51 protein-coding genes, 1 tRNA gene and 1 riboswitch (1 of these 53 cut by a window edge) are annotated in these 55,422 nt (G+C 70.4%); of the genes, 21 read left to right on the top strand and 31 right to left on the bottom strand.

The features are described from left to right. Positions 1 to 179: 179 nt before the first annotated feature. The 8 genes from CSC66_RS12440 to CSC66_RS12405 all read right to left on the bottom strand — a co-directional run bounded on the left by CSC66_RS12440 (position 180) and on the right by CSC66_RS12405 (position 6,141). The gene (locus CSC66_RS12440) at positions 180 to 623 is read right to left on the bottom strand and encodes a histone (protein ID WP_162377709.1); all 444 of its coding nucleotides are present in this window, start codon (positions 621 to 623) and stop codon (positions 180 to 182) included. A gap of 290 nt (positions 624 to 913) precedes the next feature. Continuing rightward, positions 914 to 1,300 (bottom strand): hypothetical protein, encoded by a 387-nt coding sequence (locus CSC66_RS12435; RefSeq protein WP_162377708.1) that lies wholly within the window; start codon positions 1,298 to 1,300, stop codon positions 914 to 916. Positions 1,301 to 1,466: 166 nt separating this feature from the next. Further along, positions 1,467 to 1,862: a glycine cleavage system protein GcvH gene (gcvH, locus tag CSC66_RS12430; RefSeq protein WP_162377707.1), complete on the bottom strand. Its 396-nt coding sequence runs from the start codon at positions 1,860 to 1,862 to the stop codon at positions 1,467 to 1,469. A gap of 103 nt (positions 1,863 to 1,965) precedes the next feature. Next, on the bottom strand, positions 1,966 to 3,087 hold the full coding sequence (gene gcvT / locus CSC66_RS12425) for a glycine cleavage system aminomethyltransferase GcvT (RefSeq protein WP_162377706.1): 1,122 nt from the start codon (positions 3,085 to 3,087) through the stop codon (positions 1,966 to 1,968). Between the two features lie 102 nt (positions 3,088 to 3,189). Then, a complete protein-coding gene (locus CSC66_RS12420) occupies positions 3,190 to 3,621 on the bottom strand; it encodes an NfeD family protein (protein WP_162377705.1) in 432 nt (143 codons plus the stop codon). Between the two features lie 3 nt (positions 3,622 to 3,624). Continuing rightward, a complete protein-coding gene (locus tag CSC66_RS12415; protein WP_162377704.1) occupies positions 3,625 to 4,590 on the bottom strand; it encodes an SPFH domain-containing protein in 966 nt (321 codons plus the stop codon). Between the two features lie 234 nt (positions 4,591 to 4,824). Beyond that, positions 4,825 to 5,016, bottom strand: a complete 192-nt coding sequence (gene hemP / locus CSC66_RS17835) for a hemin uptake protein HemP (protein ID WP_162377703.1) — start codon at positions 5,014 to 5,016, stop codon at positions 4,825 to 4,827. A 150-nt stretch (positions 5,017 to 5,166) separates the two neighbouring features. After that, on the bottom strand, positions 5,167 to 6,141 hold the full coding sequence (locus tag CSC66_RS12405; protein ID WP_162377702.1) for an aldo/keto reductase: 975 nt from the start codon (positions 6,139 to 6,141) through the stop codon (positions 5,167 to 5,169). Between the two features lie 200 nt (positions 6,142 to 6,341). Between CSC66_RS12405 and CSC66_RS12400 the strand changes: the two genes are divergently transcribed. From CSC66_RS12400 to CSC66_RS12385, 4 genes are all read left to right on the top strand, one after another. Beyond that, a complete protein-coding gene (locus CSC66_RS12400) occupies positions 6,342 to 7,640 on the top strand; it encodes a NupC/NupG family nucleoside CNT transporter (protein ID WP_162377701.1) in 1,299 nt (432 codons plus the stop codon). An 84-nt stretch (positions 7,641 to 7,724) separates the two neighbouring features. Continuing rightward, positions 7,725 to 8,690: a ribokinase gene (locus tag CSC66_RS12395; RefSeq protein WP_162377700.1), complete on the top strand. Its 966-nt coding sequence runs from the start codon at positions 7,725 to 7,727 to the stop codon at positions 8,688 to 8,690. A 16-nt stretch (positions 8,691 to 8,706) separates the two neighbouring features. Further along, on the top strand, positions 8,707 to 9,705 hold the full coding sequence (gene dusB / locus CSC66_RS12390; RefSeq protein WP_162377699.1) for a tRNA dihydrouridine synthase DusB: 999 nt from the start codon (positions 8,707 to 8,709) through the stop codon (positions 9,703 to 9,705). A 177-nt stretch (positions 9,706 to 9,882) separates the two neighbouring features. Next, positions 9,883 to 10,221: a hypothetical protein gene (locus tag CSC66_RS12385; RefSeq protein ID WP_162377698.1), complete on the top strand. Its 339-nt coding sequence runs from the start codon at positions 9,883 to 9,885 to the stop codon at positions 10,219 to 10,221. 11 nt (positions 10,222 to 10,232) lie between these two features. Here CSC66_RS12385 and CSC66_RS12380 read toward each other — a convergent pair whose 3' ends face one another. Beyond that, positions 10,233 to 11,282, bottom strand: a complete 1,050-nt coding sequence (locus CSC66_RS12380) for a metal-dependent hydrolase (protein ID WP_162377697.1) — start codon at positions 11,280 to 11,282, stop codon at positions 10,233 to 10,235. A gap of 64 nt (positions 11,283 to 11,346) precedes the next feature. Continuing rightward, positions 11,347 to 12,147, bottom strand: a complete 801-nt coding sequence (locus tag CSC66_RS12375; protein ID WP_162377732.1) for a UDP-2,3-diacylglucosamine diphosphatase — start codon at positions 12,145 to 12,147, stop codon at positions 11,347 to 11,349. Between the two features lie 397 nt (positions 12,148 to 12,544). Between CSC66_RS12375 and metK the strand changes: the two genes are divergently transcribed. Beyond that, on the top strand, positions 12,545 to 13,765 hold the full coding sequence (metK, locus tag CSC66_RS12370; RefSeq protein ID WP_162377696.1) for a methionine adenosyltransferase: 1,221 nt from the start codon (positions 12,545 to 12,547) through the stop codon (positions 13,763 to 13,765). 148 nt (positions 13,766 to 13,913) lie between these two features. Here metK and CSC66_RS12365 read toward each other — a convergent pair whose 3' ends face one another. Beyond that, positions 13,914 to 14,132, bottom strand: a complete 219-nt coding sequence (locus tag CSC66_RS12365; protein WP_162377695.1) for a hypothetical protein — start codon at positions 14,130 to 14,132, stop codon at positions 13,914 to 13,916. Between the two features lie 286 nt (positions 14,133 to 14,418). Beyond that, positions 14,419 to 17,130, bottom strand: coding sequence for a phosphoenolpyruvate carboxylase (gene ppc, locus CSC66_RS12360; RefSeq protein ID WP_162377694.1), 2,712 nt, complete (start codon positions 17,128 to 17,130; stop codon positions 14,419 to 14,421). 175 nt (positions 17,131 to 17,305) lie between these two features. Further along, a riboswitch (S-adenosyl-L-homocysteine riboswitch) is annotated at positions 17,306 to 17,424 on the top strand. 35 nt (positions 17,425 to 17,459) lie between these two features. Here ppc and ahcY point away from each other — a divergent pair. Then, positions 17,460 to 18,902: an adenosylhomocysteinase gene (ahcY, locus tag CSC66_RS12355; RefSeq protein ID WP_162377693.1), complete on the top strand. Its 1,443-nt coding sequence runs from the start codon at positions 17,460 to 17,462 to the stop codon at positions 18,900 to 18,902. Positions 18,903 to 19,001: 99 nt separating this feature from the next. Here ahcY and CSC66_RS12350 read toward each other — a convergent pair whose 3' ends face one another. Beyond that, positions 19,002 to 19,790: a hypothetical protein gene (locus tag CSC66_RS12350; protein WP_379655830.1), complete on the bottom strand. Its 789-nt coding sequence runs from the start codon at positions 19,788 to 19,790 to the stop codon at positions 19,002 to 19,004. A gap of 164 nt (positions 19,791 to 19,954) precedes the next feature. After that, complete coding sequence (locus CSC66_RS12345; protein WP_162377692.1) at positions 19,955 to 20,512, bottom strand: DUF3228 family protein; 558 nt, start codon at positions 20,510 to 20,512, stop codon at positions 19,955 to 19,957. A 141-nt stretch (positions 20,513 to 20,653) separates the two neighbouring features. On the opposite strand from CSC66_RS12345, the gene metF reads away from it, so the two are divergent. The 3 genes from metF to CSC66_RS12330 all read left to right on the top strand — a co-directional run bounded on the left by metF (position 20,654) and on the right by CSC66_RS12330 (position 23,221). Beyond that, positions 20,654 to 21,478: a methylenetetrahydrofolate reductase [NAD(P)H] gene (metF, locus tag CSC66_RS12340; RefSeq protein ID WP_162377691.1), complete on the top strand. Its 825-nt coding sequence runs from the start codon at positions 20,654 to 20,656 to the stop codon at positions 21,476 to 21,478. A gap of 44 nt (positions 21,479 to 21,522) precedes the next feature. Then, positions 21,523 to 22,212, top strand: a complete 690-nt coding sequence (locus CSC66_RS12335) for a hypothetical protein (RefSeq protein ID WP_162377690.1) — start codon at positions 21,523 to 21,525, stop codon at positions 22,210 to 22,212. 97 nt (positions 22,213 to 22,309) lie between these two features. Then, positions 22,310 to 23,221, top strand: coding sequence for a branched-chain amino acid transaminase (locus tag CSC66_RS12330; RefSeq protein WP_162377689.1), 912 nt, complete (start codon positions 22,310 to 22,312; stop codon positions 23,219 to 23,221). Positions 23,222 to 23,261: 40 nt separating this feature from the next. On the opposite strand, the gene CSC66_RS12325 is transcribed toward CSC66_RS12330, so the two are convergent. The 6 genes from CSC66_RS12325 to CSC66_RS12300 all read right to left on the bottom strand — a co-directional run bounded on the left by CSC66_RS12325 (position 23,262) and on the right by CSC66_RS12300 (position 29,036). After that, complete coding sequence (locus CSC66_RS12325; protein ID WP_162377688.1) at positions 23,262 to 24,734, bottom strand: sensor histidine kinase; 1,473 nt, start codon at positions 24,732 to 24,734, stop codon at positions 23,262 to 23,264. Further along, positions 24,634 to 25,317 carry a response regulator transcription factor gene (locus CSC66_RS12320; RefSeq protein WP_162377687.1) on the bottom strand — a complete coding sequence of 228 codons (684 nt, stop codon included), beginning with the start codon at positions 25,315 to 25,317 and terminating at the stop codon, positions 24,634 to 24,636. Before CSC66_RS12320 ends, CSC66_RS12325 begins: the two co-directional genes overlap by 101 nt. A 12-nt stretch (positions 25,318 to 25,329) precedes the next feature. After that, positions 25,330 to 25,827, bottom strand: coding sequence for a hypothetical protein (locus CSC66_RS12315; RefSeq protein ID WP_238394386.1), 498 nt, complete (start codon positions 25,825 to 25,827; stop codon positions 25,330 to 25,332). Between the two features lie 311 nt (positions 25,828 to 26,138). Beyond that, on the bottom strand, positions 26,139 to 27,017 hold the full coding sequence (gene rimK / locus CSC66_RS12310; protein ID WP_162377686.1) for a 30S ribosomal protein S6--L-glutamate ligase: 879 nt from the start codon (positions 27,015 to 27,017) through the stop codon (positions 26,139 to 26,141). A 72-nt stretch (positions 27,018 to 27,089) separates the two neighbouring features. Next, positions 27,090 to 27,163 (bottom strand) — tRNA-Gly (locus tag CSC66_RS12305). A gap of 76 nt (positions 27,164 to 27,239) precedes the next feature. After that, positions 27,240 to 29,036, bottom strand: coding sequence for an autotransporter outer membrane beta-barrel domain-containing protein (locus CSC66_RS12300; RefSeq protein ID WP_162377685.1), 1,797 nt, complete (start codon positions 29,034 to 29,036; stop codon positions 27,240 to 27,242). 148 nt (positions 29,037 to 29,184) lie between these two features. On the opposite strand from CSC66_RS12300, the gene thiS reads away from it, so the two are divergent. From thiS to CSC66_RS12280, 4 genes are all read left to right on the top strand, one after another. Beyond that, positions 29,185 to 29,385, top strand: coding sequence for a sulfur carrier protein ThiS (gene thiS / locus CSC66_RS12295; protein ID WP_162377684.1), 201 nt, complete (start codon positions 29,185 to 29,187; stop codon positions 29,383 to 29,385). A gap of 159 nt (positions 29,386 to 29,544) precedes the next feature. Next, positions 29,545 to 30,339 carry a thiazole synthase gene (locus CSC66_RS12290; protein WP_162377683.1) on the top strand — a complete coding sequence of 265 codons (795 nt, stop codon included), beginning with the start codon at positions 29,545 to 29,547 and terminating at the stop codon, positions 30,337 to 30,339. A gap of 2 nt (positions 30,340 to 30,341) precedes the next feature. Continuing rightward, positions 30,342 to 31,106 carry a tRNA (guanosine(46)-N7)-methyltransferase TrmB gene (trmB, locus tag CSC66_RS12285; RefSeq protein WP_162377682.1) on the top strand — a complete coding sequence of 255 codons (765 nt, stop codon included), beginning with the start codon at positions 30,342 to 30,344 and terminating at the stop codon, positions 31,104 to 31,106. A gap of 95 nt (positions 31,107 to 31,201) precedes the next feature. Further along, the gene (locus tag CSC66_RS12280) at positions 31,202 to 33,061 is read left to right on the top strand and encodes an SLC13 family permease (protein ID WP_162377681.1); all 1,860 of its coding nucleotides are present in this window, start codon (positions 31,202 to 31,204) and stop codon (positions 33,059 to 33,061) included. A 158-nt stretch (positions 33,062 to 33,219) separates the two neighbouring features. Here the strand turns inward: CSC66_RS12280 and CSC66_RS12275 are convergent, their stop codons facing one another. Further along, positions 33,220 to 33,573, bottom strand: coding sequence for a Rieske (2Fe-2S) protein (locus CSC66_RS12275; RefSeq protein WP_162377680.1), 354 nt, complete (start codon positions 33,571 to 33,573; stop codon positions 33,220 to 33,222). Between the two features lie 64 nt (positions 33,574 to 33,637). Here CSC66_RS12275 and CSC66_RS12270 point away from each other — a divergent pair, with 64 nt between their 5' ends. The 5 genes from CSC66_RS12270 (at position 33,638) to CSC66_RS12250 (ending at position 38,839) form a co-directional block, all read left to right on the top strand. Further along, positions 33,638 to 33,922: a hypothetical protein gene (locus tag CSC66_RS12270; RefSeq protein WP_162377679.1), complete on the top strand. Its 285-nt coding sequence runs from the start codon at positions 33,638 to 33,640 to the stop codon at positions 33,920 to 33,922. A gap of 55 nt (positions 33,923 to 33,977) precedes the next feature. Then, positions 33,978 to 34,724: a fumarylacetoacetate hydrolase family protein gene (locus tag CSC66_RS12265; protein WP_162377678.1), complete on the top strand. Its 747-nt coding sequence runs from the start codon at positions 33,978 to 33,980 to the stop codon at positions 34,722 to 34,724. A gap of 69 nt (positions 34,725 to 34,793) precedes the next feature. Beyond that, positions 34,794 to 35,198: a large-conductance mechanosensitive channel protein MscL gene (gene mscL / locus CSC66_RS12260; RefSeq protein WP_162377677.1), complete on the top strand. Its 405-nt coding sequence runs from the start codon at positions 34,794 to 34,796 to the stop codon at positions 35,196 to 35,198. Between the two features lie 91 nt (positions 35,199 to 35,289). Continuing rightward, a complete protein-coding gene (locus CSC66_RS12255; RefSeq protein WP_162377676.1) occupies positions 35,290 to 36,705 on the top strand; it encodes a M28 family peptidase in 1,416 nt (471 codons plus the stop codon). A 109-nt stretch (positions 36,706 to 36,814) separates the two neighbouring features. Then, the gene (locus CSC66_RS12250; protein ID WP_162377675.1) at positions 36,815 to 38,839 is read left to right on the top strand and encodes a glycoside hydrolase family 97 protein; all 2,025 of its coding nucleotides are present in this window, start codon (positions 36,815 to 36,817) and stop codon (positions 38,837 to 38,839) included. 110 nt (positions 38,840 to 38,949) lie between these two features. Here the strand turns inward: CSC66_RS12250 and CSC66_RS12245 are convergent, their stop codons facing one another. The 7 genes from CSC66_RS12245 to cysD all read right to left on the bottom strand — a co-directional run bounded on the left by CSC66_RS12245 (position 38,950) and on the right by cysD (position 49,147). Then, positions 38,950 to 39,807: a TrmH family RNA methyltransferase gene (locus CSC66_RS12245; RefSeq protein WP_162377674.1), complete on the bottom strand. Its 858-nt coding sequence runs from the start codon at positions 39,805 to 39,807 to the stop codon at positions 38,950 to 38,952. 1 nt (position 39,808) lies between these two features. Continuing rightward, a complete protein-coding gene (locus CSC66_RS12240; RefSeq protein ID WP_162377673.1) occupies positions 39,809 to 41,308 on the bottom strand; it encodes an alanine/glycine:cation symporter family protein in 1,500 nt (499 codons plus the stop codon). Between the two features lie 112 nt (positions 41,309 to 41,420). Beyond that, positions 41,421 to 41,972, bottom strand: coding sequence for a GNAT family N-acetyltransferase (locus CSC66_RS12235; RefSeq protein WP_162377672.1), 552 nt, complete (start codon positions 41,970 to 41,972; stop codon positions 41,421 to 41,423). Next, positions 41,965 to 45,099: an efflux RND transporter permease subunit gene (locus CSC66_RS12230; protein ID WP_162377671.1), complete on the bottom strand. Its 3,135-nt coding sequence runs from the start codon at positions 45,097 to 45,099 to the stop codon at positions 41,965 to 41,967. Before CSC66_RS12230 ends, CSC66_RS12235 begins: the two co-directional genes overlap by 8 nt. 4 nt (positions 45,100 to 45,103) lie before the next feature. Beyond that, positions 45,104 to 46,189 carry an efflux RND transporter periplasmic adaptor subunit gene (locus CSC66_RS12225; RefSeq protein ID WP_162377670.1) on the bottom strand — a complete coding sequence of 362 codons (1,086 nt, stop codon included), beginning with the start codon at positions 46,187 to 46,189 and terminating at the stop codon, positions 45,104 to 45,106. A gap of 121 nt (positions 46,190 to 46,310) precedes the next feature. Further along, positions 46,311 to 48,236 carry a sulfate adenylyltransferase subunit CysN gene (cysN, locus tag CSC66_RS12220; protein ID WP_162377669.1) on the bottom strand — a complete coding sequence of 642 codons (1,926 nt, stop codon included), beginning with the start codon at positions 48,234 to 48,236 and terminating at the stop codon, positions 46,311 to 46,313. Further along, the gene (cysD, locus tag CSC66_RS12215; protein WP_162377668.1) at positions 48,236 to 49,147 is read right to left on the bottom strand and encodes a sulfate adenylyltransferase subunit CysD; all 912 of its coding nucleotides are present in this window, start codon (positions 49,145 to 49,147) and stop codon (positions 48,236 to 48,238) included. Before cysD ends, cysN begins: the two co-directional genes overlap by 1 nt. A 239-nt stretch (positions 49,148 to 49,386) precedes the next feature. Here cysD and CSC66_RS12210 point away from each other — a divergent pair, with 239 nt between their 5' ends. From CSC66_RS12210 to CSC66_RS12200, 3 genes are read left to right on the top strand one after another with little or no spacing between them, the layout of a single operon-like run. Continuing rightward, positions 49,387 to 51,243, top strand: coding sequence for an assimilatory sulfite reductase (NADPH) flavoprotein subunit (locus CSC66_RS12210; protein WP_162377667.1), 1,857 nt, complete (start codon positions 49,387 to 49,389; stop codon positions 51,241 to 51,243). Between the two features lie 19 nt (positions 51,244 to 51,262). After that, positions 51,263 to 52,990: an assimilatory sulfite reductase (NADPH) hemoprotein subunit gene (gene cysI, locus CSC66_RS12205; protein WP_162377666.1), complete on the top strand. Its 1,728-nt coding sequence runs from the start codon at positions 51,263 to 51,265 to the stop codon at positions 52,988 to 52,990. 40 nt (positions 52,991 to 53,030) lie between these two features. Next, positions 53,031 to 53,774, top strand: a complete 744-nt coding sequence (locus tag CSC66_RS12200; protein ID WP_162377665.1) for a phosphoadenylyl-sulfate reductase — start codon at positions 53,031 to 53,033, stop codon at positions 53,772 to 53,774. Between the two features lie 69 nt (positions 53,775 to 53,843). Here CSC66_RS12200 and CSC66_RS12195 read toward each other — a convergent pair whose 3' ends face one another. The 3 genes from CSC66_RS12195 to CSC66_RS12185 all read right to left on the bottom strand — a co-directional run. Beyond that, positions 53,844 to 54,524 (bottom strand): hypothetical protein, encoded by a 681-nt coding sequence (locus tag CSC66_RS12195; protein WP_162377730.1) that lies wholly within the window; start codon positions 54,522 to 54,524, stop codon positions 53,844 to 53,846. Positions 54,525 to 54,680: 156 nt separating this feature from the next. After that, positions 54,681 to 54,947, bottom strand: coding sequence for a hypothetical protein (locus CSC66_RS12190; protein ID WP_162377664.1), 267 nt, complete (start codon positions 54,945 to 54,947; stop codon positions 54,681 to 54,683). 386 nt (positions 54,948 to 55,333) lie between these two features. Then, on the bottom strand, positions 55,334 to 55,422 hold the 3' end of the coding sequence (locus CSC66_RS12185) for a DUF6165 family protein (RefSeq protein ID WP_162377663.1). Its footprint extends 295 nt past the window's final position; only the last 89 of its 384 coding nucleotides appear in the window; its start codon lies off the right edge, out of view; it ends in the stop codon at positions 55,334 to 55,336.

Here is a 55,422-nt window from a genome sequence, read left to right as displayed (position 1 = left end):
CCGCCGCCCGCGCGTTCGCCTCCCTCCGCGCCTACCCCACCCGCCTCCCGCGGGTGGTCCGCACGCGTCCGGGGCCCACGCGTGCCATCCCGGCGACGGGGGTGCAACGCGCATAAAAAAACTCCCCCCCCGCTGGGCTTCGGGGAGGGAGTCATTCTGGTACGGCTATCGGGGTTTTTTTAGATCAGCGGAGCCGGGGTTGCCGGCAGCGCGACCGGGGCCGCCTTCTTCTTGGCGACCTTCTTCTTGGCGGCCTTCTTGGCCGGCTTCTTGGCAGCAGCCTTCTTGGCCGGCTTCTTGGCAGCCTTCTTCGCAGCCTTCTTGGCGGTCTTCTTGGCCGGCTTCTTGGCGGCGGCCTTCTTCACCGCCTTCTTGGCGGTCTTCTTGGTCGCCTTCTTGGCGGCCTTCTTCACGGCCTTCTTGGCGGTCTTCTTGGTTGCCTTCTTGGCGGCCTTCTTCGCCGGCTTGCGGGCGACCTTCTTGGCAGCCTTCTTCGCCGTCTTCTTGGCGGCGGTCTTCTTGGCGGCCTTCTTCACGGTCTTCTTGGCGGCGGCCTTCTTGGCGACCTTCTTCACCGCCTTCTTGGCGGCCGGTTTCTTCTTCGCAGCTTTCTTCGTTGCCATGGTTGGCTCCTCGTCAGTGAACTACGGATGGGTAACGCCCAGTGCGAAAACCCGCGGCGGTGACCGCCGGGGGGAGTTCCGTCGGCGCGATACGCACGTCGATACGGATACGGGAAATCCCGCGCGGTGCGGCGGCGCGGGCGGTAGATCGGGGGTTCGCTGCTTTTCTTTGAGGGAAGCGGGCCTGCTCCACCGTCTGAAGGTTCCTGGCGGATGCCCGAGTTGTGCTTCGCGTTGTGGTGTTGATTCGACTCACTCGCTTCGGCAGGCAGCGTCTGCTGGGGCGAAACCTAATCACGCTTTTTTTCACTGTCAACACCCGCACGAAAAAATCTTCCGCCCGCGCCGCCCGTCCTTCGCCCCGCCGCGCGCGGCGGCGGCGGCGGCGCGTCGCGCCCGCCGCCGCCGCGGTCCGGGATGCATTTCAAACGGATGCGGAAAACAAGCGCTTTTCTTCGATGCGATCGGGACGGCGTCGCAACGGGCGTGTCGCGCTGATGGTCGACGCCGGCGCCAACGGGGCGCTCAGGGCGGCTTTCGCGGAGGCAAAAAAAAATCACCGGAAGCGGTCCGCTTTCGCGCCGCACAAGCCGATTTGCGCAGAACTGCGCGAACCCGAACGACGGGTTTCGCGTCGCCTGCACACCTGCCGGAGCGAACATCGCGGTCGCGAACAACGGTGCGCTTCGTGCTCCATCCCGGGTCGGGCATCCGGCGCGACGAACCACGATGCCCATCGCACGCACCCGTGCTTCCACCACCCCGACCACGGCCGGCGCGATCCTGGAAAAGAAAACGCCCGCACTGGGCGGGCGTCTCCGGACGAAGGGTGGCGGCCGACGCTCAGTCGTCCTCGCCCTCGATCAGCTCGGCGTAGTCGTCGGGGGAGAGCAGCTCGGCCAGCTGGTCGGCGTCGCTGGACTCGAGCACGAACAGCCAGCCTTCGCCGTAGGCGTCCTCGTTGATCGTCTCCGGCTTGTCGGCCAGGGCCGAGTTGACCTCGACCACCTTGCCACTGAGCGGGCTGTAGACGTCCGAGGCGGCCTTGACCGACTCGACCACGGCCACCGCGTTGCCGGCTTCGACGCTGTCGCCGACGTTGGGCAGCTCGACGTAGACCAGGTCGCCGAGCAGGCCCTGGGCGTGGTCGGAAATACCAACGGTGACGCGGCCGTTGCCTTCGACGCGCGCCCACTCGTGGGACTTGAGGAACTTGAGGTCGCCGGGGATCTCGCTCATGGGGCTGCTCCGGTCACGCGATGGGTCTGGATGGGGCGGCTAGTTTAGCGGAGGACTCCGCCGGGCAGGAACAACGGCGGCGGCGCACCGCACCGCCTGCCCGTCAGCCGAGCACGCCCGGTTGCGCCTGGCCTTCGCGCACGAACGGGAACTTCACCACGCGCACCGGCACCTCGCGGCCGCGGATGTCCACGCGCACCTGGCCCGGGTCGCCGGCCGGAACGCGCGCGAACGCGATCGCCTTGCCGAGCGTGGGCGAGAAGGTGCCGGAGAGGATCTCGCCCTCGCCCTGCGCGGTGAGCACCTTCTGCCCGTGGCGCAGCACGCCCTTCTCGTCCATCACCAGGCCGATCATCTGCCGCGGGGCGCCAGCCGCCTTCTGCGCCTCCAGGACCGCACGGCCGATGAAGTCGCGCGGCTGGCCGGGCGCGGCATCGTCGAGCGCCACCGTCCACGCAAGCGCGGCCTCCCAGGGCGTGGTGCCCTCGTCCATGTCCTGGCCATAGAGGTTCATGCCCGCCTCCAGGCGCAGGGTGTCGCGCGCGCCCAGGCCGGCCGGCTTCACGCCCGCCTCCAGCAACGCGTTCCAGAAGGCGACGGCGTCGCCCTCGGGCAGCACGATCTCGAATCCATCCTCGCCGGTGTATCCGGTGCGCGCCAGGAACAGCGGCACGCCGGCGGCCGACTGCGCTTCGAGCGCGGCGAAGCGGCCGAGCTTGGCGGCGGCGGCGCGGTCGGATTCGCGCAACAGGCCTATCACGCTCTCGCGCGCCTGCGGGCCCTGCACGGCGACCATGGCGAAATCGGGGCGCTCGATGACCTCCACGCCGAACGCCTGGGCCTGGCGGCCGATCCAGGCCAGGTCCTTGTCGCGGGTGGCGGCGTTGACCACCAGGCGGAAGAACGCCTCGTCCATGTAATAAGTGATCAGGTCGTCGATCACGCCGCCGCGCTCGTCCAGCATGCACGAGTACAGCGCCTTGCCCGGGACCTTGAGCTTGTCGACCGAGTTGGCCAGCAGGTGCCGCAGGAACTCGCGCACGCGGGGGCCGCGCAGGTCGACCACGGTCATGTGGCTGACGTCGAACATGCCGGCCGCGCGCCGGACCAGATGGTGCTCGTCGAGCTGCGACCCGTAGTGGATCGGCATGTCCCAGCCGCCGAAGTCGACCATCTTGGCGCCGAGCGCGCGGTGGGTATCGTTGAGGACGGTCTTGCGGGTCATGGCGGTCTCGCACCGGAGGAAAGACCGCCATTATCCCAGAGTCCTTTCACCCGGAACCAAATGCCGGGCGCGGCGGGCTGGCTCCCGGCCGGCGTGCCGCGATCAGGCTTCCTGGACCTTCAGCACCATGCCGTTGACCGCGACGACGCGCACCGCGGTGCCGGCGGGCAGCTCCGGGCCTTCCACCACCCAGAAAGCGTCGCCCAGCTTGATCCGCCCGCGCCCGCCGACGATGGCCTGTTCCAGTGGCGCGACCAGGCCGATGGCCTGTTCGGCCCGGCGGTTGAGCAGCGGCTGGTCGCTCGCGCGCGCGGCCTTGCGGAACCACTTCCGGTAGACCTGGATCGAGACGAAGCTGAGCACCACGAACGCGGCCACCTGCGCCAGCACCGGGATGCCCGGCACCAGCAGCACCGCCACGAAAACCGCAACCGCGGCGAAGCCCATCCACAGCATGAAGGCGCCGGGCGCCAGGGTCTCGGCCGCGATCAGCAGCAGCGCCAGCGCCGCCCATCCCACCACGTCGACGCGCATGGCTCAGGCTCCCAGCTTCGGCGGCGGCTGGCGCGGGACCCCCGCCTTGCGCTGTTGGTCGGACAGCGCCTCGCGCGCCAGCTCGGCGATGCCGGCGATCGAACCGATCACGCCGCTGGCCTCCATCGGCATCAGCACGAACTTCTGGTTCGGCGCGGTGGCCAGTTCCTTGAACGCCTCCACGTACTTCTGGGCGACGAAGTAGTTGATGGCCTGGACGTCGCCGTTGGCGATCGCCTCGGACACCATCTGCGTCGCCTTGGCTTCGGCCTCGGCCAGGCGCTCGCGGGCCTCTGCTTCGCGGAATGCGGCCTCCTTCTGGCCCTCGGCCTGCAGGATCGCGGCCTGCTTGTCGCCCTCGGCGCGCAGGATCTCCGAGGAGCGGTGGCCCTCGGCCTCCAAGATCACCGCGCGGCGATCGCGCTCGGCCTTCATCTGCCGGGCCATCGAGTCGACCAGGTCGCGCGGCGGCTGGATGTCGCGGATCTCGATCCGGGTGACCTTGATGCCCCACGGATTGGTCGCATGGTCGACCACGTTGAGCAGCTGGGCGTTGATCCGCTCGCGGTTGGACAGCGACTCGTCCAGGTCCATCGAACCGATCACGGTGCGGATGTTGGTCTGCACCAGGGCGATCATCGCCACTTCCAGGGTGGCGACTTCGTAGGCGGCCTTGGCCGCGTCCAGCACCTGGAAGAACACCACCCCGTCCACGCGGACCACCGCGTTGTCCTTGGTGATGACTTCCTGGCTGGGCACGTCCAGCACCTGCTCCATCATGTTCACCTTGCGGCCGACGCCGTAGATGATCGGGATCAGGAAGTGCAGGCCCGGATCGAGGGTATGGGTGTACTTGCCGAACCGCTCGACGGTCCATTCGTAGCCCTGCGGCACCATGCGCACCGTCTTGAACAGCACGATCACGCCGGCGACCAGCAGCACCATCGCCAGAAAACCCGATGACATCATCCCCCTGCTCCCGGCCGCGCGCGGCCTCTCCCAAGTCCGGAGACCAGTATAGGCACGTTGCAGGGCCGGACAACGCGGTCCGCCAGCGCGCGCATGCAGGAGGCAGCGGCTGCGACATCGTCGCTGCGCTAGCGCCCGCGACGTCGGTCGCGGGCGTGCCCGTGCGCGATCCGGGCCAGCGGCGCTGGCAGGTGCGTCCAAACCCGCAGCGCGCGCTTCCGGAAGCCGGCTGCGCTACTTCGTCAGGATCAGCTTGTCGTTGCTGGTGTGGCGCAGGCGGTAGAGCTTGTCGCCATGGCGGATCAGGATTTCGCGGCGGCCGTTGAGCAACTCTTCGCTGCCCAGCACGACCTCATTGGGGTAGAGCGCCGGCGCGGGGGTGCGGGCGGGTTCGACACGCGACAGGGTCAGGCGATGCACGTTCATGGCGGGCTCCAGCGGTAAGGGACGTGGAACACGGTTAATGATAATTATTCGCATTCACGTGTCAAGCGGCACGACAGCGGACGCCTGCCCTCCCGCGAGCGCTGGTCGGCGCCGCCGGCCGACACGCCCGGCCGCCGCGGCGGCCTGCGTTCACACCGCCGCAGCGACCTCCAGCCGTCGCCAGACCGGTTCGTCGTACTTGCCTGCCAGCTCCAGCGCGCGGAGGTTCTCCAGCAGCTGTGCCGTGGTGCTCGCGCCCAGGATCACGCTGCTCACGTGCGGATTGCGCAGGCACCAGGCGATCGCCAGCGGTGCCGGCCGTTCGCCGAGTTCGGCGGCGACCTCCACGAAGCGCTGCGCGCGATCCAGCCGGCGTTCCTCACTGTGCCCGACGACCAGCCGCTGCAGCCATCCGGCGTCGGCCTGGGCCAGCCGGCCTTCCCGCTCGATGCCGCTGGCGTACTTCCCGGTGAGCAGACCCGATGCCAGTGGCGACCAGGTGGTCGTGCCCAGCCCGAGTTCGGAGTAGAGAGAGGCGTACTCGAGCTCGACCCGTTCGCGGTGCAGCAGGTTGTACTGCGGCTGCTCCATGCTCGGGCCGGCCAGCTGGTTGGCGCGTGCGAACCGGGCGGCATCGCGGATCAGCGCTTCCGGCCATTCCGACGTGCCCCAGTACAGGACCTTGCCCTGGCGGACGAGCAGGTCCATCGCCGCGACGGTCTCTTCCACCGGCGTGTCCGGATCGGGGCGATGGCAGTAATAGAGGTCCAGGTGCTCGACCCGCAGGCGCCGGAGCGCGGCATGGCAGGCCTCGACCACGTGCTTGCGCGACAGGCCGCGCTGGGTGGGGCGGGGATCCTCCACCGCGCCGAAGAACACCTTGCTGGACACGCAGAAACCATCGCGCGGCAGGCGCAGGTCGGCGATCACGTCGCCCATCACGCGTTCAGCCTCGCCATTGGCATAGGCCTCGGCATTGTCGAAGAAGTTGATCCCGTGGTCCCAGGCGGCGGCGATGAGCTCCCGCGCCTGGCCACGCCCGACCTGGCGGCCGAAGGTCATCCAGGCGCCGAAGGACAGGGCCGACAGCTGCAGGCCCGAGGCGCCGAGGCGGCGGTATTGCATGGACGGATCTCCGGAAGGAAGGGAGCCAGTGTAAGCGCCGGCCCGGCGGTCCCCGGCCACGCGGACCGGGGACTGGCCGCGCGATCGCCCGTCATCGACCGAGCCGGAGTCTGAATCCGGTTCAGGCGACCGCGGCGCCGGGCGTCGTCGCTTCCGACCTGCTAGGCTTTCGCAATTATTTAACATCCGCAGGGAATTCCATGTTCGAGGCACTGGGTCGGATCGGTTTCGGCCTGTTCGGGTTGGCCGTGCTCATCGGCATCGTCTGGCTGTTCTCGAACAACCGCCGTGCGGTGGACTGGAAGCTGGTCGCCACCGGGCTGGTCCTGCAGATCGCCTTCGCGGCGGTCGTGCTGCTGGTGCCGGGCGGGCGCGAGGTCTTCGACTGGCTCAGCCACGGCTTCGTCCGCATCCTGGGCTTCGTCGCCGAAGGCTCGAACTTCATCTTCGGCAGCCTGATGGACCTGGAGAAGAACGGCTTCATCTTCGCCTTCCAGGTGTTGCCGACGATCATCTTCTTCTCGGCGCTGATGGGCGTGCTCTACCACCTGGGGGTGATGCAGGCGATCGTGCGCGGCATGGCCTGGGCGATCACCAAGGTGATGCGGGTGTCCGGTGCCGAGACCACCAGCGTCTGCGCCAGCGTGTTCATCGGCCAGACCGAGGCGCCGCTGACCGTGCGCCCCTATATCGCCAAGATGACCCAGTCCGAGCTGCTGACCATGATGATCGGCGGCATGGCCCACATCGCCGGCGGCGTGCTGGCCGCCTACGTCGGCATGCTCGGCGGCGGCGACCCGGAGCAGCAGGCGTTCTTCGCCAAGCACCTGCTCGCGGCCAGCATCATGGCCGCGCCGGCTACCCTGGTGATCGCCAAGATCCTGGTGCCGGAGACCGGCGAGCCGCTGACCCGGGGCACGGTGAAGATGGAGGTCGAGAAGACCACCGCCAACGTGATCGACGCCGCTGCCGCCGGCGCCGGCGACGGCCTGCGCCTGGCCCTGAACATCGGCGCGATGCTGCTGGCCTTCATCGCCCTGATCGCCCTGGTCGACGCGCCGCTCAAGTGGTTCGGCGAGGTCACCGGGCTGGCGGCCGCGCTCGGCCAGCCGACCAGCCTGTCGACGATCCTCGGTTACCTGCTGGCGCCGATCGCCTGGGTGATCGGCACGCCGTGGGCGGACGCGACCACGGTCGGCGCGCTGATCGGGCAGAAGATCGTGCTCAACGAGTTCATCGCCTACAGCCAGCTGTCGAGCATCATCAACGGCCAGGTACCGGGCGTGGCGCTGGGCCCGGAAGCCACCCTGATCGCGACCTACGCGCTGTGCGGGTTCGCCAACTTCAGCTCCATCGCGATCCAGATCGGCGGCATCGGCGGCCTGGCCCCGGAACGGCGCCAGGACCTGGCGCGCTTCGGGCTGCGCGCGGTGCTGGGCGGATCGGTGGCCACGTTCATGACCGCGACGATCGCAGGCGTGCTGACCCACTTCAGCTGAGCCGTCGCCCCACCGCGCCCTCCGCCGGGCCCACCCGGCCCGCCATTTCCGTTTCCCGTTCTGATCCCCATCGCTCGAGGTCCCATGAATTCGGTCATCGTCGTCGGCTCCTTCAACGTCGACCATGTCTGGCGCTGCGCCGAGCTGCCGGCGATGGGCGCGACCATCGCCGGCCAGTACAGCACCGGGCCGGGCGGCAAGGGCTTCAACCAGGCCGTGGCGGCGGCGCGCGCCGGTGCCGCCACCGCCTTCGTCTGCGCGCTCGGCGACGATGCCGGCGGCGCGCTGGCGCGCCAGCTCGCACGGGCCGACGGCATCGACCTGCGCGCCGAGGCCAGCGACCAGCCGACCGGAACGGCGGGCATCTATGTCGATGCCCGCGGCCGCAACAGCATCGTGGTCGGCGCCGGCGCCAACGGCACCCTGGGCGCCGAACACGTCACCGGCGATCCCGCGCTGCTGGAAGGCGCACGGGTCCTGCTGGCCCAGCTGGAATCGCCGGTGGAGACGATCGAGGCCGCACTGGCGATGGCCCGCCAGGCGGGGGTGACCACCGTGCTCAACCCGGCGCCGGCCAATGCGGCCAGCGGCATCGGCCTGCTGCGCCTCGCCGACGTGCTCACCCCGAACGAGACCGAGTTCGCCGCCCTGCTGGCACGGCATGTCGGCGAACGCGTCGACCCCGAGGCGGTGGCCACGCTGGACGGCGCCACCCTCCATGGCCTGAGCCGCAAGCTGCTGCCGCACGGCACGGTGGTGATCACGCTGGGCTCGGTCGGCGTGTTCGTCTCGCACGCCGAGGAACAGCTGCGCGGCGATGCCCAGCCCTACTACCGGATCGGCGCCGAAAGCGTGTCCGCGATCGACACCACCGGCGCCGGCGACGCCTTCAATGGCGCCCTGGCGACCGCGCTGGCCCGCGCGCCGGCGGAGCCCTTCTCGGTGCACGTGCGCTACGCGAACCGGTTCGCCGCCCTGTCCACCGAGCATCCCGGCGCGGCCGCGGCGATGCCCCGGCATGACGAGGTCGCCGCGCGCTTCGGCGCCTGACCGGACCGCGGCCGCCATGCAGATCGGTCCCTACCGCATCGAACCGCGCGTGGTCCTGGCGCCCATGGCCGGGGTCACCGACAAGCCGTTCCGGTTGCTGTGCAAGCGGATGGGGGCCGGGCTGGCGGTGTCGGAAATGACGATCAGCGATCCGCGCTTCTGGAACACGCCCAAGTCGCTGCGGCGCATGGACCATGTCGGCGAACCGGATCCGGTCAGCGTGCAGATCGCAGGCACCGAGCCAAGACTGCTGGCCGAGGCGGCGCGCTACAACGTCGACCATGGCGCGCAGATCGTCGACATCAACATGGGATGCCCGGCGAAGAAGGTCTGCAACGCCTGGGCCGGCTCGGCGCTGATGCGCGACGAGGCACTGGTGGGCCGCATCCTCGAAGCGGTCGTCGGCGCGGTCGACGTGCCGGTAACGTTGAAGATCCGCACCGGCTGGGATGCCGACCACCGCAACGCGCCGGCGATCGCGCGCATCGCGCAGGCCGCGGGCATCCAGGCACTGACGGTGCACGGCCGTACCCGCGACCAGCATTACACCGGCCAGGCCGAGTACTCGACTATCGCGCGGATCAAGGCCGATGTATCGATGCCTGTGATCGCCAACGGCGACATCGATTCTCCGCAGCGCGCCGCGCAGGTCCTGCGGGACACCGGCGCCGACGCGGTGATGATCGGCCGGGCCGCGCAGGGACGACCGTGGATCTTCGGCGAGGTCGCGCATTACCTGGCGACGGGGCAGCTGCTGCCGCCCCCCGGCGTCGGCCAGGTGCGCGACATCCTGCTCGCGCACCTGCAGGCGCTGCACGGCTTCTACGGCGAGGAGCAGGGCGTGCGGATCGCGCGCAAGCACCTGGGCTGGTACGCCAGGGATCGCGCCGAGAACGCCGCCTTCCGCGCCGTGGTCAATCGCGCGCAGACAGCGCAGGAACAACTGGCGCTCACGGCCGCGTACTTCGACGCGCTCGAGGCTGGCGTGCCGGCCGCGCTGCACGCGGCCGCATAGTTGCGCGTGCGTACGGTTGCTTCATGTAACCGTCCTTCGAATAAACGTGACTCGGGTCACCCTGCACTTCGGCACTGTGCGGCTTGCGCCGGTAGCGCGACGCTGCCAGAGCCGGAAATCGCCGGCCCGTGGCGACCCCACGGCCACCCGATGGGCCAACGCCCGCAGGAGGCAGTCATGTTGTTCGCACGCATCGCCGTTGTCGCGGCCGCGCTGGCCGCCGCTCCTTCCGCCTTCGCCAACGACGCCACCATCGCCGACCTGTCGCGCGAGACCGGCGTGAGCGAGCGCCATATCCGCATGGTCGCCGGCGCCCGCACCCCGTATCCCGAGTACCGCATCGTCTTCGACCGGGTGGAGCGCGAGCTCAAGAGCGCGCTCGGCGCAGATGGTTACAAGTACCTGCTGAAGGGCGAAGTCGCCGCCGCCGTCGAGGTCCGGCGCGCCCGCGTCGCCGAACAGGCCGCGCTGGCCGCACGCACCGAGGCCGCAAAGGCCAGGCAGCGCGAAGGCTGAGTGCGCCTGCGTCAGTCGTCGGCCCGGGCGTGCGGACCGGGCACGACGGCGACGGTCGGGCTGTTCCAGATGCGGTGCCACATCGTGCCCAGCCGGCGCCGGGCCTCCCACGGCGGGCGTAGCTGCTCGGGCGCGACCGGTTGCCAGGCGCCGGCGTCGCGCCGTGCGACCACGAAGACGAACGAGTAGTCCGGTTCGGCTCCCATCCGCAGGTCGCTCAGTTCGAGCCGGCCATCGCGCTCGCGGGCCTTCATGAAGCCGCGGTTGAACCAGGCCAGCCGGCGAACGGCCGGCAGGTCGCGTGCCTCGGCCAGCGCCTGGGTGTTGGAGGCGTAGCCGCGGAACTCCATCGGACCGCGATCGGCCCACAGCGAACGTTCGCCTTCGACGAATCCGTCGGGCGTCATCGCCACCACGCGCCATAACAACGTGTTGAACGGCATCGGCACCGAGAACCGCGGCGCATCGCCCAGGCCGAGCGCCGCCAGGCTGCGCTGGGCCTCGCGCTCGACCATGCCCTTGGCGATCAGCGACCAGCCCAGGTACGCGCTGCTCAGCGCCAGGCCGAACACCAGCGCACGCTGGGCGAGGACGCGTTCGCGCGCGAACCAGGCCACCACGCACGCAAGCAGCAACCACAGCGTGTAGCCCGGATCGATGATGAACACGCTCGACCACATCGTCGGCGCGACCGGCAGCGGCCACCACAGCTGCGTGCCGTACACGGTGAAGGCATCCAGCAGCGGATGGGTCGCCAGCGCCAGCTGGATCGCCCAGAACCAGCGGCGCGGCGCTTCGGCCACCCGACCCTGGCCGAAGCGCAGGAACAGCCACCACACCAGCCACCCCACCAGGGGCAGAACGAACAGCGAGTGGCTGAAACTGCGGTGCACGGTCATCAGCGTCACCGGATCGTCGCTGAAGAGCATGATCGGCAGCGAATCCAGGTCCGGCAGGGTACCCAGCGCGGCGCCTGCGAGCAGGGCGGCACGGCGGTGGCGGGCGGGGGCGACGGCGGCGGCGATGGCACCGCCGAGCAGAATCTGGGTCAGGGAATCCATGGGCGAATGCTAGCAGCGCCGGCGGGGGCGGCGGCCGGGATCCCGGGCGGCGGCGCGCGCGGGTTCAGGCCACCCGGCCGATCGGCAACCGCCATGGCTCGCGCGGCGCCAGGGTCGCCAGCACTTCGCCGCCGTGGGTCAGCAGGCGCAGCCCGCCATCGGATTCCTCGACCAGCGCGGTCAGGCTTTCCACCCAGTCGCCGTCGTTGGCATAGACCAGGCCGTCGCGCTCGAACAGGCCGGCCCGGTGGATATGCCCGCAGACGATGCCATCGAGCCCGCGACGGCGGGCATCGTCGAGGCCTGCCTGCACGAAGCGGGCGATGTAGCGCTCGGCGGCGCTGCTGCGGCGCTTGATCCAGTCGGCCAGCGACCAGTAGCGCAGGCCGAGCCGTCGCCGTGCCGCGTTCGTCAGCCGGTTGCCGGTGAGGATCCGGTAGTAGAGCCAGTCGCCGAAGCGCTCCTGGAGGCCGCCGAAGTGCGTCACCGCGTCGTAGTCGTCGCCGTGCACCACCAGCAGCCGGCGACCGTCCGCGGTTTCGTGGATCGCGCGTCGGCGCACCTGCATCGCCGGCAGCACCAGGCCGCAGTAGCGCCGCACAGGCCGGTCGTGGTTGCCGGGCACGTAGACCAGCTCGGTGCCGGCGGCGGCCAGCGCATGCAGCGCTTCCACCACCCGATGCTGCCCGGCGCCCCAGGCGGCGCGGCGCTGGGCCATCCACCAGAAATCGACGATGTCGCCCACCAGGTAGAGCTGGCCGCAGCGCAGCCGGGCGAGGAAGTCGGCCAGCTCGGCGGCGTGGCAGTGGCGCGAACCGAGGTGGACGTCGGAAATGAAGACCGCGCGATGCCGGGGCGGCAGCATCGTCGCGGCCGGCTTCACGGCGCGGTCCTTTCCGGCTCGGTGAAAGCGGCGGCGGCGGCCGCCGGCATCGGCAGCCGCAGGCGGCGTGCCGCGGGGGCCGGGCGCAACCGCATCGGCGACTGCATCCGCGTGGCGACGGGTCGGGCGGCGCCGAAGGCGTCGGTACCCACGGCGTCGGGATTGCATCGGACACGGCGCATACGGGTCTCCGGATCACGCTCCGGCCGGAAGGGTCGCCGTTTCCGGCGTCAGCGCCATTGCCGTCCCGCGACCGTGGCGTGACAGCGCGCGGCCGCCTTAACAGCGGACCAACCCGCCCCCTGCGACCATGCACCCCACCGCGCGGCCGTGTATCATGCGCACCCATCTTTTCATCCGAATACAGGGATATAGCCGAATGTCCAGCTATCTCTTCACCTCCGAGTCGGTCTCCGAAGGCCACCCGGACAAGATCGCCGACCAGATCTCCGATGCCGTGCTGGACGCCATCCTGGCCCAGGACAAGCGCGCCCGCGTGGCCTGCGAGACGCTGGTCAAGACCGGCGCGGCGATCGTCGCCGGCGAGGTCACCACCACCGCGTGGGTCGACATCGAGTCGCTGGCGCGCAAGGTGATCAACGAGATCGGCTACGACAATTCCGACGTCGGCTTCGACGGCCACACCTGCGCGATCATCAACATGCTCGGCAAGCAGTCGCCGGACATCGCCGCCGGCGTCGACCGCAAGAAGCCCGAGGAACAGGGCGCCGGCGACCAGGGCCTGATGTTCGGCTACGCCTGCAACGAGGCGCCGGAGTTCATGCCGGCGCCGATCTACTACTCGCACCGCCTGGTCGAGCAGCAGGCCAAGGTCCGCAAGAAGAAAAACTCGCCGCTGCCGTGGCTGCGCCCGGACGCCAAGTCGCAGGTCACCCTGCGCTACGACAACGAGCACAACGTGCTCGGCCTGGACGCAGTGGTCCTGTCGACCCAGCACGATCCGGGCATCAAGCAGAAGGACCTGGTCGAGGGCGTGTACGAGCACATCCTCAAGCCGGTGCTGCCGAAGAAGTGGCTGGAAACGCTGCCGAAGAAGAAGGTCCACATCAACCCGACCGGGATCTTCGTGATCGGCGGCCCGGTGGGCGATTGCGGCCTGACCGGCCGCAAGATCATCGTCGACAGCTACGGCGGCATGGCCCGCCATGGCGGCGGCGCGTTCTCGGGCAAGGATCCGTCCAAGGTCGATCGCTCCGCTGCGTACGCGGCGCGCTACGTGGCCAAGAACATCGTCGCCGCCGGCCTGGCCGACCGCTGCGAGGTGCAGGTCTCCTACGCCATCGGCGTGGCCGAGCCGACCTCGATCTCGGTCACCACCTTCGGCACCGGCAGGATCAGCGACGAGCAGATCGAGAAGCTGATCCGCAAGCACTTCGACCTGCGCCCGTACGGCATCGTCAAGATGCTCGACCTGATCCACCCGGTGTACCAGGCCACCGCGGCGTACGGCCACTTCGGCCGCAAGCCGCAGCAGGTCACCTACACCGACGCGGCTGGCAAGAAGCAGGCCGCCACCGCGTTCTCGTGGGAAAAGACGGACAGGGCCGACGCCCTGCGCGCGGATGCCAAGCTGAAGTAACCGGCCGCGCAATGCTGTTATGAAGACGGGCCGCTCGCGCGGCCCGTTTTTTTTGCTTGGGGGGGCGTGGGCATCCGGAAGGGCCGGCGCCTTGGGGGGTCGCCGCACCCAAGGGCTATGGCCCACCCTTCGGGACGACGTCCTGTCTTTACGAAGGGCCGTGGCACATCCATGTGCCACTTGGGCCATAGCCCTTGGGTACGGCAACCTCCGCCAACGTGCAGGTCATGGCTCCGATCGTAAAGGCCATGCCTGGCGGCTTCATGCCATCGCAGACCAGCAATCCCGGCATACCGATACCGCCATGGACGCCGAACCGCATCGCTACGCCGGATGTCGCACCACGCAGGGCGATGATCGAAGCCATGTCCCAAACGCGCCGAAGGACGCCGCCCTGTCGCCGTGGGGGTCGAGCGGCACAAGGATGTGCCGCGGTCGCGAACTGAGGCAGGACGCCGGCGCGAGCGACGACCCCCATGGCGGCAGGGCGGCGGCCCCATCCGAAGCCCACGCAACACGATCCTCTTGCTTCGGCTTCGGCTCCGGCTTCCGCTCGACTTCGGCAAGGGCATGCCGTCGTCGGCCTTCCATCCGTCCCGGCGCGGAGCGCGGGCCCGAAGGCGGACCGGATCGGACCGGATCGGAACCCGCCGTCAGCCGGTGTTCTGAACGCCCTGCGAGACGCCATTGACGCTGGCCACCAACGCGCGCAGCAGCGCATCGTCCTCGCGGCCGCTGGCGCGCCACCGCTCAAGCAGGTCCGCCTGAAGCACGCTGATCGGATCCACGTACGGATTGCGCAGGCGGATCGACAGGGCCAGGCGCTGGTCGTGCTGCAGCAGGAACTCGTTGCCGTTCAGGGCCAGGACCCATCGCCGCGTGAGCGCATGCTCGGCCTGCACCCGCGGGAAGAACTCGCCGTGGAGTTCCTCGCCAGCCAGGCGCGAGAACATCCCGGCGATGCCCATGTCGCCCTTGGCCAGGACCATCGAGACGTCGTCGAGGAAGGTCTTGAAGAACGGCCAGTCCCGACCCATCTCGCGCAGGGCTTCCTCGCCGAAACGGTCCACCGCCGCCTGCAGGCCCGTGCCCACGCCGTACCAGCCGGGGATCACCGCGCGCGCCTGGCTCCAGGCGAACACCCAGGGGATCGCGCGCAGGTTCGACAGCGCCGCGTCCTGGCCCAGCCGGCGCGACGGGCGCGAGCCCAGGGTCATCCGCTCGATGACGTCGATCGGGGTGGCGCTGCGGAAATAATCCATGAAACGCGGCGCACCGACGAAGCCCCGGTAGGCCTGGCTGCTGGCCTGCGCCACGGCGTCCATCACCTCGCGCCATTTCGCCTCGCGCGGCTCCGGCGCGCGGGGCCGGATGCTGGACACCAGTACCGCGCCGGTGGCCTGCTCCAGCGAGCGGAGCGCCAGGGCGCGGATGCCGAACTTGCGGTGGATCGCCTCGCCCTGCTCGGTCACGCGCAGGCGGCCGTCCACGCTGCCGCGCGGCGACGCATCCACCGCGCGCGAGGTCTTGCTGCCGCCGCGGCTGAGCGAGCCGCCGCGGCCATGGAAGAACGTCAGCTTGATGCCCAGCTCCTCGGCCGCCTGCATCAGCTCGACCTGGGCGCGCTGCAGGCCCCAGCGCGAGGCCGCGATGCCGCCGTCCTTGCCGCTGTCGGAATAGCCGAGCATCACCATCTGCACGTTGCCGCGCGCGGCCAGGTGCTGGCGGTAGACCGGGTCGGCGAGCAGGTCGCGCAGGGTGTCGGGGCCCTGGCGCAGGTCGTCGACGGTCTCGAACAGCGGCGCGATGTCCAGCGGCACCTGCCCGTCCTCGACCAGGCCGCCGCGGCGGGCGAGCGCCAGCACGGTGAGCACGTCGGCACGGCTGCGCGCCATGCTGATGATGTAGGCGCCCAATGCGTCGGGGCCATGCCGGCGGCGCGCGTCGCTGAGCGCGGCGAAGACCGCGTCCAGGCGCGCGTTGCCCGGCTCGTCGACCGCCGGCAACACCCGGCTTCCGCCCGCATACGGGCCCAGCCGCGCCGCCTGCTCCACCGGTCCGCGCGACTCCCACTGCTCGTCTTCCAGCGCCGCGGCCACCGCGCGCGCGTGCACGCCCGATTCCTGGCGCACGTCCAGCCGCGCCAGGTGGAAGCCGAAGGTGCGGAGCCGCCACACCAGCCGGCGCACCGAGAACCAGCCCGCATGCACGCCGCGGTTGTGCTCCAGGCTTTGCCGGATCAGGTCGATGTCGTCGGCGAACTCGCGCGGGGAACCGTAGCCCTCGGCGCGGTCTTCCAGCGTCGCCTGCAGGCGCGCGGCCATCAGGTCGATCAACAGGCGGTACGGCATGTCTGCATGGCGCGGGCGGGCGGCGGCGGCGGCCTCGGGCAGCAGCCCGCGGTAGCGCTCGACCTGCGCCAGCACCTGCGCATCGACCCCGACCACGCCGGTGGACTGGCTCAGCACGTGGGTCAGCTGCTGCAGCTCGGCGCGGTACCTGCCCAGGATCGCGCGGCGCTGCGCGTCGAGCGTGCTGCGGATGGTGGTCGCGTCGACATTCGGGTTGCCGTCCATGTCGCCGCCGACCCAGGTGCCGAAGCGCACCAGCCGCGGCAGGTCGGTGGCGATGCCGAAGTACTCGCCGATGGCGTGGTCCAGGGTCTCGTAGAACACCGGCATCACCCGGTACAGGACCTCGGTGAGGTAGAAGCCCACGTGCTCGCGTTCATCCTCCACGCCCGGGCGCACCGGCGAGGAATCGGCGGTCTGCCAGGCCGACGTCAAGGCCATGCGGAAGCGGGCCAGGTCGGCGGCGCGTTCGCCGGGCGTGCGTGCGCCGTCGAGGTCGTCGATCAGCGCCGCGACCATGATCTGTTCCTTCTCCAGCAGCGCGCGCCGCACCGCCTCGGTCGGGTGGGCGGTGAACACCGGCTCGATATCGATGCGTTCCAGCCAGTCGCGCAGCTCGTCGGGCGAGACGTCCTGGCGCTTCAGGCGCAGCAACGCATCGTGCAGGCTCTCCGGCTGTGGCGTCCCGGTATCGGCGCGCTGGTAGTCGCGGCGGCGGCGGATGCGATGCACGCGTTCGGCGATGTTGACCACCTGGAAGTACGTGCTGAAGGCACGCACCAGCGCCTCGGCGTGCGCCGGCTCCAGCCCGTCGAGCAGCGCCGACAGCGATTCCATCGACCCGCCGTTCTGGCGCCGCGCGATCGCGGTGGTGCGTACCCGCTCGACCTCCTCGAGGAAGGCCGGCGAGACCTGTTCGGCGAGCATGTCGCCGACCAGCGCGCCGAGGCGACGCACGTCGTCGCGCAGGGGCAGGTCCGGTGGGGCGAATTCGAGCTGGCGGGGAGCGTTCATCGACACGCGCGGCAGGAGTGGAAGGCGACCTCCGAGCTTAGCCGCGTTTTGTGCGGCGCCGCAAAAGTTTCAGCAGCACCAGATCCGGCCCGGCCCGAGGCGGGCCCGCCGCCGCGACCCCCAGGTGCCACCGGGTTCATCCACCGATCCCGATGGACCGATATAATGCGCGCCGCCCGCCGAGGGGCGCTGCGACCATGGACATGCGGATCTTCCGCAGAGCCGCACTTCGTGTGGCTTCGATCCACGGCCAGGCTCGGCATGGCATTACCGCGACAACGGCGCCCGGCGACAGCGAGACCCCGTCTCGCCATAGACCCGGAGCACACATGAACGCACTGCCCAAGACCTTTTCGACCGAGGGCGACTACAAGGTCGCCGACATCTCCCTGGCCGACTGGGGCCGCAAGGAGATCGACATCGCCGAGCACGAGATGCCCGGCCTGATGTCCATCCGCCGCAAGCACGCCGCCGCGCAGCCGCTCAAGGGCGTGCGCGTGACCGGCTCGCTGCACATGACCATCCAGACCGCGGTGCTGATCGAGACCCTGAAGGACATCGGCGCCGACGTGCGCTGGGCCTCGTGCAACATCTTCTCGACCCAGGACCATGCCGCCGCCGCGATCGCCGCGTCCGGCACCCCGGTGTTCGCCTGGAAGGGCGAGACCCTGGAGGAGTACTGGGACTGCACCCTGGACGCGCTCACCTTCACCCTGGCCGACGGCACCCTGACCGGCCCGGAGCTGGTGGTCGACGACGGCGGCGACGTGACCCTGCTGATCCACAAGGGCTACGAGCTGGAGAACGGCAGCGACTGGGTCAACACCCCGTCGGGCAACCACGAGGAGCAGGTGATCAAGGACCTGCTCAAGCGCGTGGCCAGGGAGCGTCCCGGCTACTGGGCGCGCGTGGTCAAGGACTGGAAGGGCGTCTCGGAAGAGACCACCACCGGCGTGCACCGCCTCTACCAGCTGGCCGATGCCGGCACCCTGCTGGTGCCGGCGATCAACGTCAACGACTCGGTGACCAAGAGCAAGTTCGACAACCTGTACGGCTGCCGCGAGTCGTTGGCCGACGGCCTCAAGCGCGCGATGGACGTGATGCTGGCCGGCAAGGTCGCCGTGGTCTGCGGCTACGGCGACGTCGGCAAGGGCTCGGCGCATTCGCTGCGCGCCTACGGCGCCCGCGTGATCGTCACCGAGATCGATCCGATCTGCGCGCTGCAGGCGGCGATGGAAGGCTTCGAGGTCGCCACCGTCGAGGACAGCCTCGGCACGGCCGACATCTACGTCACCACCACCGGCAACAAGGACATCATCACCCTCGAGCACATGAAGGCGATGAAGGACCAGGCCATCGTCTGCAACATCGGCCACTTCGACAACGAGATCCAGGTCGACGCTCTGTACGCGTCCGGCGCGGCGAAGACCAACATCAAGCCGCAGGTGGACAAGTTCACCTTCGCCAACGGCAACAGCATCTTCCTGCTGGCCGAGGGCCGCCTGGTCAACCTGGGCTGCGCCACCGGCCACCCGTCGTTCGTGATGTCCAACAGTTTCTCCAACCAGACCCTGGCCCAGATCGACCTGTGGGCGAACAGGGACGCCTACGAGAAGACCGTGTACCGCCTGCCCAAGAAGCTGGACGAGGAAGTGGCGCGCCTGCACCTGGAGAAGATCGGCGTGAAGCTGACCCGGCTGACCCAGGCCCAGGCCGACTACCTCGGCGTGGCCGTGGACGGGCCGTACAAGCCCGAGCACTACCGATACTGATCGCGAACAGCGATCGAACTGCAGGAACGGGCGCCGCAAGGCGCCCGTTTCCATTCCGGGCAGTGTGCAGGCGGCACGGAGCCGCCCCCAGGCGACCGCTCAGGCGGCGCCGGCCGCAACCGGAACCGCTGTCGCGGGTGGCACCGGGGCGGCGGCTTGGGGACGCTCCGGTTCCACATGGCGTATGCCGGTCGCCCCGGCGTCGGGCGCCGAGGCGACCTTCAGCGCGATCGAGCGCATCGCCTCGGTCACCGCGCCCAGCGGCACCCGCTCGGCCAGTCGCCGGAACGTGTCGCGGCTGTCGTAGCCGGAGCCATCGCGCGGATACATGTCGTACATCGACAGCAGCTCCTCGCAGGCCGCCGCGAGCGCCTGCTGGTTGCCGCCGGCCAGCGCGCGGCCGACCCGGTCGAAGGTATGCAGGCAATCGGACAGCCAAAGCAGGTCATAGCGGGCCTTCGCGGGTTCGGGGCCGTGGTGCCCGCGGGTGAACGCGCTGTAGCCGCGGATCGCCGCGGCCACGCGGGCCACGTGCTCGAACAGCAGGCCGATCTCGGCGGAGAGGTCGAGGCTGTCGACCACCACCATCGGGAACGCCCGCCCCGCAGCCGGCTGGCCCTGCTCCCGTGCCTGCGCACCGGCGTCCGCGTCGACGCTCCGCTTCAGGGCCAGGTAGTCGCGTTCAAGCGCCTCGAACTGCGCGGCGGTGGTGGCCGCGCGCTCCTCGAGCCTGCGCACGGCGGCGCGATAGCGGGCGTTGTGCTGCTGCGCGGCCTCGTGGTCCAGGCGCTCGCGGCGCAGGCGGCCGCCCCAGACCAGGGCAAGGACCGTCGCCAGCATCGCCCAGCCACCGAGGACAGTCATGAGGATGATCGGGAACGTGCCCATGCGCACCTAAGGGAATGGCCGACGAGGATTGGTCCCCGCGCTGCCACACGCTCGCGGCGACGCGACCACCCGGAGGGAGGGGGACCTGACCTACATCGGCAGCCGACGCCGGATCCTGAAGGCCTGCCGGACCCGGGAACACGGCAAGGCTCGAGGCCGGCCGCTCAGAGACGCCAGTTGGCGTTGGCGTCCCAGAACTCGACGCTGCGCCGATAGGCCTCGCGGTCCAGCGGCACGCCCGACCCGCCCTCGTCCACGCCCAGCGCATTGCGCATCATGGTCACCGGTGCCATCGGGATCTCCTCCGGCTGCAGGGTGTAGAGGCAGCCGACCACGCCCCAGTCGGCTTCGATCGGCGTCCCCTCCCGTGCCAGCTGCTCGCGGCTGTAGAGGATCACGACCAGGTACTCGGCCACCGGTGGCTCCACGCCCTCGAACCAGCGCACCAGCATCGGCAGCTCCTCGCGGCTGCGCGCCTCGTAGGCCGAACGCAGCAGGTGCCGGTTCTGCGCCGTCACCGGCACGGTCAGGCAGCGGGTCGAGGTCCAGTTGCGGTGCACGTGCAACTTGCAGAACGGCGCGTAGCCCTCCAGCACTTTCAGGGGCGCGTGCTCGTTGAGATGGCGCTCGAACTGCTCGGGCGTGCAGTCCTGGATCGCATTGCCGCGCGGCGTGCGCGGGAACAGGCGGGCGCGGGCGAAATCGGTGAGGAAGATCGACATGCGGCAGTCCGGCGGTGGGGGCGACAGGGTAAACGCGCCAGCGACCGGTGCTGCCGCGACCGCGACCGCGACCGCCCAGCAATGCTTCACATCCATCGCGATAAAGAGATATTATCCGGGGCGACCCGCCGGACCCCTGCGATGACCGCCCACGTCAGCTTCGAGTTCTACCCACCCAAGACCGACGAGCAGCGCACCCAGCTCGACCGCGCCGCGGCCAGGCTGAAGGCGCACGCACCCGAATACGTGTCCTGCACCTTCGGCGCCGGCGGCTCCACGCTCAGCTACACCTCCGAGACCGTGCGCCACCTCAACCAGCACCACGGCTTCGAGGCCGCGCCGCACCTGTCCTGCGTGGGCGGCAACCGCGAGGAGATCCGCGAGCTGCTCAAGCTCTACCGGGCGATCGGCTGCCGCCGCATCGTCGCCCTGCGCGGCGACCTGCCGTCGGGCATGGGCTTTCCCGGCGACCTGCGCTACGCGGCCGAGCTGGTGCAGCTGATCCGCGCCGAACACGGCGACCGCTTCCGGATCGAAGTGGCCGCCTACCCCGAGACCCACCCCCAGGCCGAGGATGCGCTGGCCGACCTGCGCCACTTCAAGGCCAAGGTCGATGCCGGCGCCGATGCGGCGATCACCCAGTACTTCTACAACGCCGACGCGTACTTCCGTTTCGTCGACGACGCGCGCCGGCTGGGCGTGGAGGTGCCGATCGTCCCGGGAATCATGCCGGTGTCCAACTTCACCCAGCTGCGACGCTTCTCCGAAGCCTGCGGCGCGGAGATCCCGCGCTGGATCGGCAAGCGGATGCAGGCCTTCGGCGACGACGCCGAGGCGATCCGCGAATTCGGCGCCGACCTGGTCGCCGGCCTGTGCCGGCGCCTGGTCGCCGGCGGCGCCCCCGGCCTGCACTTCTACACGTTGAACCTGGCCAGGCCCACCGAGGCCGTGCTCGCGCGCCTGTGACCGGCGTGCTTTCCGCGGATGCAGGCCGCGGCTAGGCTGGCGGCATGGAACGGCTCCTGCTCCTGTTCGCGTGCGTGGTCCTCGCCGCGGCGCCGGCGAAGGCGCGCACCCAGCAGGTGCAGCGCTGCATCGGCGCGGATGGACAGGCGGTCTACACCGACCGGCGCTGCGACGACCTCGGCGCGGTATCGCGCCTGCCACCGGCCGCGGCGGGAGAAGGGCCGCGCCTGTTCCGGGGCGGGTGCCCGCGCCGGCTGAGCCAGCTGGTCGGTGAGATCGGCGCGGCGATCCAGGGCCAGGACATCAACCGCCTGGCCAGCGTCTACGACTGGAGCGGGGTGTCCGACGCGTCGGCCGCGCGGCTGCTCGACCGCCTCGAAGGCGTGGTCGAACGGCCGCTGGTGGACATCGCGCCGGTTTACGCGGGCAACGACGCGCCGGTCTTGCCTGCGCCGCCGCCGGAAGTCCCGGCGGATGCGCAGGAGCCCACGACGACGCCCTCGAGCGGTCCGGCGGCGTGGATGCCGAGCTGGAACAGCAGTGAAGGCGCCGGCGCCACTCCGCCGACCGAAGCCGCCTCCGTCCAGGCGCCCGTTGCGGCGGCTGCGCCGGCACCCGCCCGGTCGCGACCGGTCGCCCTGCGCGTCGAGCAGACGCTGTCCGGCAGCGCCACCCCGGTCCGCACGGTCTTCGGACTGCGCAGGAACTACGGCTGCTTCTGGATCACCCTGTAGGCGCCGTCCGATGGCGTGCCGGGTCGGGATGGACCCGGCGCTGCCCGCGCCCTGCCCTTGCGGCAGAATGGACCCCTCCCCCGCGCGGAGCAGGCCGATGCAGTTCCCCGAGAAGATCTGGCACAACGGCGCGATCAAGCCCTGGGCCGAGGCCACCACCCACGTGATGGCGCACGCGATCCACTACGGCTCCTCGGTGTTCGAAGGCATCCGCGCATACGACACCCCGCAGGGCACGGCGATCTTCCGCCTGGCCGACCACAACCGGCGCCTGTTCAACTCGGCGAAGATCTACGACATCGCCATCCCGTACACGCTGGAGCAGATCAACGCGGCCTGCCGCGACATCGTCAGCGCCAACGGCCTGCGCGCCGCGTACCTGCGGCCGGTCGCGTTCCGCGGCGTGGGCAGCGTCGGCATCGCCGCCGACACCCCGATCGACGTCGCCGTGGCGGCGCTGGATTTCGGCCGCTACCTCGGCGCGGAGGCGCTGGAGCAGGGCATCGACGCCTGCGTGTCCAGCTGGCAGCGGTTCGCGCCCAACACCGTGCCCGCCGGCGCCAAGGCCGGCGGCAACTACCTGTCCGGACAGCTGGTCACGCGCGAGGCGCGCCGCCACGGCTATGGCGAAGGCATCGCCCTGGCCTCCACCGGGTTGCTGAGCGAAGGCGCCGGCGAAAACCTGTTCCTGGTGTTCGATGGCGTGCTGCACACCACCCCGGCCAGCGCCTCGATCCTGACCGGCATCACCCGCGACTCGATCATCCGGCTCGCGCGCGATGCCGGGATCGAGGTGGTCGAACGCGACATTCCGCGCGAGTACCTCTACCTGTGCGACGAGTTGCTGATGTGCGGCACCGCCGCCGAGATCACCCCGCTGCGCTCGGTGGATGGCAAGCCGGTCGGCGACGGCAGTCCCGGGCCGGTGACGCGGCGGCTGCAGCAGCTGTTCTTCGGCCTGTTCGACGGCACCACGCCGGACACGCGCGGCTGGCTCGACTACATCTGAGGTGCGGCGGCGACACGCGCGCTGCAGGCAGCGGCGGGCTTCAGCCGGCTCCACCCGCGGTGGCCGGCGGCCTGCCGCCTCCGAACGACAGCGTCGCCACCACGCCCTGCTCGCCGTCCTGCCGCGGACGCACGCTGACGTCCCAGCCATAGAGGTCGCACAGCCGGCCGACGATCGACAGGCCGATGCCCGCGCCCTGCGAGTGGCCGGCATGGGTGCCGCGGTAGCCGCGCTGGAACAGCCGGGCCGCGTCCTCCTCGCTCAAGCCCGGGCCGGTGTCCACGACTTCGACCGCATCGGCCAGCAGGCGCAGCAGGACCTCGCCCTGCGGCGTGTACTTGACCGCGTTGCCGACCAGGTTGCCGAGCGCCACCGACAACGCCGCTTCCGGGGCATCGACCACCAGCCCCGGTTCGCCCTCCATCCGCAGTTCCAGCGGCTTGCCGCCGAGCTGGGCGCGGTGCGATTCGAGCAGCTGTTCGGCGACCCTGGCCACGTCGCTGCGGCCCTGCCCGCGCTCGTTGCGCGAGAGCAGCAGCAGGGAGCCGATCAGGTCGCTGCATTGCTGTTCGGCACGCTGGATCCGCAGCAACCGCGCCCGCGTGCGCTCGTCCAGTTCCGGGCGTGACAGCAGCAGCTCGACGGCGCCCTTGATCACCGCCAGCGGCGTGCGCAGCTCATGGCTCACGTCGGCGTTGAACTCGCGGTCGCGCTGGACCACTTCGGTCAGCCGCTCGGAGTAGTCGTCGAGCGCCTCGGCCAGCTGGCCGACCTCATCTTCCGGGAAATGCGGTGCCAGCTTCCGCGGCTGGCTGCTGCCACGGTAGGCGCGCAGGCGCGCGGCCAGCTCGGTCACCGGCCGCATCACCCGCGAGGCCGACCACCAGCCGATCACCAGCGACAGCGCGCTGAAGATCAGGATGGAGACGTACAGCGCGCGCTTGAGCTGGGACTCGCCGCGCAGCGTCTGGGTCATGTCGTAGGCGAGGAAGAACCACTCCTCGGGGGTCTTGCGCACCGCCAGCTTGTAGGCGAACTGCTCGCCGTTCTCGTCGCGGCCGGTGATGTTGTGGATGCCGTCCGGAAGTTCGTACCAGTCCGGCTCCATCACCCGCAGCAGCTCGAAGTCCTCGCGCTTCACCACCCGCCCGCGCATCTGCTGCACCGGCAGGTCGGGATTGCGGCTGGGATCGACGTAGAAGCGGCGCGCGAACTCGTCGATGTTGCTGTTCAGCACGTCCTCGACCAGCTGGTTCTCCACCCGCTGGCGCGAGTAGTCGGTCAGGAACGCGAACAGGGCCGTCAGGCCGGTGCCCAGCAGCAGGAACGAGAGGATGATGCGGGTGCGCAGCCGGCGGCGGAAACGCCGTGGGTTGCGCGCCGGGTGACCGGCGCCGTCGGCCGCCGCGCCGTCAGTTGCCAACGTCGGGCGCCGCGATGCGGTAGCCGATGCCGTGCCGGGTCTGGATGTAGGGAACGGGGAACGGCTTGTCGACCACCGCGCGCAGTCCATGGATGTGCACGCGCAGGGAGTCGGAATCGGGCAGCTCCTCGCCCCAGACCCGGGTTTCCAGTTCCTGGCGCGTGACCACCGCCGGGGACGCTTCCATCAGCGCCTGCAGGATCTTGAGCGCGGTCGGGTTGAGCTGCAGCAGCCGCCCTTCGCGCCGCACCTCAAGGGTGTCGAGGTTGTACTCGAGGTCCCCGGTGTTCAGCACCCGGGTCTGCACGCCCTTGCCGCGGCGCGACAGCGCGTTGAGCCGCACCTCGACTTCCTGCAGCGCGAACGGCTTGATCAGGTAGTCGTCGGCGCCGGAGTCGAAGCCGGCCAGCTTGTTCTCCAGGCTGTCGCGGGCGGTGAGCATCAGCACCGGGGTCTGCTTGCGCGCCTCGTTGCGCAGCTTGCGGCACACCTCGATCCCGTCCATGCCCGGCAGGTTCAGGTCGAGCACGATGGCGTCGAAGTCGTGGACCACGGCCAGGTGCAGGCCGGTCACGCCGTCGGCGGCGAAATCCACGGTATGGCCGCGGTCCTCGAGGTAGTCCCCGAGGTTGGCCGCGATGTCGCTGTTGTCTTCGATGACGAGGATGCGCATGGGAGTCCTGGGTCAGGAGCAGCTTACGCCCGGCACGCAGGCAACCCGCATGTTCCGGCGCAGCGCGTTCTGGCTTTCTTCCTGGTCGCGGCGACGTTCGGCCACCGTCTTGCAGGTGTTGGTCGTGCGGTGCGAACCGACCTTCTTCTCGCGAGTGCAGACCAGGCGGCTGTCCTCGCGGGCCTGGGTCAGCACCGTGTTGATCAGTTCCTGCTCGTTGAACACTTCGACCTTGGTCGCCTGCGGCAGCTGGTCCACGCTCTGCGCGTCGCCGAGCAGACCGGAGATGCGGTTCAGCGAGCCGGTCACCTTCTGGCGATCCTGGACCGAGATCTCGGCGTAGGTCTTGCCGTCGGCGAGCGCGGTGATGATCGCATCGCGCTGGGCCTCGAACGAGCCGCTCAGGTCCAGACCCTTCTCGGGAGAGAACGCGCTGCCGTCGGACGGAATGTTGGCATTGGCGGCCAGCGGCGCCAGGGCAAGGACGGAAAGCATGAGCAGCTTGTACATCGAGACCTCAGCTAGGTGACGTGATGGTAGGAGTACCCCGCGCATGCGCAGGGCGTCGTCCGATTCTGCCTGCCCGCCGAAGACCGGGCAAACGCCGGATTGCGGATACAAAAAGGCCCAGGCCGTGGAAACCGCCTGGGCCAAAGGATTGCCCCGATTACCGTATCTCGTATCACGGCGGGGACGAGGATCCCCGCCTGACGATGGAGCTGCGGTCCGACGGAGCCTAAGCCGGTTTCGATTAAAGGGGTGTTAAACCGGGCGTTTCGAGCCCCCCTGAGACGCCAGCAAGTTCGACGCAAATATATGATTCATATTGATATTTTTTTTGATACGAAGTCGATGATCGCCCCCGCCACGTCCACCCGGCAGGCGCCTTCGACGCCCTCCAGGCCGGGGGTCGAGTTCACCTCCAGCACCAGCGGACCGCGCTGCGAGCGGATGAGGTCGACACCGGCCACGCCCAGGCCCAGCGCCCGCGCCGAGCGCACCGCCACGGCCTGCTCCTCGGCCGAGGCCTCGGCGGGGGAGGCTTCGCCGCCGCGGTGCAGGTTGGAGCGGAACTCGCCCTCCGCCGCCTGCCGGCGCATAGCCGCCACGACCCGGTCGCCGACCACGAAGCAGCGCAGGTCCGCGCCGCCGGCCTCGGCAACGAACTCCTGGACCACGAAGCTGGCATAGAGCCCGCGCAGCGTCTCGACCACCGCCCGCGACGCCGAGACCTTCTCGGTCAGCATCACCCCCGCACCCTGGGTGCCCTCGTTGAGCTTGATCACGTGGGGCGGCGGGCCGAGCAGGGACAGCAGGTCGTCGGTGTCGTCCGGGTTGTCCCCGAACGCGGTCGACGGCAGCCCGATGCCCTGCGCGGCCAGCAACTGGTGCGCGCGCAGCTTGTCGCGGGCGCGCAGGATCGCGTCGGAGGGATTGGGCGTGTAGCTGCCCATCAGCTCGAACTGGCGCAGCACCGCGGTGGCATAGCGGGTGATCGAGGTGCCGATCCGCGGGATCACCACGTCGTAGCCGTGCACCGGCTTGCCCTTGTAGCGCATCGAGAAGCCGTCGGGCGCGATGCGCATGTAGCAGCGCAGCGGGTCCAGCACGCGCACGCTGTGGCCGCGCGCGCGCGCGGCCTCGACCAGCCGGCGGGTGGAATACAGCGAGGCGTTGCGGGAGAGGATCGCCAGCTTCATCGGTACGCCACCGGTGGCCACGGAGGCCTTGAACGCGAAACGCCGCGGGACTCCGCGGCGTCAGGCGAGGCTTGGAGCGGGTGATGGGAATCGAACCCACGTTAGCAGCTTGGGAAGCTGCAGTTCTACCATTGAACTACACCCGCGAGGTCCGGAAGTCTATGCGCCCGCACCGGGCCGCGCAACGCCGGCCCGGTGCGTCCTACCGGCCCCGCCCGGGGGTCAGAACGTGCCGCCCAGGCTGAGGAACAAGCCGGTATCGCTGCCACCGTCCTGGCCCGCACTGGCACGCGCGCCGACATCGGCCGACAGGCCGAACGCGTCGAAGCGCGCACCCAGCACCACGGTGCCGTAGTCGCCGTCGAACTCCACGGCCGGGACCGCGTATTCCTGGCCCGGCATGGTCTGCAGGCGGGCGAAAACCTCCTCCTGCCCGTCCTCGAACTCGTGGTCCCAGGTGGCGCGCAGGTACGGCGACCAGCCGCCGGCGTCGTAGCTGGCCTGCCAGCCCAGGCTGCCGACCAGCGAATCCACCGACTGGTCCGAATAGGCCAGCGCGGTGGACGCGGGATTGCCCTCGCTGTAGCCGTCGACGTCGATGGCCTGCCACAGCAGGCCGGCGATCGGCCCGTGGCGGAACGCGCCCTCGCCGAACCCGTAGCCGCCGTTGATGCCGAAAGCGGTGTTGCTGCCGTCGGTGGACCCGGCATGGCGGCGCATCGCCGGCCCCATGCGCACGTCGCGGGTCACGTCGTAGTCGAGGCTGGTGTAGCTGGCCTGCGCATTGACCCAGCTGCGCTCGCCATACCAGCCGAGGAAGCCGCCGAAGGTCGCATCGGCCTGCTGGAAGTCGCCGCGATTGCCGCCGAAGTCGGCATCCATGCGGCCGTAGCCCAGGAAGCCGCCGGCGACCAGGCCGTTGCCATTCGCCCAGTCGAGGCCGAACAGGCCGGCCGGGGCCATGCCGTCGTAAAGGTCGGCATGGTCGTAGCGCTGGGTGTCCGCGCGCAGCCCGCCCCACCAGCTCAGGCCGGCGGCTTCCGGCACCTGCGGAAGGTGCCAGGCGACCTGGTCGGCGCGGCTGCGGCCGATCACCTGGGCCGAATGCGGCAGGATCCCGATCAGCTGCGGTCCCTCGAGCACGGAGATGGCGTAGTCGGCCAGGATCGCGTGCGCGCCGCCGCTGGGATGCACGCCATCGGCGAACAGGTAGGTCGTGGCGGCGTCCGGCGCCACCAGCGACGACGGATTGCAGGTCAGCGAGCTGCCGCTGGGCGGCAGGCAGGCGGTCTGGGTGACGTTGCGCATGCCGTAGGTGCCTGGGCTGGCCACCACTTCGCGCAGCATGCTGAAAGTGTCCAGCGGGATCACCCGGTAGCCGGCCTGGGCCAGCGCGCCGTACATCGACGTGTTGTAGGTCGTGGCCAGCTGGGTCAGCGTCGCCTGCGCCACCGGGCCGGCGGCGATCGCATTCGGGGTGATGCCCATGTCCGGCAGGCTCGGCACCAGGATGTAGCGCGCGCCGGCCGCATCGAGCGTGCCAACGATCTGGACGACGCCGCCGACGGCGGTGGCGAGGGTCTCCTGCGGCGGCGCGCCGGCGGCGACCGCGAACAGGTCGTTGGCGCCCGTCCATACCGTGTACAGGGTGTCGGGATTGGCCTTGCCGCCGTTGGCGGCCAGGTAGCGGCCGACCTGCGACACCGTGGATTCGGCAGCGCCGTTCTGCACCGTCACCCGCGAACCGCCCTGGGCGTAGTTGTCGCCGCCCTGGTTGTCGGTGAAGCCGTTGCCGTCGTAGCGCTCGGCCAGGTACTCGGCCCAGACCCAGGCCGGGTTGGTGGTGAACTTGCCGGTGACCGGCCGCACGCTGGGCGGCAGCTGGTTCTGGAAGTGCCCGGAATCGGTGAGGCTGTCGCCGAAGAAGACGGCGCCTTCGAACTCGCCCGCGAGGGCCGGTGCGGCGGCGAGGGCCAGGGCAACGGCGAGCGCCGAGCGGAGCGGACGGGAAGCGGACATGGAATCTCCTGGTGGGTTCTTGCCTGAGGGTCCGGCAGGACGGTCGGCGCATCACGTACGGATGCGCATGGTCGCCATGGTCCGCCCAAAGGCCGGCAGCACTCACGCTGCGCTGCGGCAAGCGGGGCGGCGATGCGACAATGCGCCCATGGACATCGCATTGAACGGGGAGCCGCGCACCCTGCCGGGCGGCACCACCATCGCCGGCCTGCTGCAGGCCGAGGGCCTGGCCGGGCGCCGGGTGGCGGTCGAGGTCAACGGCGAGATCGTCGCCCGCGCCGCGCATGACAGCCTCGCGCTGCAGGCGGGCGACCGGGTCGAGATCGTGCACGCGCTGGGCGGCGGTTAGCGCGCACGGCCGGGGTACAGGTCCGGGAACTCGTACCGGAGTAAACGGCAGCCTGGTGGAAGCCGCTGGCCGGTGCCCGGCGCGCCATTGGGGTGCGATCCGCGCGCGCCGGCAACGGCGACGGTTCACGCCCCCGGCGCCGCGGGCCATAATCCTCCGATGGACAACACCCCCGCACGTGATCCGCTGGCCATCGCCGGCCGGACCTTCCACTCGCGCCTGCTGACCGGCACCGGCAAGTTCAAGGACCTGGACGAGACCCGCCGCGCCACCGAGGCCGCCGGCGCGCAGATCGTCACCGTCGCCATCCGGCGGACGAACATCGGCCAGAACCCCGGCGAACCGAACTTGCTCGATGTCCTGCCGCCGGAGCGCTACACCATCCTGCCCAACACCGCCGGCTGCTACACCGCCGAGGACGCGGTGCGCACCTGCCGCCTGGCGCGCGAACTGCTCGACGGCCACAACCTGGTCAAGCTCGAGGTGCTCGGCGACCAGCGCACGCTCTACCCGGACGTGGTGCAGACGCTCAAGGCCGCCGAGCTGCTGGTCGCCGACGGCTTCGACGTGATGGTCTACACCAGCGACGACCCGATCCTGGCCCGCCAGCTCGAGCAGATCGGCTGCTGCGCGGTGATGCCGCTCGCCGCGCCGATTGGTTCCGGCCTGGGCATCCAGAACCGCTACACGCTGCTGGAGATCATCGAGAACGCCAAGGTGCCGATCATCGTCGACGCCGGCGTCGGCACCGCTTCCGACGCGGCCATCGCCATGGAGCTGGGCTGCGACGGCGTGCTGATGAACACGGCCATCGCCTCGGCGAAGGATCCGGTGCTGATGGCCAGCGCGATGCGCAAGGCGGTGGAGGCCGGGCGCGAAGCGTTCCTGGCCGGGCGCATCCCGCGCAAGCGCTACGCCAGCGCATCCTCGCCGGTGGACGGCCTGATCGCCTGACGATGACCAACCCGTTCGAAAGCGAAGGCGCCAAGGCTCCGCCGAAGCCCTACACCGCCGGCGAAGGCCGCCGCGAGATCCGCAGCTTCGTGCTGCGCCAGGGCCGCTTCACCCCGGCCCAGCAGCGCGCGTTCGACGATGCCTGGCCGCGCTTCGGGCTCGACTACACCGGCACCCCGCGCGACCTGGACGCCGCCTTCGGCCGCCCCGCGCCCAAGGTGCTGGAGATCGGGTTCGGCAACGGCGAGGCACTGCGCTTCGCCGCCCGCCAGGATCCCGCCCGCGACTACATCGGCCTGGAGGTCCATGCGCCGGGAGTGGGCCGCCTGCTCAACGCGCTGGCCGAAGACGGCAGCGACCACGTGCGCGTCTACCACCATGATGCGGTGGAAGTGCTGCGCAACGAGATCGCCGACGGCGCCCTGGACGAGATCCGCATCTACTTCCCGGACCCCTGGCACAAGAAGCGCCACAACAAGCGCCGGCTGGTGCAGCCGGAATTCGCCGCCCTGCTGGTGCGCAAGCTGCGCCCGGGCGGGCGCCTGCACCTGGCCACCGACTGGGAGCCGTATGCGGAGCACATGTGGGACGTGCTCGAGTCCACGCCCGGACTGGCCAACCGCGCCGGGCCGCGCGGCCACGTGCCGCGCCCGGAATGGCGACCGGAGACACACTTCGAGCGGCGCGGCGTGCGCCTGGGCCATGGCGTGTGGGACCTGCTGTATGACCGCACCGACGCGGCGGCGCTAAACTCGCCCCCAGCATGAGCCACGCCCCGCCCGACCCGGACACAGCCCGGACCGCCTGCCCCGGTCGCGCCCGGCGCGCCGCCTCCGCCACGCCATAAGGACCCCGGCGCGCAATGGAATCCGGCCTGACCCTGACCAACGACATGCGCCTGGTGCTCGGGTTGGTCGGGTTCACGATGGCCATGTTCCTGTTCGAGCGCATCCGCGCCGACCTGGTGGCGCTGTCGGTGCTCGTGGTGCTGGGCATCACCGGGCTGATCGCGCCGGAGGAGATCTTCAGCGGCTTCTCCGGCAACGCGGTGATGAGCATCATCGCCACCATGGTGCTCGGCGCGGGCCTGGACCGCACCGGCGCGCTCAACCGCCTGGCCGGCTGGCTGCTGCGCCGCGGCCACGGCAAGGAGCAGCGCCTGCTGGCGATGACCTCGCTGGTGGCCGGCCTCAACTCCTCCTTCATGCAGAACCCGTCGGTGATGGCGCTGTACCTGCCGGTGGCCGCGCGGCTGTCCGGACGCAGCGGCCTGGCGATGTCGCGCCTGCTGCTGCCGCTGGCGGCGGCGATCGTGATGGGCGCGGCGCTGACCATGGTCGGCAACTCGCCGCTGATCCTGCTCAACGACCTGCTGGTGTCGGCCAACAACAACCTACCCTCGGGCATGGCCACGCTGGAGCAGCTGCCGATGTTCGCGCCCGCGCCGGTGGGCGTGGTGCTGCTGGCGGCTTCGCTGCTGTACTTCCGCTTCTACGGCAACCGCAAGCTGGCCGCGCTCGAGGACGGCGGCGGCGAGAACGTCACCCCGGCCCGCACCGAGAGCTACTTCGCCCGGACCTACGGCATCGAGGGCGACGTGTTCGAGCTGGCGGTCAGCGCCGAAAGCCCGCTGGTGGGCATGTCGGTGGCCGAGGCCGAGTCGATGCACGATGCGCCGCTGCTGCTGGCGCTCAAGTCCGGCAACGACACCCGGCTGGCGCCGCCGGCGGACATGCGCATCTGGGTCGGCAGCGTGCTCGGCGTGATGGGGCCGCGCCAGCAGGTCCACGATTTCGCCCAGAACCACTTCCTGCGCATGTCCTCGCGGCTGCGCAACCTGGGCGACCTGTTCAACCCGGCGCGCGCGGGCATCTCCGAGGCGGTGGTGCCGCCGACCTCGCGCTTCATCGGCAAGACCGCGCGCGAGCTGCGCCTGCGCCAGCAGGCCGGGATCAGCCTGCTGGCGATCAACCGCGACAAGCAGGTGATCCGCGAGGAGGTGCGCTCGGTGCCGCTGCGCGCCGGCGACATGCTGGTCTTCCACGGCATCTGGCAGGACCTGGCGCGCGCGGCGGAGAGCCGCGACTTCGCCGTGGTCACCGACTACCCCAAGGGCGAGCAGCGGCCGCACAAGTTCAAGATCGCCATGGCGATCTTCGCCGTCACCATCCTCATCGCCCTGTTCGGCAAGTTGCCGGTGGCCCTGACCCTGATGACCGGCGTCGTCGGCATGCTGCTGGCCGGGGTGCTGAAAATGGACGAGGCCTACGCGGCGATCAACTGGAAGACGGTATTCCTCACCGCCGGCCTGATCCCGCTGGGCTGGGCGATGGACAGCAGCGGCGCGGCGGCCTGGGTCGCCGGCCACACCCTGGACAAGCTGCCCGACGGCACCCCGCCGTGGGCGCTGCAGATCGTGGTGGCGCTGCTGACCACCGGGTTCTCGCTGGTGATCAGCCACGTCGGCGCGACCATCGTGATGGTGCCGATCGCGATCAACCTGGCGCTGGCGGTGGGCGGCGACCCGACCGCGTTCGCGCTGATCGCCGCGCTGTCGGCCTCCAACAACCTGATGACCGCGTCCAACCCGGTGATGTCGATGATCACCGGCCCCGCCAACTATTCCGCGCGCGACCTGTGGCGCGTGGGCGGGCCCCTGGCGCTGGTCTACACCGTGGTCGCGGTGGGCGTGGTCAACCTGATGTTCTGGGGCGGCCGCTAGGCGCATTCGCCAGGCTCGGACGCAGGCGAACGTGTCGGCGGTCGAATCCCCGTGCCCATGAATCCGCGGCCTGCCACTGCGTGTACGCCGATCTATCGGCGAGCCGACGCGGGATCGCGCGCACCTAGATGGTATTCGGGTCCCCGATGAATCGGCTCCTACAAGGGCGAGGGCGACAGCCAGACCTGGCCGTCGCGCACTTCCACCGCGACCGGGCGCAGCGCGTCACCGCGGCAGGGGCCGGCCACGCACAGTCCGCCATCCAGCTCGAACGACGCCCCATGCGCCGCGCAGACCAGCAGGCCCTCGCGACTTTTCAGGAACTGCCCCGGCGCCCAGTCCAGGCGGCGGCCGGCGTGCGGGCAGACGTTGAGCCAGGCGCGCACCGCGCCGGCCTGGCGGTACAGGATCAGCGATTCCGCGTCCTCGCCCAGGCGCACCTCGACCTCGGCCAGCGCGCCCTCCGGGATCGACTCCAGACTGAGCAGTGGTTCAGCGTTTAACGATCCCATCACAACCTCGCCGGCGCGGGCGCCGATACTGGCAACCGTTCGCCATTCTGGCACGTGGACTCAAATGCACGCCCGTTCCTTCCGTTTCGATACCGCCCAGCTCCATGGCCTGTTCGCCGCGCCGCGCAAGCCGCGGATGCCGCTCCTGCGCGTTGCGCTGGGCCTGCTCGGGCTCGCGCTGCTGGCCGTGCTCGTGTTCTTCGGGGTGTTCATCGGTGCGGCGATGCTGGCCGCGGGAATGGCCTGGCGCCTGCTGCGCAGGCCGCAGGCGCGCAAGCAGGCGGCCGGCCAGGTGGTCGATGCCGAATACCGCGTAGTGCGCAAGCCGGAACTGCCGACCCCGCGCTGAGCGCCCGCCCGGCCGCTGCGCGTAGACTGTCCGGCCCCCGTCGCCGGACCGATCGATGAGTGACGCACGCGCCCACGAGGCCAGCCCCGCCGCCCCCCGGGCGGACGTGATTCCCGTTCCCGTCGTGCCGCGCGTGGACGTGCGCGGCGGCGGCCGTTTCCCGGTACACCGCATCTACTGCGTCGGCCGCAACTTCGCCGACCACGCCCGCGAGATGGGGGCGGTCGCGCCGGCGTCGAAAGCCGAGCGCGGCACGCCGGTGTTCTTCATGAAGCCGGCCGATGCGATCGTCACCGGCGAGGCGGTCGCCTATCCGCCGGGCACCGCCGACCTGCACCACGAAGTCGAGCTGGTGGTGGCCGTCGGCCACGACGCTCCGCCCGGGGTGCTGCCGGTGGAACAGGCCCAGGCGCTGGTGTTCGGCTACACGGTCGGGCTGGACCTGACCCGCCGCGACCTGCAGGCCGCGGCCAAGGCCAAGGGCCTGCCCTGGGATACCGCCAAGGGCTTCGACCAGTCCGCTCCGATCGGCGAGCTGGTGCCGGTGGCCGACGCCGGCCAGCTGGGCGCGCGGGTGCTCTCCCTGCAGGTCAATGGCCAGCCGCGTCAGCAGGCGCCGCTGTCGGACCTGATCTGGGACGTCCCGGAAATCCTGCACGAACTGTCGAAACTGTACGCACTGCGTGCCGGCGACCTGGTGTTCATGGGCACGCCGGCCGGCGTCGCCGCGCTGCAGCCCGGTGACCGCTACGAGGCGAGCCTCGAGGGTATCGCGCGCCTGCCGGGACGCATCGAGGCGTGATCCGCCGGCGATCCGCCCCGGGTTAGGCTAGGCGGGCCCCGCACCGGGGCCGACATCAAGGAGACACGCATGGGCATGATCAGCGAGTTCAAGGAATTCGCGATGCGCGGCAACGTGATCGACCTCGCCGTGGGCGTGGTCATCGGCGCCGCCTTCGGCAAGATCGTCACCGCGCTGGTGGAGAAGGTGATCATGCCGCCGATCGGCCTGCTGCTGGGCGGCGTCGACTTCTCCAAATGGGTGTGGGTGCTCAAGGAAGCCAGCGTGGACGCCGCCGGCAACCCGGTGCCGGCCGTGGGCATTGGCGTGGGCGAGTTCCTCAATGCGATCGTCCAGTTCGTGATCGTGGCCTTCGCCATCTTCATGCTGGTCAAGGCGATCAACCGCATCTCGCGCCGCGAGGCGCCGCCGCCGCCCGGCCCGACCGAGGAAGTGCTGCTGCTGCGCGAGATCCGCGACTCGCTCAAGCGCTGAGCCACCGTCGCCCGCCGCTCCCGTGACCATGCGCACGGGAGCGGGATGGTGGCGTTTGCTAGGCTCGACGGATTGCCTGCCGGAGTCCGTGATGCGCCTCGCCCTGCTTGCCGCCGCCCCGATCGTTTCGATACTGCTCGGGTTCGCCACCCCGGCGACCGCCGCCGAAACACGCATTCCCCAACGGGCCCTGGCCCAGGCCGAACAGCTGCGCGAACGCGCGCTGGCCGACGACACCGGCTGGAAGGTCACCGAATCGCTGACCACCGAGGTCGGACCGCGCCTGGCCGGCAGCGAGGCCGATGCGCGCGCGGTCGCCTGGGCCAAGGCCAAGTTCCAGGAGCTGGGCTTCGACCGCGTCTGGACCGAGCCGGTGACGTTCCCGAAGTGGGTGCGCCGCAGCGAGAGCGCGGCGGTGGTCGGCGCGCATGCGCAGCCGCTGCAGATCACCGCGCTGGGCGGCAGCCCGGCCGGCACGGTCGAAGCGCAGGTCGTGCGCTTCGCCGACCTGGCCGCGCTGGAAGCGGCGCCGGACGGTTCGCTGGCCGGGAAGATCGCCTTCGTCGACTACCAGATGCCGGCCGCGCGCGACGGCAACGGCTACGGCAAGGGCAGCGCGGTGCGCTCGAAGGGCCCGTCGGCGGCGATCCGCAAGGGCGCCAGCGGCTTCCTGATGCGCTCGGCCGGCACCGACAACCACCGCGTGCCGCACACCGGCATTACCCGCTACGACGAAGGACTCACCCCGGTACCGTCGGCGGCGCTGAGCATTCCCGATGCCGACCAGCTCGCGCGGCTGCTTGCACGCGGGCCGGTCAGCGTACGCCTGGCCGTGGACGCCGGCTGGGATGGCCAGTACACCTCGCAGAACGTGATCGGCGAGATCACCGGGCGCAGCAGGCCGAAGGAGATCGTGCTGATCGGCGGCCACCTGGACTCGTGGGATCTGGGCACCGGCGCGGTCGACGATGCGGCCGGCATCGGCATCACCATGGCCGCGGCGAAGCTGATCGCGCAGCTGCCCCGGCGCCCCGCGCGCAGCATCCGCGTGGCCGCGTTCGCCAACGAGGAGCAGGGCTTGCACGGCGGCAAGGCGTACGCCAAGGCGCATGCCGCCGATGTGGCCAGGCACCAGCTGTCGGCCGAGAGCGACTTCGGCGCCGGCCGCATCTACGCGTTCAACACCGGCGCGCCGGAGCATGCGCGCGCGGCCACCGCGCAGATCGCGCGGGCGCTGGCGCCGCTGGGCATCGAGTACGCGCCGGACAAGGGTGGCCCCGGGCCCGACATCGGTCCCCTGGCCGCCCAGGGCGCGACCTGGGCCTGGCTGGCCCAGGACGGTACCGACTATTTCGACCTGCACCACACCGCCGACGACACGCTGGACAAGATCGATCCGGCGGCGCTGGCGCAGAACGTGGCCGCCTACGCCGTGTTCGCCTACCTCGCCGCCGAGGCCGATGGCGATTTCGGCAGCAGCGCGAAGTCCGGCGACGCCGCGCCCTGAGCCCGCGACGCCGCTGCAGGCGGCGTATGCCGCCTGCGCCATAGGGTATTCCAGACACGACGCGGACTTGCGGCTTACCCTGCCGGGCGTGCCCTGGAGGGATACCGGAATGCCTGCGAGTCGCGCCCTGCTCCTGACCATCGCCCTGCTGGGTTTTGCTCCGCGGGGCGAAACCGCTCCCGCCACGCCGCTGCAGCTGCAGTCGCCCGGCGGCCAGGCGAAGGTCGTACTGTCACTGGATGGCGAAGGCCGCCCGTCGTACGCGGTGGAATGGAACGGCAAGCCGGTGCTGCTGCCCTCGCCGCTGGGCGTGCAGCTGGGGCCGGATGACCGGCTGGATCGCGGGCTGCGCGTGGTCGACGCGCGCCGCGGCGGCAACGACAGCACCTACGAACTGGTGGCCGGCAAGGCCAGCCGCGCGCGCGACCACTACCGCCAGCTCGAAGTGGACCTGGCCGACGCCGACGGCCGCACCCTGGGCGTGGTCCTGCGCGCCTACGACGACGGCGTCGCGCTGCGCTACCGCGTGCCGCTGCCCGCGCGCGGCGACCTGGTGGTGAAGGAGGACCTGACCGGCTTCCTGTTCCCGCGCGACTACGCCTGCTGGATGCTCAACCTCGGCACCTTCGGCACCAGCCACGAAGGCGAGTACGACCGGTTCGCGGCCTCGAAGCTGCGGCCGATGCACCTGATCGAGCTGCCGCTGGTCTGCCGCACCGGCGACGGCGACGCCAGCTTCGCCATCGCCGAAGCGGACCTGGACCGGTTCGCCGGCCTGTACCTGAGCGGCCGCGGCGACGGACGCCTGGGCGTGGAAGCGCGCCTGTCGCCGCGCCTGGACGAACGCGGCATCGCGGTGCGCCTGCCGCGTGCCCAGGTCGCCGCCGGCGGCCACCTGACCCCCTGGCGCGTGCTGATGCTCGGCGACAGTCCCGGCGCGCTGGTCGAATCCAACCTGATCTCCAGCCTCAACCCACCCACCCCGATCCAGGACACGTCCTGGATCCGCCCCGGCAAGACCGCCTGGGACTGGTGGTCGGGTGGCCTGGCTCCGGACGTGGCGGACGCGGGCATGAACACCGCGACGATCAAGCGCTACATCGACCACGCCGCGGCGCTGAAGCTGGAGTACATGCTGATCGACGACGGCTGGTACGTGGGCAGCCTCGGCAACGGCCTGTACAACCCGGAGGCCGACATCCTGCGCGCGGTACCGGAGCTGGACCTGCCCGCGGTGGTCGAATACGCGCGCCAGCGCGGCGTCGGCATCTGGGTGTGGGCGCACTGGAAGTCGCTGGAACCGCGCATGGACGAAGTCTTCGCGCGGTATCGCGACATGGGCATCCATGGCGTCAAGGTCGACTTCATGGACCGCGACGACCAGGAAATGGTCGCCTTCTTCCACCGCATGATGGCCAGCGCCGCCGAGCACCGGCTGATGCTCGACCTGCATGGCGCCTACCGCCCCACCGGCCTCAACCGCACCTGGCCGAACTTCCTCACCCAGGAGGGCGTGCTCGGCGCCGAGTACAACAAGTGGAGCCGGCGGATCACCCCGACCCACAACGTGACCCTGCCGTTCACCCGCATGCTGCTGGGACCGATGGACTACACGCCGGGAGGCTTCCGCAACGTGACGCCGGAACAGTTCCAGCATTCCTTCACCGGACCGAAGGTGATGGGCACGCGCGCCCACCAGCTGGCGATGTTCGTCGTCTACGAAAGCGCGCTGCAGATGGTGGCCGACAGCCCGGACGTCTACGTCGGCAAGGAGGGCGGCCTGGCGCCCGGCGCCGACTTCCTGTCGATCGTGCCGGCGACCTGGGACGAGACCCGCGTGCTGGCCGGCGAGATCGGCGAGTACATCGTGGTCGCCCGGCGCAGCGGCCGCGACTGGTACATCGGCGCGATGACCAACGAGCAGCCGCGCACGCTGGAGGTGCCGCTGGACTTCCTGGCCGCCGCGGACTACCAGGCCACGCTGTGGCGCGATGGCGCCTCGCCGACGGACGTGCGCCGCGAGGAGAAGCGGATCGACGCCAGGCACCGGACGCTGACGCTCGAGCTGTCCGGCGGCGGCGGCGCGGCGGTGCACCTGGCGCCGCCGTCGCCCCGCATCGCCGCAGGCTTGTAGGATCACAGCTCGCTGGCGACACCAGCGCCGGAATTGCGAGTCCTTCGCCTGGGCCGTTGCCATCGCGTCGCGGGCGCTCTTCCACGGCGCATGTCCGGTCTCCCCGGCTCCTACACTGTGAAATTGCGCGCCGCCCAGCGCGACAGGAACACCGCGGTCGCCGCCGCCACGTTGAGGCTTTCCACCGCGCCGCTGCCCGGAATCGACAGGCGGCGGTCGCAGGCGGCGGCCAGGGCCGCATCCATGCCCTCGCCCTCGGCGCCCATCACCAGGACCAGGCGCGCCGGAAGCTCCACCGCGAACAGGTCCTCGCCGCCACGCACGACCGTGGCGGCGAGCTGGAAGCCTGCCCTGCGCAACGTGTCGATCGCCTCGACCGGCGGTGGCAGCCGCACCAGCGTCACGGCTTCGGCGCCGCCTTCGGCCACGCGCGCGGCCGCGCCGGAGAGCGCCAGCGGCGAGCCGGCGGGCAGCAGCACCGAGGCGCCGAAATGCGCGGCGGTGCGCAGGATCGCGCCGAAGTTGTGCGGGTTGCCGACGCCATCGAGCCATAGCGCCAGCGCCGCCGGGTCCAGCCCGTGCAGCCAGCCGTCCAGCGGTTGCGGCTCCACCCGCAGCACGTCGGCCACCACGCCCTCATGGTGCGAACTGGCGGCCAGCCGCTCCAGGTCGCTTTCCTCGACCACGCGGTAGCCGACCCGGTGCTTGACGCACCAGGCCAGCAACGGCTTCAGCGCGGGGATGCGGGATTCGACCAGGTAGAGCTTGCGGATCGCGTCGGGCCGGCGACGGAACACCGCATCGACCGCATTGAGGCCGTACAGCCGCACTTCGCTGCGCGCGGTGGCCGGCACCGCCGGCTGCGGATCGCGCGACGCCGCCGGATGCCGGCGCGGGCGGTCGGCGCCGGGGCGCGGACCGCTCGGGGGCTGGGCGCGCGGTGGTCGCTTGTCCCAGGGTCCGGCCATCTCAGCCGCGCGCCTTCCAGAAGTCGGCGTTGCGGATGCCCAGCGCCTCCGGGTCGAACACCGGGTCCAGGCCCAGCTTCTTCTGGCGCTCGTAGTCGCGCAGCGCCAGCAGGGCCGGCTTCTGCAGGATCAGGATGGCGATGACGTTCAGCCACGCCATCAGGCCGACGCCGATGTCGCCCAGGGTCCAGGCCATCGCGGCGTTGTGGTAGGCGCCGAACACCACCATGCCGATGATGCCCAGCCGCAGCAGCAACGTGGCCAGCGGGTGGGTCTTCTTCACCCCGGCCAGGTAGGTGAGGTTGGTCTCGGCCATGTAGTAGTACGCCATGATCGTGGTGAAGGCGAAGAAGAACAGCGCCAGCGCCACGAACCCCGCACCCCAGCCCGGCAGCACCGACTCCACCGCCGCCTGGGTGAACTGGGCGCCTTCCGAAGGCTGCACGCCGGGCACGCCCTCGACGATCGCCACCAGCGCCTGCTGGCCGTTCTCCGTCACGGCCTTGAACGTGTTGTACATGCCGGTGGACAGCAGCAGGAACGCGGTCGAGGTGCAGACCAGCATGGTGTCGAAGTAGATCGCGAACGCCTGCACGTAGCCCTGCTTGGCCGGGTGCGAGACTTCCGCCGCCGCCGCGGCGTGCGGGCCGGTGCCCTGGCCGGCCTCGTTGGCGTAGATGCCGCGCTTGACGCCCCAGGCGACGGCCTGGCCGATGATCGCGCCGAACGCCGCATGCGCCCCGAATGCGCTGGAGAAGATGTCGGCGAACATCGCCGGCACCTTGCCGGCATTGGCGATCATCACGATCACCGCCATCAGGATGAAGGCCAGCGCCATGAACGGCACCACCACCTCGGCGAAGGTGGCGATGCGCTTGATGCCGCCGAAGATGATCAGCGCCAGCACCGCGGCCACGCCCAGCCCGATCCACAGCTTCAACGCGCCGGCACCGCCGACCGCCTCGCAGGCACCGGCCCCGCACAGGACGTTGGTCGCGCTGTCGGCGATCGCGTTGGCCTGCACGCCCGGCAGCAGCAGGCCGGTGGCGACGACCGTGGCCACGGCGAAGGCCACCGCGTACCACTTCAGGCCCATCGCCTTCTCGATGTAGTACGCCGGACCGCCGCGGTAGCGGCCCTCCGCGTCCTTCTCCTTGTAGATCTGCGCCAGGGTGCATTCGATGTACGAGGTCGAGGCGCCGAGGAAGCCCATCACCCACATCCAGAACACCGCGCCCGGGCCGCCGTAGGCGATGGCCGTTGCCACGCCGGCGATGTTGCCGATACCCATGCGCCCGGCCATCGAGATCGCCAGGGCCTGGAACGAGGAGACGCCGGCGTCGGACTTCTGGCCGGTCACGGTGAGCCGGCACATCTCGGCGAATCCGCGCACCTGCATGAACCGGGTGCGGAACGAGAACCACAAGCCGGCACCCAGGCACAACGCGATCAGGGCGTTGCTCCAGATGATGCCGTTGATCCAGGCAAAAAAGGCTTCCACGGGGATGGGTCTCCGGCCGTCGTGTCGCGGGTAAGGGATGGGGCGGCGGTCGCCGTCCAGTGCCTGAAAGATACCCGTAACCTGCGCCGCTGCGCAGTCCCCGTGCGACGCGTCAGCGCGACCAGAGCCGCCCGAACAGCCGCAGGTCATGGAAACCGTCGGCCTTGAGGACCGCAGCGCGGCGCCGCCCTTCCTCCTGGAAGCCGTTCTTCTCCAGCACCCGCGCCGATGCGGGGTTGCCGTCCAGCACGCTGGCCTCGATCCGTTGCAGTCGCAGCGCCGGCACCACCCAGTCCAGGTAGGCGGCGACGATCCGGGTCATGTGTCCCTGCCCCCAGTGGCGCCGGCCCAGCCAGTAGCCCAGTTCGGCGCCGTGCGCGCGCTCGCCCTGCCCGGGCCGCACGGCGACGCTGCCGCAGGCCTCGCCGGCGATCTCGATCGCCAGCACCGGGCCGTCCAGGTCGACCACGCGCCCGGCCAGGAAGGCTTCGCCGTCGGCGCGCGTGTAGGGATGCGGGAAGCGCTCGCTCAGGCCGCGCGGCACCTGCGGATCGTCGGCATGCCGGAGCAACGCGCCGAGGTCATCGGCGCTCCATGCGCGCAGGATGAAACCCTCGCCCGGGACGCGCACGCCGGCATACGGCCGCGAGCCCGCCTCAGCCATGGCCCCCGACCGGCGGCGTGTCGGCCTCCAGCTTCTCCAGCCGGTGCGCCAGCGCATCGGGCGAACGCGTGTACGGCGCCAGCAGCGAGTAGAACGCCGGTACCACGTACAGCGACAGCAGCGTGGAGAAGGTCACGCCGAAGATGACCACGATGCCGATGGTCGCGCGGCTGGCCGACCCGGGCCCGCCGGCCAGTACCAGCGGCACCGCGCCCATGACCGTGGCCACCGAGGTCATCAGGATCGGCCGCAGGCGCACCTTGGCCGCCTCGGCGATGGCGCCGTGCACGTCCGCCCCGTCGTCGCGCAGCTGGTTGGCGAACTCCACGATCAGGATGCCGTTCTTCGCCGCCAGGCCGATCAGCATGACGATGCCGATCTGGCTGAACAGGTTGAGCGTGCCGCCGGTCACCCACAGTCCGATCAGTGCGCCGAGCACCGCCAGCGGCACGGTTAGCATGATCACCAGCGGATGCAGGAAGCTCTCGAACTGCGCGGCCAGCACCAGGTAGACGATCAGCAGCGCCAGGGTGAAGGTGAGGAGGATCGCGCCGCCGGCCTCCTGGTACTCGCGCGATTCGCCCTTCCAGTCGACCTGCGCGTAATCGGGCAACTCCTCGGCGACCACCTGGCCCGTCCACTCCAGCGCCTCGCCCATGCTGTAGCCGGGCGCCAGGCCCGCGCTGATCGTGATCGCGCGCAGGCGGTTGAAGCGGTTGAAGCTGCCCGGCTCGGCCAGCTCGGAGAGGGTCACCAGGTTGGACAGCGGCACCAGCTCGCCGCTGCCGCCACGCACGTAGGTCTGGGCCAGGTCGGAGGGATCCACCCGCTTCTCGCGGCCGGCCTGCAGGATCACGTCGTACTCCTCGCCGTTGTCCACGTAGGTGGTCACCTGGCGCGAGCCCATCATGGTTTCCAGCGTGCGGCCGATCTCCTGCACCGGCACGCCCAGGTCGGCGGCGCGGTTGCGGTCGATCTCCACGCGCATCTGCGGCCGCGTTTCCTTGTAGTCCGAGTCCGGGTCCTGGATGCCGGGGTTGGCCTCCATCCGCTGCATCACGCGGTCGCGCCACTGGGCCAGCTCGGCATAGTCGGGGCCGCCCAGCACCAGCTGGTAGCGCTGGCCGCGGCTGCCCACCAGGCCGCCGGGCACGTTGGCGCGCGCCTGCACGCCGGGCAGCTCGGCGAACTGGGCGCGCAGCTTGCGCACGACCTCGTCGGTGGGCACGTCGCGTTCGTGCCAGTCGTCCAGGAACACGATCACCTGGCCGGTATGCATGTCCTCGCCACCGCCCCAGCCGCGCGGCACGCGCGAGTTGGCGCGCTGCACCGGCTTGCCGTCGCCGACCTCGGCCAGCACGATCTTCTCCACCTGCTGCATCTGGCCGACGGTGTAGTCGAAGCCCGCGCCCTCGGGGCCGTCGACCATCACGAAGAAACGGCCACGGTCCTCCGCCGGCGCCAGTTCGCTGGGCACGCGGACGCCGAGCACCACGATCGCCACCGCGCACAGCCCCATCGCCACCGCCAGCAGCGCCAGCAGGCGCCGCCCGGGCACCGCGACCAGGCGCCCGACCTGCCTGCCATAGCCTTCGCCGATGCGGTTGAGGTTGCGCTGGATCCAGGCATGCAGGCCGCGCGGGGTGCCGTGCGGGCGGACCAGCTTGGACGACATCATCGGGGTCAGGGTGAGGGCGACGAACGCCGAGATCGCCACCGCCGCCGCCAGCGCCACCGACAGCTCGCGGAACAGGCGCCCGGTGTTGCCCTCCATGAAACCGACCGGCAGGAATACCGCCACCAGCACCGCGGTGGTGGCGATCACCGCGAAGGCGACCTGGCGCGTGCCGCGGCGCGCCGCCACCAGCGGTGGCTCGCCCAGGTCGGCGCGGCGCTGGATGTTCTCCAGCACCACGATCGCGTCGTCGACCACCAGGCCGATGCACAGCACCAGCGCCAGCAGCGTCAGCAGGTTGATGGAGAACCCGAAGGCGTACAGGGCGATGAATGCCGACACCAGGCACACCGGCACCGTCACCGCCGGGATCAGCGCCGCGCGCAGGCTGCCCAGGAACAGCCAGATCACCAGGAACACCAGCGCCATGGCCTCGGCCAGGGTCCAGTACACGCGCTCGATGGAGGCCTCGATGAAGGTGGTGCTGTCGTAGGCGACGAAGATGTCGGTGCCTTCGGGCAGGGTCTTCTGGATGGTCTCGGCTTCCGCACGCGCGGCCCGGGCCACGTCGAGCGCATTGGCGGTGGAGGTGCGCACGATGCCCAGGCCGACGTTCGGCACGCCATTGCTGCGCAGGTACGCGCGCCGCTCCTCCGGGCCCAGCTCGACCTCGGCCACGTCGCCCAGGCGCACGACGTAGCCGTCGACGCCCTTGCGCAGCGGCAGCTGGGCGAACTGCGCGGGCTCGCGGTAGCCGCGTTCCACGCGCAGGGTGAAATCACGGTCGAGCGACTCGATGCGGCCGGCCGGAAGCTCCACGTTCTGCGCGCGCAGTGCGTTCTCCACGTCGGAGGTGGTGATGCCGCGCGCGGCCATTGCCTCGCGGTCCAGCCAGATGCGCATCGCGTAGCGCTGGCCGCCGCCGAGCTGGACGCGGGCGACACCATCGAGCGAGGACAGCCGGTCGACGACGTAGCGGTCGGCGTAGTCGGTCAGCTCCATCGTGTCCATCGCGGTGGAGCGCATGTTGAGCCAGACGATGACATCCGCGTCGGCCTCGACCTTGGAGATCTCCGGCGGATCGGCCTCGTCCGGCAGGCGGTCCATCACCCGGCTGACGCGGTCGCGCACGTCGTTGGCGGCCGCCTCGATGTCGCGGGTCAGGTTGAACTCGATGGTGACGTCGGAGCGCCCGCTGCGGCTCTGGGACTGGATGGTGTTGATGCCCTCGATGCCGGCCAGCCCGTCCTCGAGGATCTGGGTGATGCGGGTTTCGACCACCGCCGCGGAGGCGCCCGGGTAGTTGACCTCGACCGACACGATGGGTGGATCGATGTTGGGCAGCTCGCGCAGGGTCAGGCGCATGAACGACATCACGCCCAGCACCACCAGCAGCAGGCTCACCACCGCGGCGAACACCGGGCGCTTGATCGACAGGTCGGAGAGGTTCATCGGCTCAGTTCCCGTCCGGAATCGTCGCCGCGGCCGCCGGTTCGGGCCCGGCCGGCGCCGCCTCGGCCACGACCACGCCCGGCCGCAGCTTGCCGGTGCCGTCGACGACGATCCGGTCGCCCGCCTCCAGGCCCTCGATGATCTCGGCCTTGCCGTCGCGGCGCACGCCGACCCGCACCGCCGCCTGCTCGACCTTGCCGTCCTGGGCGACGCGGTACACGAACGAGTCGCGCCCGACCTGCACCACCGCGATCTCCGGCACCACCAGCGCCTGGCGTTCCGGGCGGAACAGGCTTACGTCCAGCAGCATGCCCGGGCGCAGCAGGCGTTCGGGATTGTCGAACACCGCGCGCACGGTCACCGCGCGGGTACCGGCATCGATCCGCGCATCGGCGGTCTGCACCTCGCCCTCGAACCGCTTGCCCGGCCAGGCCGCGGTGGTCGCGCTGACGCGCGCACCCGGCACCATCGCCGACAGGGTCGCCTCGGGCACCTGGAAATCGACGTACATGCGCGAGATGTCGTCGAGCGTGGCGATCACCGCGTTGGGCGTGAGCAGCGCGCCCGGGCTGACCTGGCGGATGCCGAGCACGCCGGCGAACGGTGCGCGCACGTGGCGGTCGCGGATGTCGGACTTCATCTGCCGCACGCGCGCGGCGGCGACGTCGCGCAACGCGCGCTGTGCGTCCAGGGTCGAGCGGGCGACCAGCTGCTGGTCGGCCAGGCCCTGCAGGCGCCGGTACTGCTGGTCGGCCTCGGCCAGCGTCGACTCGGCTTCGCCCAGCGCCGCCTCCTGCGCGTCCACGCGCAGGGTCACCAGTGGCTGGCCGGCTTCCACCTGCTGCCCGCTCTCGAAATGGACCTGGTCGACGATCTCGCTGACCTTGGCGGTCAGGGTCACCGATTCGCGTGCCTGCGCGGTGCCCAGGGCCTGGACCGTATCGCTCCAGGCGACCGGCTGGACGGTGGTGGTGGTGACCGGGATCGCAGCCGGTGCTGAAGTCGCGGCGGCCGGGTCGCGGCCACAGGCCACCGTCGACCCCAGTACACCCGCCAGGACCAGTCCCCTGGCCAGGAATCGTGACACCATCGACCGCCTCGCTGCGTTCATTCACAAACCGCCGAGTGTAGCGAGCGGGTGTTAACGCCTGTATGTGCCGTTGGTTGACACGGCGCGTGAACGAGCGGCCGCGGGTGGTCCGCGCGGCCGGCTACAGCCAGGACGTGCCGCCGCTCCAGTCCGGGTCCAGCGCGTGCATGGCCTGCAGCACCTGCGCCACCATCGCCTCGGGCGTGCTGGTCGCCGCGTGCAGGTGGACCTCCGCGTGCTCGGGCGCCTCGTAGGGCGAATCGATGCCGGTGAAGTTGGGGATCAGGCCGGCGCGCGCCTTGCGGTACAGGCCCTTCACGTCGCGGGCCTCGGCCACCTCCAGCGGCACGTCGACGAACACCTCGACGAACTCGCCGTCGGCGAAGCGCTCGCGGGCCATGCGCCGCTCGGCGCGGAACGGCGAGATGAAGCTGACCAGCACGATCAGGCCGGCGTCGGCCATCAACCGGGCCACCTCGGCCACCCGGCGGATGTTCTCCACCCGGTCCTCGTCGGTGAAGCCCAGGTCGCGGTTGAGCCCGTGGCGGACGTTGTCGCCGTCCAGGACGAAGGTGTGGTACCCGAGCGCGTGCAGGCGCTTGTCGACCAGGTTGGCCACGGTCGACTTGCCGGCGCCGGACAGGCCGGTGAACCACAGCACCTTCGGCACCTGGCCCTTGATCCGCGCGCGCGCGGCCCGGTCCACGTCCAGGTGCTGCCAGTGCACGTTGTCGGCGCGGCGCAGGGCGAAATCCAGGGTGCCGGCGGCGACGGTGTCGTTGTTCTGGCGGTCGATCAGGATGAAGCCGCCCAACGCGTGGTTCTCCGCGTACGGAGCGAAAGCGACCGGCTCCTCGAGGCTCAGGTTGCAGTAGCCGACCTCGTTCAGCTCCAGGCGCTTGGCCGCCAGGTGCTCCTGGGTGTTCACGTCGACCCGGTGCTTGATCTCGCTGATGCTGGCCGACACGGTACGGGCACCGATCTTCAGCCAGTACGGCCGGCCCGGCAGCAGCGGCGAGTCGCTCATCCACAGCACGTGCGCGGCGAACTGGTCGGCCACCGCCGGCGGATCGCCGGCCGCGGCGATCACGTCGCCGCGGCTGACGTCCACCTCGTCGGCCAGGGTCAGGGTCACCGCCTGGCCGGCAAAGGCGCGCTGGACCGGGCCATCGGGGCCCAGCACCTGGGCCACGGACGAACGGCGCGCCGAAGGCAGCACCACCACCGCATCGCCCGGGGCCACCTCGCCAGCGGCGATCGTGCCGGCGAAGCCGCGGAAATCCTGGTTGGGCCGGTTGACCCACTGCACCGGCAGGCGCAACCCACCGCCGGCATCACCACCATCCAGGACCACTGTTTCCAGATGTTCGAGCAGGGCCGGGCCCTCGTACCAGCGCGTCTTGTCCGAGCGCTGCAGCAGGTTGTCGCCTTCCAGGGCCGACAACGGGATCGCCTGGACGTCGGCGATGCCCAGTTGCGTGGCCAGCGCCCGGTAGCCCTCGACGATCCCGTCGAACACCGCCCGGTCGTAGCCGACCAGGTCCATCTTGTTCACCGCCAGCACGACATGGCGGATACCCAGCAGCGAGACGATGTAGCTGTGCCGGCGGGTCTGCGCCAGCAGTCCCTTGCGCGCGTCGACCAGGACCACGGCCAGGTCGGCGGTCGAGGCGCCGGTGGCCATGTTGCGGGTGTACTGCTCGTGGCCCGGGCAGTCGGCGACGATGAACTTGCGCTTGTCGGTGTCGAAGTAGCGGTAGGCCACGTCGATGGTGATGCCCTGCTCGCGCTCGGCCGCCAGGCCGTCCATCAGCAGCGCGTAGTCGATCCGCTCGCCCTGGGTGCCGTGGCGGCGGCTGTCGGCCTCCAGCGCGGATAGCTGGTCGTCGAACAGGCGCTTGCTTTCGTACAGCAGGCGGCCGATCAGGGTGCTCTTGCCGTCGTCCACGCTGCCGCAGGTGATGAAGCGCAGCAGCGGCTTGTCCTCGTGCTGGCGCAGGTAGGTGCTGATGTCGGCGCTGGTCGCGCCGGTCGCGTCGGCGGCCATCAGAAGTATCCCTCCAGCTTCTTCTTTTCCATCGAGGCGGTCGGGTCCTGGTCGATGACCCGGCCCTGGCGCTCGGAACTGGTGGCCACCAGCATCTCGGCGATGATCTTCTCCAGCGTGTCGGCCTGCGACTCGATCGCCCCGGTGAGCGGATAGCAGCCCAGCGTGCGGAAGCGGACGTTGCGCAGTTGCGGCGTTTCGCCGGGGCGCAGGGGCAGGCGTTCGTCGTCGACCAGGATCAGCGCGCCGTCGCGCTCGACCACCGGGCGCGGGGCGGCGAAGTACAGCGGCACCACCGGGATCTTCTCGCGGAAGATGTACAGCCACACGTCCAGCTCGGTCCAGTTGGACAGCGGGAAGGCGCGCACGCTCTCGCCCTTGCGCACGCGGGCGTTGTACAGGCTCCACAGTTCCGGGCGCTGGCGCTTGGGGTCCCAGCGGTGGTTCTCGTTGCGGAAGGAGAACACCCGCTCCTTGGCCCGCGACTTCTCCTCGTCGCGGCGCGCCCCGCCGATGGCCGCATCGAACTGCCACTGGTCCAGCGCCTGCTTGAGGCCCTGGGTCTTCATCACGTCGGTATGCACGGTGGCGCCGTGGGTGAACGGGCCGATGCCCTGGGCGACGCCATCGGGATTGATGTGGACCCGCAACTCCACCCCGGTCTCGGCGGCGCGACGGTCGCGGAAGGCGATCATCTCGCGGAACTTCCAGCGGGTATCGACGTGCAGCAGCGGGATCGGCGGCGGCGCCGGCGCGAACGCCTTGAGCAGCAGGTGCAGCAGCACCGAGCTGTCCTTGCCCACCGAGTACAGCAGCACCGGGTTGCGGAACTCGGCGGCGACCTCGCGCAGGATGTGGATGCTCTCCGCTTCCAGGCGGTCGAGGTGGGACAGGCGGTGCGGCAGGGTCATCGACGGTTCGGCGGTGGGAACGGCGTGGGACGGGGCGGCACGGGCCGGGGCGTCCCCCGGCCGCGCAACGCCCCGCAGCCCGGGCGCGGGCCCGGGACGGCGAATGTTCGGGGTGCAGGCCGGCCCGGCGAAATAAGCGCAGAGCATAAGCCAATAACCACAAGCCGTTTCAGCTTGGTCTCGTGGATTCCTACCATCGGTGGCCCGTCTAGCCAAGACGCCCCGCCGAGCCCGCCAGGATGACCGCTGCGCCCACCGCGCTGCCCCCCAGTCCGCTCAACGAGGACCGCAAGGTCCTGCTGGCCCGGCTGGTCGAGGGACTGGACGGCCCGTCGCTGTGGTGGCTGTCCGGCTATACCGCCGGCCTGGCCCAGGTGCAGGCCCCGCCGCACCTGGCGGTCCTGCCGGGTGGTGCGGCGGCCGCGGCCACGCCACAGGCCGGTCAGCGCCTGACCATCCTCTACGGCAGCCAGACCGGCAACGCCCGCCGCGAGGCGGAGAAGATCGCCCAGGCGGCCGAAGCGGCCGGCCTGGCGGTGCGCCTGGTCCGTACCGATGCCTATGCCACCCGCGAACTGGCCGGCGAGCGCCTGCTGTACCTGGTGATCAGCACCCAGGGCGAGGGCGACCCGCCGGACGATTCGATCGGCTTCACCGAATTCCTGCTCGGCAAGCGCGCGCCGAAGCTGCCGGAGCTGAAGTTCGCCGTGCTCGGCCTGGGCGACACCAGCTACGCCGACTTCTGCGGCATCGCGCGCAAGCTCGACGGCCGCCTGGCCGAACTGGGCGCGCAGCGGGTGGCCGAGCTGGGGCAGGCCGACCTGGACATCGATACCGTCGCCGGGCCCTGGCGCGAGCGCGCGCTGGCCCAGGCCCGCGAGCTGCTCAAGTCCACCGCCGCGCCGGCCGCGCACCTGGCCACGGTGACGCCGCTGCGTCCGGCCGCCGCGGCCTGGTCGCACGAGCGCCCTTTCCCGGCCGAAGTGCTGGCCAACCAGCGCATCAGCGGTCGCGAGTTCAAGGGCCAGGGTTTCCTGCAGTACGGCAGTGGCGACAAGGACGTGCGCCACATCGAACTGTCGCTGGAAGGGTCCGGCCTGGCCTACGAACCGGGCGATGCGCTGGGTATCCGCCACCGCAATCCGCCGGCGCTGGTCGATGCGGTGCTGGGCGCCACGCGCCTGGACGGCAACGCCGCTGTCACTTCCGGCGAACACACTCTGCCCCTGTCCGAGTGGCTGGCGACCCGCCGCGAGCTGACCCGGCTGTCGCGCCCGTTCCTGGCTGCGCATGCCGAACGTTCCGGCGCCAAGGCGCTGACCGAGCTGCTCGACCCCACCCAGTCCGCCGGCCTGGCCGCGCTGCTGGCCGACCACCAGCTGGTGGACGTGCTGCGGCGCTGGCCGGCGGATTGGGACCATGACGCGCTGCTGGCCGCATTGCGCCCGCAGGCCCAGCGACTGTACTCGATCGCTTCCAGCCGCAAGCGCGTGGGCGAGGAAGCACACCTGACCGTGGACGTGCTCGGCTACCACGCGCACGGCCACGAACACGGCGGCGCCGCCAGCGGTTTCCTGGCCGCGCTGGACGAAGGCGGCCAGGTGCCGGTCTACATCGAGCCGAACGAGCGCTTCCGCGTGCCGGCCGACGGCGCGCGCGACATCGTGATGATCGGCCCGGGCACCGGCGTGGCCCCGTTCCGCGCCTTCGTCCAGGAGCGCGCCGAAACCGGCGCCACCGGCCGCAACTGGCTGTTCTTCGGCGCCCAGCGCTTCAACACCGGCTTCCTCTATCAGGTCGAGTGGCAGGACGCCCTGCAGCGCAAGGAACTGCATCGCCTCGACCTGGCCTTCTCCCGCGACCAGGCCGACAAGGTCTACGTGCAGCACCGCCTGCGCGAGCGCGGCGCCGAGCTGTACGACTGGCTGCAGAACGGCGCGCACCTGTATGTCTGCGGCGCCATCGCCATGGGCAAGGACGTGCACGCCGCGTTGCTGGACATCGTCGCGACGCACAACGGCGGCGATGCCGAGGCCGCCGCCGAGTACCTCACCTCACTGCAGACCGGGGGCCGCTACAGCCGCGACGTCTACTGACGCCCGGCCCAGCCAACGCATGAGCACCACCACGCACTCCGTCGAAGACATCAAGGCCGAAAGCCACCGCCTGCGCGGCTCGCTGCTGGAAAGCCTGGCCGACCCGGTCACCGGCGCGCTGCGCGAGGACGACCAGACCCTGATCAAGTACCACGGCAGCTACCAGCAGGACGACCGCGACATCCGCGACGAACGCCGTCGGCAGAAGCTCGAGCCGGCGTACCAGTTCATGATCCGCACCCGCACGCCGGGCGGCGTGGTCACCCCCGAGCAGTGGCTCAAGCTGGACGCGGTCGCCACCCGTTTCGCCAACCACTCGCTGAGGGTCACCACCCGCCAGGCCTTCCAGTTCCATGGCGTGATCAAGCGCGAACTGAAGGCGACGATGCAGGCGATCAACGCCGCGCTGATCGACACCCTGGCCGCCTGCGGCGACGTCAACCGCAACGTGCAGGTCGCGGCCAACCCGCTGCTGTCGCGCGCCCACGCCGACCTGTACGGCGATGCAGCCGCCACCTCCGAGCACCTGTTGCCCAACACCCGCGCCTACTACGAGATCTGGCTGGACGAGGAGCGCGTGGCCGGCAGCGGCGAGGAAGAGGAGCCGATCTACGGCGACAAGTACCTGCCGCGCAAGTTCAAGATCGGCTTCGCCCTGCCCCCGGTCAACGACGTCGACGTGTACGCCAACGACCTGGGCTTCATCGGCGTGCTCGGTGCCGATGGCCAGCTCGAAGGCTACGACGTCACCATCGGCGGCGGCATGGGCTCGACCCATGGCGATGCGGAGACCTACCCGCGCCTGGCCAACAACGTCGGCTTCATCCCGCGCGCGGCCCTGCTGGACGTGGCCACGGCGGTGGTCACGACCCAGCGCGACTTCGGCAACCGGGTGCTGCGCAAGCGCGCGCGCTTCAAGTACACCATCGACGACCACGGCCTGGAGTTCATCGTCGCCGAGATCGAGCGCCGCGCAGGCGTGGCGTTCGCCGCACCGCGCGCCGCCGCGTTCGAACACAATGGCGACCGCTACGGCTGGACCGAGGGCGAGGACGGCCGCTGGCACCTGACCCTGTCGCTGCCGGCCGGCCGCATCGCCGACCGCCCCGGAGCGCCGCACCTGACGGGGCTGCGCGAGATCGCCAACGTGCACCGGGGCGAGTTCCGGATGACCGGCAACCAGAACCTGGTGATCGCCGGGGTGCCGGCGAGCGAGCGCAAGCGCATCGATGCGCTGGTCCGCGACCACGGCCTGGACGCCGGCAACCGCGCCCCGACCGCGCTGGCGCGCGCGGCGATGGCGTGCGTGGCGCTGCCCACTTGCGGCCTGGCCATGGCCGAGGCCGAGCGCTACCTGCCTGATTTCGCCGCCCGCCTGGAGCCGCTGCTGGACCAGCACGGCCTGCGCGATGCGCCGATCCTGGTGCGCATCTCCGGCTGCCCGAACGGCTGCTCGCGCCCCTACCTGGGCGAGATCGCCCTGGTCGGCAAGGCGCCCGGCCGCTACAACCTGATGCTCGGCGCGGACCACCGCGGCCAGCGGCTGAACACGCTGTACCGCGAGAACATCACTGAGGCCGAGATCGTCGAGGCGCTCGATCCGCTGTTCGCGCGCTATGCCGCCGAGCGCAACGACGGCGAAGGCTTCGGCGACTTCCTGCACCGCGCCGGCATCGTCGCCCTGCCCGTCTACCCGACCCACGTCCGCGTCGATCCGGCTTCGGCCGCGCTCGGCGAGGCCGCCTGACATACCCATGCCAACACGAAGCCTGCGTCCGGAGCCTCCGATGAGCCTCACCGCCCCCGTCGAACACGAAGCCGCCAACAGCCCGGAAGCCGTGCCGGCGCTGGACTTGGCGGCGATCAACGCACGACTGGAAACACTGGACGCCGAACAGCGCGTGGCCTGGGCGCTGGAGCACGGTCCCGGCACCGCGGCGTTGTCGTCGAGCTTCGGCGCGCAGTCGGCGGTGACCCTGCACCTGCTGACCCGGCAGCGGCCGGACATCCCGGTGATTCTGGTCGACACCGGCTACCTGTTCCCGGAAACCTACCGCTTCGCCGACGAACTGGTCGCGCGGCTGGACCTCAACCTCCAGGTCTATCGCCCGCTGGTCAGCCGCGCCTGGATGGAAGCCCGGCATGGCCGGCTCTGGGAGCAGGGCGTGGTCGGCCTGGACAACTACAACCAGCTGCGCAAGGTCGAGCCGATGCGGCGCGCGCTGGACGAACTGGGCGTGGGCACCTGGTTCACCGGCCTGCGCCGCAGCCAGTCGGCCAGCCGCGCCGACACCCCGATCGTGCAGCAGCGCGGTACCCGCCTGAAGATCAGCCCGATCGCCGACTGGTCCGACCGCGACATCTGGCAGTACCTGAAGAGGCACGACCTGCCCTACCACCCGCTGTGGCACGAAGGCTACGTCTCGATCGGCGACTTCCACACCACCACCCGCTGGGAACCGGGCATGCGCGACGAGGACACACGCTTCTTCGGCCTCAAGCGCGAGTGCGGGATCCACGAGGACATCTGACCGGGCCCGGAGAGGAGCCGCGGCATCGCCCCCGCCAACGCGCCTGTCGACGGGGCAGCGCCCCGCGATCTAGTTGCGGTCGGCCGACGCGTGCGCCTCGTCCGCGCGCTGCGCGGTGGCGCGGCTCTGCGCGAACTCGGGGAAGGTCTCCGCCAGCGAGGCCTCGTCCGGCAGGATGTAGAACACGCCGCCGCGCTCGAACGTCGGGCTCACGATCGCCTCGTAGAACTCCGGCGAGACATTGATGCAGCCATGGGTGACGCGGTTGTCGTCCGGCGAAGGCGATGCGAGGCGTTCCGGACGCCGCTCGGCCGGGACGCCCGTCGCCGTGGGATGCATGGAAACCGCCGAATCGTAGTCCACCCACAGGACGCGGCCGGCATCGACGGAGGGGCCGAAACCACCCACGAAGCGACCGGCAGGCGTGGTGCGATCCCGGCCGGGAATCTCGCGCAGCGCGAGGCCGGCGATTCCGGGCGCCGTGTGGTCGCCGACCGCCGAACCGAACAGACCCGGGGCCGCTCCACGAAGCCGGCCATCACCGCCGAACACCAGGACCTGCGCTGCCGCCTTGTCCATGATCACGAAGGGGTAACCGTGGCTGTCCCCGGTCGCGACGATCCAGCCGGCCAGCTCGATCACCGTGTCGGAAACGTCCTGGCCGGGAGGCAACTGGTCGCCCGGGACTGCGGCCGGCGCATCGGCATCCTGGGCGCTGGCAACGCCAACGCTTGCGAACCCCAGGGCCAAGACGAGCGCGCAACAAGCTACGCGTATCGCGGGATGAGTAGACGTGCGGATGGGACGGTTCCTCGCAACTGGGTAGTCAGGAAAGGAGACCGGCGGCCAGCAGGGGCCGCCGGTTCCAGGGTTCAAACGTATCGAAACACGCTGCGCAGGAAGGAATTACCCGCGCGGCTTGCGGGTCGGGGCCGATTCGAGCTGCTGGACGCGGCTTTCCAGCTGGTCCAGCCGCTGGTTGGCCTGCTGCGCCGACTGGTTGGCGGATTCGGCGCTCTGCGCCGCACCCTGCACCCGGGTATCGAGCTGGTCGAGGCGCGAGTTGATGGTCGCGAACTCGTCGTCGTAGGTAGCGCAGCTGGCAAGACCGAGAGTGGCGACCATCGCCACGCCGAGCATGCGGGCCGTTCTCAGATGGTTGGCAGAAAACATGACAATCCTCCTTCGTCCATGGGGCATCGGAATATAGCGGGCTTCGTGCGGAAGCCGTGAAGCGCCTTCAGCTAACGTTGGAATACGTTTATGGACTGTGAAGGCAGGGAGAACAACGCATCCGTGGCGTTTGAGCGGCCACCTTAATACGCAACTTTGCCTCGAATCGCGGTCATAGCCGCGAATTCGGTTCGCTTCGTTCGAGCAGGCAAACGTAGGCGATGCCGAACCGCGTGTGACGGGCGACACACTCGCGCCTGCGCATGACGAGACGCCGCATGGGAGCGAACCCGGGCCGCCCCGAAGCGGATATCTCCCCGATCGACGTCGAGGAACAACCGTATCGCCACCAGCCCACGGCGCCGAGGGCGCCCGGGTGCCGCCGCTCAACGGTACTGCTTTTCCTCCACGAACTGGGAGCCGGCCAGGCGGTTGATCTCGTTCTTGAAGCCGACGCGCTCGCCGTTGCGTGCGG

Source organism: Pseudoxanthomonas kaohsiungensis (genome assembly GCF_010211765.1).
GTDB lineage: Bacteria > Pseudomonadota > Gammaproteobacteria > Xanthomonadales > Xanthomonadaceae > Pseudoxanthomonas > Pseudoxanthomonas kaohsiungensis.
This window is presented reverse-complemented; position numbering and strand designations above follow the sequence as displayed.

Excerpts from the sequence above, each read along its gene's own strand:
- CSC66_RS12440 (WP_162377709.1), bottom strand. The coding sequence starts at position 623 with ATGGCAACGAAGAAAGCTGCGAAGAAGAAACCGGCCGCCAAGAAGGCG.
- gcvH (WP_162377707.1), bottom strand. The coding sequence starts at position 1,862 with ATGAGCGAGATCCCCGGCGACCTCAAGTTCCTCAAGTCCCACGAGTGG.
- gcvT (WP_162377706.1), bottom strand. The coding sequence starts at position 3,087 with ATGACCCGCAAGACCGTCCTCAACGATACCCACCGCGCGCTCGGCGCC.
- CSC66_RS12420 (WP_162377705.1), bottom strand. The coding sequence starts at position 3,621 with ATGCGCGTCGACGTGGTGGGATGGGCGGCGCTGGCGCTGCTGCTGATC.
- CSC66_RS12415 (WP_162377704.1), bottom strand. The coding sequence starts at position 4,590 with ATGATGTCATCGGGTTTTCTGGCGATGGTGCTGCTGGTCGCCGGCGTG.
- hemP (WP_162377703.1), bottom strand. The coding sequence starts at position 5,016 with ATGAACGTGCATCGCCTGACCCTGTCGCGTGTCGAACCCGCCCGCACC.
- CSC66_RS12405 (WP_162377702.1), bottom strand. The coding sequence starts at position 6,141 with ATGCAATACCGCCGCCTCGGCGCCTCGGGCCTGCAGCTGTCGGCCCTG.
- CSC66_RS12400 (WP_162377701.1), top strand. The coding sequence starts at position 6,342 with ATGTTCGAGGCACTGGGTCGGATCGGTTTCGGCCTGTTCGGGTTGGCC.
- CSC66_RS12395 (WP_162377700.1), top strand. The coding sequence starts at position 7,725 with ATGAATTCGGTCATCGTCGTCGGCTCCTTCAACGTCGACCATGTCTGG.
- dusB (WP_162377699.1), top strand. The coding sequence starts at position 8,707 with ATGCAGATCGGTCCCTACCGCATCGAACCGCGCGTGGTCCTGGCGCCC.
- CSC66_RS12385 (WP_162377698.1), top strand. The coding sequence starts at position 9,883 with ATGTTGTTCGCACGCATCGCCGTTGTCGCGGCCGCGCTGGCCGCCGCT.
- CSC66_RS12380 (WP_162377697.1), bottom strand. The coding sequence starts at position 11,282 with ATGGATTCCCTGACCCAGATTCTGCTCGGCGGTGCCATCGCCGCCGCC.
- CSC66_RS12375 (WP_162377732.1), bottom strand. The coding sequence starts at position 12,147 with ATGCTGCCGCCCCGGCATCGCGCGGTCTTCATTTCCGACGTCCACCTC.
- metK (WP_162377696.1), top strand. The coding sequence starts at position 12,545 with ATGTCCAGCTATCTCTTCACCTCCGAGTCGGTCTCCGAAGGCCACCCG.
- CSC66_RS12365 (WP_162377695.1), bottom strand. The coding sequence starts at position 14,132 with ATGGCTTCGATCATCGCCCTGCGTGGTGCGACATCCGGCGTAGCGATG.
- ppc (WP_162377694.1), bottom strand. The coding sequence starts at position 17,130 with ATGAACGCTCCCCGCCAGCTCGAATTCGCCCCACCGGACCTGCCCCTG.
- ahcY (WP_162377693.1), top strand. The coding sequence starts at position 17,460 with ATGAACGCACTGCCCAAGACCTTTTCGACCGAGGGCGACTACAAGGTC.
- CSC66_RS12350 (WP_379655830.1), bottom strand. The coding sequence starts at position 19,790 with ATGGGCACGTTCCCGATCATCCTCATGACTGTCCTCGGTGGCTGGGCG.
- CSC66_RS12345 (WP_162377692.1), bottom strand. The coding sequence starts at position 20,512 with ATGTCGATCTTCCTCACCGATTTCGCCCGCGCCCGCCTGTTCCCGCGC.
- metF (WP_162377691.1), top strand. The coding sequence starts at position 20,654 with ATGACCGCCCACGTCAGCTTCGAGTTCTACCCACCCAAGACCGACGAG.
- CSC66_RS12335 (WP_162377690.1), top strand. The coding sequence starts at position 21,523 with ATGGAACGGCTCCTGCTCCTGTTCGCGTGCGTGGTCCTCGCCGCGGCG.
- CSC66_RS12330 (WP_162377689.1), top strand. The coding sequence starts at position 22,310 with ATGCAGTTCCCCGAGAAGATCTGGCACAACGGCGCGATCAAGCCCTGG.
- CSC66_RS12325 (WP_162377688.1), bottom strand. The coding sequence starts at position 24,734 with ATGGACTGCGCGCGGTGGTCGACAAGCCGTTCCCCGTTCCCTACATCC.
- CSC66_RS12320 (WP_162377687.1), bottom strand. The coding sequence starts at position 25,317 with ATGCGCATCCTCGTCATCGAAGACAACAGCGACATCGCGGCCAACCTC.
- CSC66_RS12315 (WP_238394386.1), bottom strand. The coding sequence starts at position 25,827 with ATGTACAAGCTGCTCATGCTTTCCGTCCTTGCCCTGGCGCCGCTGGCC.
- rimK (WP_162377686.1), bottom strand. The coding sequence starts at position 27,017 with ATGAAGCTGGCGATCCTCTCCCGCAACGCCTCGCTGTATTCCACCCGC.
- CSC66_RS12300 (WP_162377685.1), bottom strand. The coding sequence starts at position 29,036 with ATGTCCGCTTCCCGTCCGCTCCGCTCGGCGCTCGCCGTTGCCCTGGCC.
- thiS (WP_162377684.1), top strand. The coding sequence starts at position 29,185 with ATGGACATCGCATTGAACGGGGAGCCGCGCACCCTGCCGGGCGGCACC.
- CSC66_RS12290 (WP_162377683.1), top strand. The coding sequence starts at position 29,545 with ATGGACAACACCCCCGCACGTGATCCGCTGGCCATCGCCGGCCGGACC.
- trmB (WP_162377682.1), top strand. The coding sequence starts at position 30,342 with ATGACCAACCCGTTCGAAAGCGAAGGCGCCAAGGCTCCGCCGAAGCCC.
- CSC66_RS12280 (WP_162377681.1), top strand. The coding sequence starts at position 31,202 with ATGGAATCCGGCCTGACCCTGACCAACGACATGCGCCTGGTGCTCGGG.
- CSC66_RS12275 (WP_162377680.1), bottom strand. The coding sequence starts at position 33,573 with ATGGGATCGTTAAACGCTGAACCACTGCTCAGTCTGGAGTCGATCCCG.
- CSC66_RS12270 (WP_162377679.1), top strand. The coding sequence starts at position 33,638 with ATGCACGCCCGTTCCTTCCGTTTCGATACCGCCCAGCTCCATGGCCTG.
- CSC66_RS12265 (WP_162377678.1), top strand. The coding sequence starts at position 33,978 with ATGAGTGACGCACGCGCCCACGAGGCCAGCCCCGCCGCCCCCCGGGCG.
- mscL (WP_162377677.1), top strand. The coding sequence starts at position 34,794 with ATGGGCATGATCAGCGAGTTCAAGGAATTCGCGATGCGCGGCAACGTG.
- CSC66_RS12255 (WP_162377676.1), top strand. The coding sequence starts at position 35,290 with ATGCGCCTCGCCCTGCTTGCCGCCGCCCCGATCGTTTCGATACTGCTC.
- CSC66_RS12250 (WP_162377675.1), top strand. The coding sequence starts at position 36,815 with ATGCCTGCGAGTCGCGCCCTGCTCCTGACCATCGCCCTGCTGGGTTTT.
- CSC66_RS12245 (WP_162377674.1), bottom strand. The coding sequence starts at position 39,807 with ATGGCCGGACCCTGGGACAAGCGACCACCGCGCGCCCAGCCCCCGAGC.
- CSC66_RS12235 (WP_162377672.1), bottom strand. The coding sequence starts at position 41,972 with ATGGCTGAGGCGGGCTCGCGGCCGTATGCCGGCGTGCGCGTCCCGGGC.
- CSC66_RS12230 (WP_162377671.1), bottom strand. The coding sequence starts at position 45,099 with ATGAACCTCTCCGACCTGTCGATCAAGCGCCCGGTGTTCGCCGCGGTG.
- CSC66_RS12225 (WP_162377670.1), bottom strand. The coding sequence starts at position 46,189 with ATGGTGTCACGATTCCTGGCCAGGGGACTGGTCCTGGCGGGTGTACTG.
- cysN (WP_162377669.1), bottom strand. The coding sequence starts at position 48,236 with ATGGCCGCCGACGCGACCGGCGCGACCAGCGCCGACATCAGCACCTAC.
- cysD (WP_162377668.1), bottom strand. The coding sequence starts at position 49,147 with ATGACCCTGCCGCACCGCCTGTCCCACCTCGACCGCCTGGAAGCGGAG.
- CSC66_RS12210 (WP_162377667.1), top strand. The coding sequence starts at position 49,387 with ATGACCGCTGCGCCCACCGCGCTGCCCCCCAGTCCGCTCAACGAGGAC.
- cysI (WP_162377666.1), top strand. The coding sequence starts at position 51,263 with ATGAGCACCACCACGCACTCCGTCGAAGACATCAAGGCCGAAAGCCAC.
- CSC66_RS12200 (WP_162377665.1), top strand. The coding sequence starts at position 53,031 with ATGAGCCTCACCGCCCCCGTCGAACACGAAGCCGCCAACAGCCCGGAA.
- CSC66_RS12190 (WP_162377664.1), bottom strand. The coding sequence starts at position 54,947 with ATGTTTTCTGCCAACCATCTGAGAACGGCCCGCATGCTCGGCGTGGCG.